General features: G+C 72.2%; 49 protein-coding genes (1 of these 49 cut by a window edge). 18 read left to right on the top strand and 31 right to left on the bottom strand.

Annotation, left to right across the window (positions count from 1 at the left end):
* The first annotated feature begins 225 nt into the window (after positions 1-225).
* The 4 genes from BJ971_RS28545 to BJ971_RS28530 are packed head-to-tail and all read left to right on the top strand — an operon-like array spanning position 226 to position 5,250.
* The gene (locus BJ971_RS28545) at positions 226-2,211 is read left to right on the top strand and encodes a polysaccharide biosynthesis protein (protein ID WP_184996265.1); all 1,986 of its coding nucleotides are present in this window, start codon (positions 226-228) and stop codon (positions 2,209-2,211) included.
* Between the two features lie 29 nt (positions 2,212-2,240).
* Complete coding sequence (locus BJ971_RS28540) at positions 2,241-3,497, top strand: nucleotide sugar dehydrogenase (protein ID WP_184996264.1); 1,257 nt, start codon at positions 2,241-2,243, stop codon at positions 3,495-3,497.
* A 15-nt stretch (positions 3,498-3,512) separates the two neighbouring features.
* Entirely contained in the window at positions 3,513-4,169 is a 657-nt protein-coding gene (locus tag BJ971_RS28535) for a sugar transferase (RefSeq protein ID WP_239087491.1), read from the top strand.
* On the top strand, positions 4,159-5,250 hold the full coding sequence (locus BJ971_RS28530) for a hypothetical protein (RefSeq protein ID WP_184996263.1): 1,092 nt from the start codon (positions 4,159-4,161) through the stop codon (positions 5,248-5,250). The genes BJ971_RS28535 and BJ971_RS28530 overlap by 11 nt, the downstream gene beginning before the upstream one ends.
* Positions 5,251-5,275: 25 nt before the next feature.
* Here the strand turns inward: BJ971_RS28530 and lexA are convergent, their stop codons facing one another.
* Both lexA and BJ971_RS28520 read right to left on the bottom strand, forming a co-directional pair.
* The gene (gene lexA, locus BJ971_RS28525) at positions 5,276-5,914 is read right to left on the bottom strand and encodes a transcriptional repressor LexA (protein WP_184996262.1); all 639 of its coding nucleotides are present in this window, start codon (positions 5,912-5,914) and stop codon (positions 5,276-5,278) included.
* Positions 5,915-5,944: 30 nt separating this feature from the next.
* The gene (locus BJ971_RS28520; RefSeq protein WP_184996261.1) at positions 5,945-6,856 is read right to left on the bottom strand and encodes a hypothetical protein; all 912 of its coding nucleotides are present in this window, start codon (positions 6,854-6,856) and stop codon (positions 5,945-5,947) included.
* A gap of 109 nt (positions 6,857-6,965) precedes the next feature.
* On the opposite strand from BJ971_RS28520, the gene BJ971_RS28515 reads away from it, so the two are divergent.
* Genes BJ971_RS28515 through BJ971_RS28505 form a run of 3 tightly spaced genes read left to right on the top strand, consistent with a single transcriptional unit; the run spans position 6,966 to position 8,457 of the window.
* Positions 6,966-7,595 (top strand): GyrI-like domain-containing protein, encoded by a 630-nt coding sequence (locus tag BJ971_RS28515; protein WP_184996260.1) that lies wholly within the window; start codon positions 6,966-6,968, stop codon positions 7,593-7,595.
* A 7-nt stretch (positions 7,596-7,602) separates the two neighbouring features.
* A complete protein-coding gene (locus BJ971_RS28510; protein WP_203709349.1) occupies positions 7,603-7,995 on the top strand; it encodes a helix-turn-helix domain-containing protein in 393 nt (130 codons plus the stop codon).
* A 48-nt stretch (positions 7,996-8,043) separates the two neighbouring features.
* The gene (locus BJ971_RS28505) at positions 8,044-8,457 is read left to right on the top strand and encodes a VOC family protein (protein ID WP_184999153.1); all 414 of its coding nucleotides are present in this window, start codon (positions 8,044-8,046) and stop codon (positions 8,455-8,457) included.
* Here BJ971_RS28505 and BJ971_RS28500 read toward each other — a convergent pair.
* Genes BJ971_RS28500 through BJ971_RS28455 form a run of 10 tightly spaced genes read right to left on the bottom strand, consistent with a single transcriptional unit; the run spans position 8,454 to position 20,481 of the window.
* Positions 8,454-9,464: a GNAT family N-acetyltransferase gene (locus tag BJ971_RS28500; protein WP_184996259.1), complete on the bottom strand. Its 1,011-nt coding sequence runs from the start codon at positions 9,462-9,464 to the stop codon at positions 8,454-8,456. The two genes, BJ971_RS28505 and BJ971_RS28500, sit on opposite strands and share 4 nt — an antisense overlap.
* A 3-nt stretch (positions 9,465-9,467) precedes the next feature.
* A complete protein-coding gene (locus BJ971_RS28495; protein ID WP_184996258.1) occupies positions 9,468-10,724 on the bottom strand; it encodes an FAD-dependent monooxygenase in 1,257 nt (418 codons plus the stop codon).
* Between the two features lie 9 nt (positions 10,725-10,733).
* Entirely contained in the window at positions 10,734-11,765 is a 1,032-nt protein-coding gene (locus BJ971_RS28490) for a GNAT family N-acetyltransferase (protein ID WP_184996257.1), read from the bottom strand.
* 25 nt (positions 11,766-11,790) lie between these two features.
* Positions 11,791-12,954: a S8/S53 family peptidase gene (locus BJ971_RS28485; protein WP_184996256.1), complete on the bottom strand. Its 1,164-nt coding sequence runs from the start codon at positions 12,952-12,954 to the stop codon at positions 11,791-11,793.
* Positions 12,951-14,174: an O-antigen ligase family protein gene (locus BJ971_RS28480; protein WP_184999152.1), complete on the bottom strand. Its 1,224-nt coding sequence runs from the start codon at positions 14,172-14,174 to the stop codon at positions 12,951-12,953. Before BJ971_RS28480 ends, BJ971_RS28485 begins: the two co-directional genes overlap by 4 nt.
* A gap of 5 nt (positions 14,175-14,179) precedes the next feature.
* Positions 14,180-15,472 (bottom strand): lipopolysaccharide biosynthesis protein, encoded by a 1,293-nt coding sequence (locus tag BJ971_RS28475; protein ID WP_239087490.1) that lies wholly within the window; start codon positions 15,470-15,472, stop codon positions 14,180-14,182.
* The gene (locus BJ971_RS28470) at positions 15,465-17,285 is read right to left on the bottom strand and encodes a tyrosine-protein kinase domain-containing protein (RefSeq protein WP_184996255.1); all 1,821 of its coding nucleotides are present in this window, start codon (positions 17,283-17,285) and stop codon (positions 15,465-15,467) included. Before BJ971_RS28470 ends, BJ971_RS28475 begins: the two co-directional genes overlap by 8 nt.
* 19 nt (positions 17,286-17,304) lie before the next feature.
* The gene (locus BJ971_RS28465) at positions 17,305-18,594 is read right to left on the bottom strand and encodes a glycosyltransferase family 4 protein (RefSeq protein WP_239087489.1); all 1,290 of its coding nucleotides are present in this window, start codon (positions 18,592-18,594) and stop codon (positions 17,305-17,307) included.
* Positions 18,591-19,721: a DegT/DnrJ/EryC1/StrS family aminotransferase gene (locus BJ971_RS28460; RefSeq protein WP_184996254.1), complete on the bottom strand. Its 1,131-nt coding sequence runs from the start codon at positions 19,719-19,721 to the stop codon at positions 18,591-18,593. The genes BJ971_RS28465 and BJ971_RS28460 overlap by 4 nt, the downstream gene beginning before the upstream one ends.
* On the bottom strand, positions 19,714-20,481 hold the full coding sequence (locus tag BJ971_RS28455) for a polysaccharide deacetylase family protein (RefSeq protein WP_184996253.1): 768 nt from the start codon (positions 20,479-20,481) through the stop codon (positions 19,714-19,716). The genes BJ971_RS28460 and BJ971_RS28455 overlap by 8 nt, the downstream gene beginning before the upstream one ends.
* A gap of 187 nt (positions 20,482-20,668) precedes the next feature.
* Between BJ971_RS28455 and BJ971_RS28450 the strand changes: the two genes are divergently transcribed.
* The gene (locus tag BJ971_RS28450) at positions 20,669-21,679 is read left to right on the top strand and encodes a lipid II:glycine glycyltransferase FemX (RefSeq protein ID WP_184996252.1); all 1,011 of its coding nucleotides are present in this window, start codon (positions 20,669-20,671) and stop codon (positions 21,677-21,679) included.
* Between the two features lie 85 nt (positions 21,680-21,764).
* Entirely contained in the window at positions 21,765-23,198 is a 1,434-nt protein-coding gene (gene fdhA / locus BJ971_RS28445) for a formaldehyde dehydrogenase, glutathione-independent (RefSeq protein ID WP_307837387.1), read from the top strand.
* A 114-nt stretch (positions 23,199-23,312) separates the two neighbouring features.
* On the opposite strand, the gene BJ971_RS28440 is transcribed toward fdhA, so the two are convergent.
* On the bottom strand, positions 23,313-24,029 hold the full coding sequence (locus BJ971_RS28440; protein WP_184996250.1) for a phosphatase PAP2 family protein: 717 nt from the start codon (positions 24,027-24,029) through the stop codon (positions 23,313-23,315).
* A 59-nt stretch (positions 24,030-24,088) separates the two neighbouring features.
* Here BJ971_RS28440 and BJ971_RS28435 point away from each other — a divergent pair, with 59 nt between their 5' ends.
* Positions 24,089-24,616: a GNAT family N-acetyltransferase gene (locus tag BJ971_RS28435; protein ID WP_203709347.1), complete on the top strand. Its 528-nt coding sequence runs from the start codon at positions 24,089-24,091 to the stop codon at positions 24,614-24,616.
* A 56-nt stretch (positions 24,617-24,672) separates the two neighbouring features.
* Here BJ971_RS28435 and BJ971_RS28430 read toward each other — a convergent pair whose 3' ends face one another.
* Together BJ971_RS28430 and BJ971_RS28425 are read right to left on the bottom strand one after the other, a co-directional pair.
* Positions 24,673-25,494: a class I SAM-dependent methyltransferase gene (locus tag BJ971_RS28430; protein ID WP_184996249.1), complete on the bottom strand. Its 822-nt coding sequence runs from the start codon at positions 25,492-25,494 to the stop codon at positions 24,673-24,675.
* Between the two features lie 2 nt (positions 25,495-25,496).
* A complete protein-coding gene (locus BJ971_RS28425) occupies positions 25,497-26,498 on the bottom strand; it encodes a methyltransferase (protein ID WP_184996248.1) in 1,002 nt (333 codons plus the stop codon).
* Between the two features lie 259 nt (positions 26,499-26,757).
* Between BJ971_RS28425 and BJ971_RS28420 the strand changes: the two genes are divergently transcribed.
* Positions 26,758-27,807: a glycoside hydrolase family 26 protein gene (locus BJ971_RS28420; RefSeq protein ID WP_311772804.1), complete on the top strand. Its 1,050-nt coding sequence runs from the start codon at positions 26,758-26,760 to the stop codon at positions 27,805-27,807.
* 66 nt (positions 27,808-27,873) lie between these two features.
* Here BJ971_RS28420 and BJ971_RS28415 read toward each other — a convergent pair whose 3' ends face one another.
* Entirely contained in the window at positions 27,874-28,236 is a 363-nt protein-coding gene (locus BJ971_RS28415; protein ID WP_184996247.1) for a DUF2203 domain-containing protein, read from the bottom strand.
* An 86-nt stretch (positions 28,237-28,322) separates the two neighbouring features.
* Here BJ971_RS28415 and BJ971_RS28410 point away from each other — a divergent pair, with 86 nt between their 5' ends.
* The gene (locus tag BJ971_RS28410; RefSeq protein WP_184996246.1) at positions 28,323-28,601 is read left to right on the top strand and encodes a hypothetical protein; all 279 of its coding nucleotides are present in this window, start codon (positions 28,323-28,325) and stop codon (positions 28,599-28,601) included.
* Between the two features lie 296 nt (positions 28,602-28,897).
* Here BJ971_RS28410 and BJ971_RS28405 read toward each other — a convergent pair whose 3' ends face one another.
* Positions 28,898-30,163, bottom strand: a complete 1,266-nt coding sequence (locus BJ971_RS28405) for an MFS transporter (protein ID WP_184996245.1) — start codon at positions 30,161-30,163, stop codon at positions 28,898-28,900.
* Between the two features lie 147 nt (positions 30,164-30,310).
* Here BJ971_RS28405 and BJ971_RS28400 point away from each other — a divergent pair, with 147 nt between their 5' ends.
* Positions 30,311-30,526 (top strand): hypothetical protein, encoded by a 216-nt coding sequence (locus BJ971_RS28400; protein ID WP_184996244.1) that lies wholly within the window; start codon positions 30,311-30,313, stop codon positions 30,524-30,526.
* Positions 30,527-30,551: 25 nt separating this feature from the next.
* Here BJ971_RS28400 and BJ971_RS28395 read toward each other — a convergent pair whose 3' ends face one another.
* From BJ971_RS28395 to BJ971_RS28370, 6 genes are all read right to left on the bottom strand, one after another.
* Positions 30,552-33,020 (bottom strand): transglutaminase TgpA family protein, encoded by a 2,469-nt coding sequence (locus BJ971_RS28395; RefSeq protein ID WP_184996243.1) that lies wholly within the window; start codon positions 33,018-33,020, stop codon positions 30,552-30,554.
* The gene (locus BJ971_RS28390) at positions 33,014-34,189 is read right to left on the bottom strand and encodes a DUF58 domain-containing protein (protein WP_239087849.1); all 1,176 of its coding nucleotides are present in this window, start codon (positions 34,187-34,189) and stop codon (positions 33,014-33,016) included. The genes BJ971_RS28395 and BJ971_RS28390 overlap by 7 nt, the downstream gene beginning before the upstream one ends.
* A 43-nt stretch (positions 34,190-34,232) precedes the next feature.
* Complete coding sequence (locus tag BJ971_RS28385) at positions 34,233-35,219, bottom strand: AAA family ATPase (RefSeq protein ID WP_184996242.1); 987 nt, start codon at positions 35,217-35,219, stop codon at positions 34,233-34,235.
* 10 nt (positions 35,220-35,229) lie between these two features.
* Positions 35,230-37,869 carry a fibronectin type III domain-containing protein gene (locus BJ971_RS28380; RefSeq protein WP_239087848.1) on the bottom strand — a complete coding sequence of 880 codons (2,640 nt, stop codon included), beginning with the start codon at positions 37,867-37,869 and terminating at the stop codon, positions 35,230-35,232.
* A gap of 112 nt (positions 37,870-37,981) precedes the next feature.
* Entirely contained in the window at positions 37,982-39,094 is a 1,113-nt protein-coding gene (locus BJ971_RS28375) for a fibronectin type III domain-containing protein (RefSeq protein ID WP_184996241.1), read from the bottom strand.
* A gap of 70 nt (positions 39,095-39,164) precedes the next feature.
* Positions 39,165-40,724, bottom strand: coding sequence for a methyl-accepting chemotaxis protein (locus BJ971_RS28370; RefSeq protein WP_239087850.1), 1,560 nt, complete (start codon positions 40,722-40,724; stop codon positions 39,165-39,167).
* A gap of 178 nt (positions 40,725-40,902) precedes the next feature.
* Here BJ971_RS28370 and BJ971_RS28365 point away from each other — a divergent pair, with 178 nt between their 5' ends.
* Positions 40,903-42,114, top strand: coding sequence for a serine hydrolase domain-containing protein (locus tag BJ971_RS28365; RefSeq protein WP_184996239.1), 1,212 nt, complete (start codon positions 40,903-40,905; stop codon positions 42,112-42,114).
* Here the strand turns inward: BJ971_RS28365 and BJ971_RS28360 are convergent.
* From BJ971_RS28360 to BJ971_RS28345, 4 genes are all read right to left on the bottom strand, one after another.
* Entirely contained in the window at positions 42,065-43,030 is a 966-nt protein-coding gene (locus BJ971_RS28360; RefSeq protein WP_184996238.1) for a hypothetical protein, read from the bottom strand. The genes BJ971_RS28365 and BJ971_RS28360 overlap by 50 nt on opposite strands.
* Positions 43,031-43,086: 56 nt before the next feature.
* Complete coding sequence (locus BJ971_RS28355) at positions 43,087-45,600, bottom strand: glucosidase family protein (protein ID WP_221478852.1); 2,514 nt, start codon at positions 45,598-45,600, stop codon at positions 43,087-43,089.
* 69 nt (positions 45,601-45,669) lie between these two features.
* Complete coding sequence (locus tag BJ971_RS28350) at positions 45,670-46,401, bottom strand: DUF4184 family protein (RefSeq protein ID WP_184996237.1); 732 nt, start codon at positions 46,399-46,401, stop codon at positions 45,670-45,672.
* 8 nt (positions 46,402-46,409) lie between these two features.
* Positions 46,410-46,853, bottom strand: a complete 444-nt coding sequence (locus BJ971_RS28345) for an Lrp/AsnC family transcriptional regulator (protein ID WP_221478851.1) — start codon at positions 46,851-46,853, stop codon at positions 46,410-46,412.
* A gap of 138 nt (positions 46,854-46,991) precedes the next feature.
* Here BJ971_RS28345 and BJ971_RS28340 point away from each other — a divergent pair, with 138 nt between their 5' ends.
* On the top strand, positions 46,992-48,176 hold the full coding sequence (locus BJ971_RS28340) for a trans-sulfuration enzyme family protein (RefSeq protein ID WP_184996235.1): 1,185 nt from the start codon (positions 46,992-46,994) through the stop codon (positions 48,174-48,176).
* A gap of 19 nt (positions 48,177-48,195) precedes the next feature.
* Positions 48,196-50,538: a thiamine pyrophosphate-binding protein gene (locus BJ971_RS28335; protein WP_184996234.1), complete on the top strand. Its 2,343-nt coding sequence runs from the start codon at positions 48,196-48,198 to the stop codon at positions 50,536-50,538.
* A 76-nt stretch (positions 50,539-50,614) separates the two neighbouring features.
* Here BJ971_RS28335 and BJ971_RS28330 read toward each other — a convergent pair whose 3' ends face one another.
* The 3 genes from BJ971_RS28330 to BJ971_RS28320 are packed head-to-tail and all read right to left on the bottom strand — an operon-like array spanning position 50,615 to position 53,443.
* Positions 50,615-51,688, bottom strand: coding sequence for an acyl-CoA dehydrogenase family protein (locus BJ971_RS28330; RefSeq protein ID WP_184996233.1), 1,074 nt, complete (start codon positions 51,686-51,688; stop codon positions 50,615-50,617).
* A gap of 16 nt (positions 51,689-51,704) precedes the next feature.
* The gene (locus BJ971_RS28325; protein WP_184996232.1) at positions 51,705-52,922 is read right to left on the bottom strand and encodes a hypothetical protein; all 1,218 of its coding nucleotides are present in this window, start codon (positions 52,920-52,922) and stop codon (positions 51,705-51,707) included.
* Positions 52,919-53,443: a SigE family RNA polymerase sigma factor gene (locus BJ971_RS28320; protein ID WP_239087847.1), complete on the bottom strand. Its 525-nt coding sequence runs from the start codon at positions 53,441-53,443 to the stop codon at positions 52,919-52,921. Before BJ971_RS28320 ends, BJ971_RS28325 begins: the two co-directional genes overlap by 4 nt.
* Before the next feature lie 128 nt (positions 53,444-53,571).
* Here BJ971_RS28320 and BJ971_RS28315 point away from each other — a divergent pair, with 128 nt between their 5' ends.
* Both BJ971_RS28315 and BJ971_RS28310 read left to right on the top strand, forming a co-directional pair.
* Positions 53,572-53,958, top strand: coding sequence for a DUF6394 family protein (locus BJ971_RS28315; protein ID WP_184996231.1), 387 nt, complete (start codon positions 53,572-53,574; stop codon positions 53,956-53,958).
* A gap of 13 nt (positions 53,959-53,971) precedes the next feature.
* Positions 53,972-55,678 (top strand): potassium channel family protein, encoded by a 1,707-nt coding sequence (locus BJ971_RS28310; RefSeq protein WP_203709729.1) that lies wholly within the window; start codon positions 53,972-53,974, stop codon positions 55,676-55,678.
* Positions 55,679-55,700: 22 nt separating this feature from the next.
* Here the strand turns inward: BJ971_RS28310 and BJ971_RS28305 are convergent, their stop codons facing one another.
* Positions 55,701-57,671, bottom strand: partial view of a TIR domain-containing protein gene (locus tag BJ971_RS28305; protein WP_184996230.1) — the 3' portion only. 1,494 nt of this gene lie beyond the right edge of the window; 1,971 of the gene's 3,465 nt are visible here — the last part of the coding sequence; the start codon falls outside the window, past its right edge; the stop codon is at positions 55,701-55,703.

Below are 57,671 nucleotides of genomic sequence, written 5' to 3'. Positions count from 1 at the left end.
GCGATCGAGCACGTGGGACGGCCGTTGGTACTGAACATGAATCCGCCTCATGTAGGGCATGACAATTACTACTGTGACCGATACGCCACGGCTGGCACGCTCTATTCGTAGGCGCTGATAGCGACGTACTGCGAGCGGCTTGCAATGCATTTCTGGATCTCGATTATGCATTGCGCGACGCTCGATTTTCCTTGTCGACACCAACGTTCGTACGGGGAGGAATTCATGCGGGTACGGCGACCGACGCCGACCGACGTCACGGACGTCCCAGCCGGTTTCAGGACACCGCCGTGGCTGCTCGCGGCGCTGCCCGTCCGGGCAGCCCGGGCCGCCGCCGACGCGATGGCGCTGGCCGTGGCGCTGCTGATCGCCACCCTGCTGCGCCACGACGGTGACTTCGCCGCGGTCGACGCCACCGGGTTGCTGATACTGGCCTCGCTGGCCGCGATCGTGCACACCGCCGTCGGCCTCCAGTTCGGGCTGTACACCGGCCGGTGGTCCTACGGCTGCTTCGAGGAGATCGCCGCGCTGGCCAAGACCGCGGCGTTCACCACCCCGTTGGTGTTCATCCTGGACACCCTCGTCGGCCGGCTCGTGCCGCGCTCGGCCATCATCGCGGCGGGCCTGATCGCCCTGGTCCTGGCGGCCGGCGTGCGCTACGCCGCCCGGCTGCTGCACGACCACCGCCTGCGGCCCTCGCCGGAGCACGGCACCCGGGTCGTGGTGATGGGCGCGGGCGAGGGCTCGGCCCAGGTCATCCGCGCCATGCTGCGCAGCCCGTTCAGCCCGTACGTCCCGGTCGCGCTGCTCGACGACGATCCCGCCAAGCGCACCCTGCGGCTGATGGGCGTACCGGTGTCCGGAAACCGGAACGCCATGGCCGAGGTCGTCCGGCGGTTCCGCGCCGACACGGTGCTCATCGCGATCCCCAGCGCGAGCGCCGACCTGGTCCGGGAGCTGACCGAGTTGGCCCAGCCGCTCAACGTCGACCTGAAGGTCGTGCCGCCGGTCGTCGAACTGTTCGGCCGTACCGTCAGCGTGGAGGACATCCGTCCCATCAGCCACGCCGACCTGCTCGGCCGGCGTGAGGTCGGCATCGACCTGGCCGCAGTGGCCGGCTATCTCGAGGGGCGCCGGGTGCTGGTCACCGGCGCCGGCGGCTCGATCGGCTCCGAGCTGTGCCGCCAGGTCGCCCGCTTCAAGCCGGCCCGCCTCGTCATGCTGGACCGCGACGAGTCCGGGCTGCACGCCGTGCAGCTGTCGCTGGACGGCCGGGCGCTGCTCGACGATCGCAACCTGGTCGTCGCCGACATCCGCGACCAGCAGCGCCTCGACGAGGTGTTCGCCGAGCACCGGCCGCAGGTGGTGTTCCACGCGGCGGCCCTCAAGCACCTGCCGCTGCTGGAGATGCACCCGTCCGAGGCGCTCAAGACCAACATCATCGGCACGTACCAGATCCTCCAGACCGCGCTGCGGCACGGCGTCGACCGGCTGGTGAACATCTCGACCGACAAGGCCGCCGACCCGACGAGCGTGCTCGGTTACTCCAAGCGGATCACCGAGCGGCTCACCGCGGCCGCCGACGAGTCCGCGCCCGGCACCTATTGCAGCGTCCGGTTCGGCAACGTGCTCGGCAGCCGCGGCTCCGTGCTCACCGCGTTCACGGCACAGGTCGAGTCGGGCGGGCCGATCACCGTCACCGACCCCGACGTGTCCCGCTTCTTCATGACCGTGCAGGAGGCCGTTCGCCTGGTCATCCAGGCCGGCGCCCTGGACAGCAGCGGCGAGGTGCTGGTCCTGGACATGGGCGAGCCGGTACGCATCGCCGACGTCGCCCGCCGCCTCGCCGACGCGTCCGACCGGCACATCCAGATCGTCTACACCGGACTGCGCCCGGGGGAGAAGCTCCAGGAGATCCTGCTCGGCCCGGACGAGCCCGACCACCGGCCGAACCACCCGCTGATCTCGCAGGCCCCGGTGCCGCCGCTGGACGGCGCCGTGCTGTCGCTGCTCGACCCGACGGTGCCGCGCACGGACCTCATCGCCGTCCTGCGCTGGCTCGCCGAGAGCCCGGCGCTGTCGGCCGCCCGCGAGGCGACCCCGCCGGCCGTGGTGTCGCGGGCCGGCCGCAACCGGAGCAACGGGCGCAACCGGACGACGCCGCCGCAGCGCCAGCCCGAATTCACCGTACGGCCGGGGCGGCAGCCGTGAGCGCCCGGGCACAGGAGGGGAGCAGGCCCATGCGGGTCGTCATCGCCGGTCAGGGATACGTGGGGCTACCGCTCGCCGTCCGCGCCGCACAGGTCGGCCACACGGTCGTCGGCTTCGACGTAGACGACGAGCGGATCAAGCGGCTCGCCGCCGGCGAGTCCTACGTGGATGACGTCTCCTCGGCCGAGCTGCAGGAGATCCTCGACAGCGGCGCGTTCCAGCCGTCGTCGGATCCGCGCTCGCTGGCGGGCTTCGACGTCGCCGTCATCGCGGTACCCACGCCGCTGCGCGAGGGCACGCCGGACCTCGCGTACATAGAGGACTCCGCGCGAACCCTGTCCCGCTACCTGCGGCCCGGCGCGACGGTCGCGCTCGAGTCGACCACCTACCCCGGCACCACCACCGAGCTGGTCGCGCCGCTGCTGGAGGAGGGCTCCGGCCTGGTCGCCGGCACGGACTTCTTCCTCGGCTACAGCCCCGAGCGCATCGACCCGGGCAACCGGCAGTGGAACCTCGTCACCACCCCGAAGGTCGTCTCCGGCGTCAACGAGGCCTCCCTGGAGCGGGTGCGTGCCTTCTACGGCTCGGTCGTCGAGCAGACCGTTCCGGTCTCCGACTGCAAGGTCGCGGAGCTGGCGAAGCTGCTCGAGAACACGTTCCGGCACGTCAACATCGCTCTGGTCAACGAGCTGGCGGTGTTCGCGAACGACCTCGGCATCGACGTCTGGGAGGCGATCGAGGCGGCCTCGTCGAAGCCTTTCGGGTACATGCGTTTCGTGCCCGGCCCGGGCGTCGGCGGCCACTGCCTGCCGATCGACCCGTCGTACCTGTCCTGGCGGGTGCAGCGGACCCTCGGGCAGAGCTTCCGCTTCGTCGAGCTCGCCAACGACATCAACAACCACATGCCGGACTACGTCGTGCGGCGCCTGGTCGGTGCGCTCAACCGGCACCGCAAGGCGGTGAACGGCTCGACAGTGCTGCTGCTCGGGCTGGCGTACAAGAAGAACACCGGCGACGCCCGTGAGTCGCCGGCGCGGCGGGTCGCCTCGCTGCTGCTGGACATGGGCGCCGAGGTCCGCGCCGCCGACCCGCACGTGGTCGAGGACGCGCACGTCGACCAGCGGGTCGTGCGGGTCGCGCTCACCGAGGAGCAGATCGCCGCGGCCGACGCCGTGGTGCTGCTCGCCGACCACGACGCGTTCGACCTGGACCTGGTCGTGCGCCACGCCCGCTACGTGCTGGACACCCGGCACCGCCTGACCGGACCCACCATCGAGTCGCTCTAAGCCGAAGGAGTCGCCGTGGAACCCGTACGCCTGCTCTGGGACTGCCTGAACCGCCTGGCCGCCGCCCTCGCGCTGGTGCTGTTGTCGCCGGTGATAGTCGCGGTCGCGGCCTGGATCAGGATCGCGGACGGCAAGGGAGTCCTGTTCGTGCAGGACCGGGCCGGCCGCGACGGCGTGCCGTTCCGGATGCTGAAGTTCCGCTCGATGGTGCACGACTCCGTCGCGCTCAGCGCCACGCTCGGCATCAGCGACCCGTTCGGGCTGGTGGAGAACGACCCGCGGATCACCCGCTGCGGCCGGTTCCTGCGCCGCACCAGCCTCGACGAGCTGCCCCAGCTGATCAACGTGGTACGCGGGCAGATGGCGCTTGTCGGTCCCCGGCCGGACGTGCTGCCGCAGGCCGCCAACTACTCCGCCGAGGACCGGCGGCGCCTGGAGGTCAAGCCGGGTATCACCGGGTGGGCACAGGTCAACGGCCGCGACGACATCGACTGGCCGCAGCGCTTCGCGCTGGACCGCTGGTACGTGGACCATTGGTCGCCGGCGCTGGACCTGCGGATCATCTGGCGCACGGTGGCCACCCTGCGGCGCGACGAGGCGCCCGTGCACGTCGACGAGCTGAACATCCGCCGGGCGCAGGAAGTGGACGTGGACGTGCGCCGTGCCGCCTGAGCGGCCCCGCGAGGTCGGATCGGAATTCCACTGGGACCCCGCCGCCCTGCTCGGCGCCGATCAGGGCGGCGGCCTGCCTCGATGGCTGCCGAGCCGGCACGCGCTGTTCGCCACCGGCTGCGGCGCGCTGATCGCCGCGCTGCACCAGCTGCCGCCCGGCGGCCGGCTGCACATGCCGTCCTACTTCTGCATGGGCGTCGCCGAGGCGCTCTCCGCGGAGGCACCGATCGGCTGGTACCGGCACCTGCCGGACGAGCGGGGCCCCAGCTTCGAGACGCTGCTCGCCGAGCCCGGCGACGTGGTGCTCGCCCAGAACCTGTTCGGGCGCGACGTCCGCGACCCCTGGGACGCGTGGCGGGACAGGCACCCCGGCGTCGACGTCGTGGAGGACCACTCGCACGACCCCTTCAGCGCCTGGGCGCGCGAGAGCACCGCGGCGTACGCCGTCGCCTCGCTGCGCAAGACGCTGCCGCTGCCCGACGGCGGCCTGCTGTGGTCGCCCGCCGGCCTCGACCTGCCCCGGCCGCGCGGCGAGGAGAGCCCCGGCGCCCAGCTCAAGCTCGCCGCGATGCTGCTGAAGTCGGCCTGGCTCGACGGCCGTCCGATCGGCAAGGACGGCTTCCGCGCGCTGCAACAGCAGGGCGAGTACGCCCTGCTCGGCAGCGCCGGCCCGGCCAACGCCGTCACCGTGGCCACGCTGCCGCTGCTGGACGTGGCGGGCCTGCGCGCGACAAGCACCGGCAACGTCCGCGCGCTGCTCGACGTCCTGCCCGAGCGCTGCCCCGCCTGGTCGGTCCTGACCGGCGGCCCGGCCGACGCGGCGCCGTTCCGGGTGCAGCTGCTGTGCCCCTCCGAGGAGACCCGCGACGCCCTGCGCGACCACCTCGCCGGGCACGGCATCTTCGCGCCCGTCCACTGGCACCAGGACCGGGCCGGACTGTGGAGCGGCGACGAGGAGGCGGCCGACCTGGCACAGCGGATGCTGACCGTGCCGGTCGACCACCGCTGCGACTCCGACGACATCCGCCGGATCGCCGACGTCCTCGCCGCCTTCGCCCCGGCCTCGGCACCCGCACGCTGAGCCGCGAACACGACAGCCCGTGCCCTCAGACGCGGCGCAGGACCGAGACGACCTTGCCCAGGATGACCGCACGGTCGCCGTCGATGGGTTCGTAGGCCGGGTTGCGCGGTTCGAGCAGGACGTGCCCGGCGCGGCGGCGGTAGACCTTGACGGTGGCCTCCTCGTCGATCATCGCGGCCACGATGTCGCCGTTGTACGCCTCGGGCTGCCGCCGGACCACCACGATGTCCCCGTCGCAGATCGCCGCGTCGGTCATCGAGTCGCCCCGGACCCGGAGGCTGAACAGGTCGCCGCGGCCGACCAGGCCGCGCGGCAGCGTGAGGATCTCCTCGGGCGCCTCCTCGGCCAGGATGGGGCTCCCGGCGGCGATGACGCCGACCAGGGGAATGCCGACGGTGTCCGGGTCGCCCTCGTCGCGGGTGGCGGCCGGCAGGAACATGCGGATGTCGACCGGACGGGTCGCGGTGCGGCCGCGGCGGAGAAAGCCGAGCTCCTCCAGGTTGCGCAGGTGCCGGCTGACCGACGAGCTCGACAGCCCCGCCGCGTCACCGATCTCACGCGTGGACGGCGAGTGGCCGTGGTTGACCGCCCACTTCTGGATGACCGCCAGGATCTGCCGCTGCCGAGGAGCCAGCCTGGACGTGTCGAGGTCCAAATCCGGCATCACCCCTGAATACTGCCCCATCCGTACGCCTCAGGCGTTGAGCCACGCCGTGCTGAACGGTTCCCGGCGGGCGCGCAGGTCAGCGTAGGTGGCCACGATCAGCGGGGTCAGCACGACGCCGCAGATCAGCGAGCCCATCCCGTCGAGGACCGAGCCCGTCACCGAGGCCGCGATGACGCCGCCGGTGCCCGTGAACGCCGTCCCGTCGAGGAGGAGGCTCAGCGCGACGCTGCCGACGATGAAGGGCAGCGAGATGGCCAGGCCCAGGCCGGCGATCGTGGCGATCCGGGCGACGGCGGCGCCGAGGTCGTTGTGGAAGAGGCTGAAACAACGGGAGACGGCGTTGCCCCGCTCGAACAGCACCACGACCGGCAGCACGACGAAGACCGCACCGACGTAGAAGACCGGCAGAATGCAGGCGAGCACGGCGGCGAACGTGATCAGGCCGGTCAGCAGCGACCAGCCGATCAGCGCCGGCACCCGGGGCAGGACCGCCCGCACCGCCTGCCCGACGCGCATGTCCGCGCCGGTCGCGATGCTGACCGTGACCCGCACCGCGACCAGCGTGCCGATCAGATAGATCAGCAGCTCGAGGCAGGTGGCCAGCATCAGGAGCCCGTTGGCGGCGAGGAGCGGGACGGGCAGACCGTCCGGCTCCGAGAGGTCCCGGGAGCTCAGGTCGACGAACAACTGGGCGGGGACCAGCAGGACCAGGCCCGCAACGGCGGTGAGCACCTGCACCAGGGCCAGCGTGCGCCAGCCCCGCCGGACGACGGCGAAGCCGCGCCGCCACCAGCCCGCGAAGTCGGCGGAGGCCAGCGGATCGGCCGGGTCGAACCGCGGGTCGAGATACGGCATCGCCGATCCGGGATAGGCGGGCATGCCCGCCGGCCAATAGGCCTGAGGCGGGCCGGGTTCGTTCTCGGGCGGGGGGTACGACATGCCGGTCACTCCGAGCGGATCTTGGTCAGGGTCGGGAAATATAAGCACAGAACCGGGAGATTCGGTGCCCGGTGCGTCGTCGGTCACGCACCTGAGAGGCTGGGACGCGATGACGGACAAGACCGATTTCAAGACGACGCTCGACGCATACCGGGCGCGCCGGGGCCAGGTGCGGACGGTGACCGTGCCCGACCTGCGGTACCTGATGATCGACGGCCGCGGCGACCCCAACACCTCGCCGGTCTTCGCCGAGGCGGTGCGGGCGCTCTACCCGGTGGCGTACAAGCTGAAGTTCGCCAGCAAGCGTGACCTCGGGCGCGACTACGTCGTGCCGCCGCTGGAGGGCCTGTGGTGGGCCGAGGACATGGACTCCTTCACCTCGGCTCGGGACAAGTCGCGGTGGGACTGGACGCTGATGCTCATGGTCCCGGACTGGATCGACGGGGCCGCCTTCGCCGCCGCCGTCGAGCAGGCCGGCGCGAAGGGCCGGCCGCCGCGCCTCGACGACGTGCGCCTGGAGACCCTGTCCGAGGGGCTGTGCGTGCAGACCCTGCACGTCGGCTCGTTCGACGACGAGGCGGAGGTGCTCGCGCGGCTGCACCACGAGGTCATCCCCGGGCAGGGGCTGCGCATGACCGGCAAGCACCACGAGATCTATCTCAGCGACTTCCGCAAGGTCGCGCCCGAGCGGCAGCGCACCATCCTCAGACAGCCGGTCCGCGCCGCCGACGTGGTGTGATGGCGTCGTGGGCAGCGCCGTCGAGGACACCAACCGCCGCATGCTGCGGGCCCGGGACGCGATGGACCGCGCGTACGCGCAACCGCTGGACGTCGCGGCCCTGGCCCGGATCGCCCACGTCTCGTCGGCGCACTTCACCCGCACCTTCCGGGCCACGTTCGGCGAGACGCCGCACCGCTACCTCCAGCGCCGCCGGGTCGAGCGGGCGATGTTCCTGCTGAGGGAGACCGACACCAGCATCACCGATATCTGCTTCCAGGTCGGCTTCGGCAGCCCGGGCACCTTCAGCCGCACGTTCCGCGAGATCGTCGGCCGCTCGCCGCGGGCGTACCGCCGGCAGAAAGGGACCACGGGCCTGCCGACCTGCTACACGATGGCCTGGACCCGGCCGAGCGGCTGAGCAGTTTCGGATAAGTTTTCGGCCGGCACGCTGGGTAGCGTGACGAGCATGTTCACCGCGATCACACACTCACAGATCTACGTCCTCGACCAGGACGAGGCCCTCGACTTCTACGTCGGCAAGCTCGGCCTGGAGGTCAACGCCGACGTCGAGTTCGGCTTCATGCGCTGGCTGACCGTCAACGTCCCCGGCCATCCCGACCGCCAGATCCTGCTGGCGAAGCCCGGCGGCCCGCAGATGTCCGAGGACACCGCGCGGCAGGTCCGCGAGCTGCTGACCAAGGGCGCGGCGGGCGGCATGCTGATCCTCACCACGGACGACTGCCGCAAGACCTACGAGACGCTGCTCGGCCTCGGCGTCGAGTTCACCGACGAGCCCACCGAGCGCGAGTACGGGATCGACTGCGGCATGCGCGACCCGTTCGGCAACCACATCCGCTTCACCCAGCTCAAACAGGGCTAACGGTACGGAGGGAAACGGCCCGCCAGCGCCTCCGGTGTCGGCGGGCCGGCCAGCTTCTCGAAGGCGTCCGGATCCGCGACCACCCGCCAGGTGTGGAACGCCTGCCGGCCCGCGGCGAACGCCGCCTTGTAGGCGAACAGGGAGTCGGAAGCACCGCCGAGGCCGCCGCCCAGGTGGTAGATCGAGTTGCCGCGGTCCCGGCCCCAGCGGCGGACCTCGTCGTAGAGCAGCTTGTCCGCGTACTGGACGCCGCCGTCCCGGGTCGCCTGCAGGTGGGTGTGCATGAATCCGTCGTACTCGAAGAACAGGTTGCCGCCGAGCAGGTCGCCGTCGGCGGAGAGCGCCGCCGCCAGGTGCATCCGCTCGCCGAGGGCCGCGCGCAGCCGGTGGAAGTGCTCGGCGGTGAAGAAGTAGAAGTCCGCCGCGCCGACCCGGCGCATGGTGGCGTGGTAGGTGCCGATCCACGCGTCGTAGCGGTCCCAGTCGTCGAAGACGACCGAGACACCGGCCCGCCGGGCCTTGTTGATCTGATTGCGGTGGGTGCGGTGGGTCTGGTGCCACATCTGCTCCGGCGTCAGGGAGAGGTCGACGGAGACCGTCTCGCCGTGCTGGACGACCGTGCCGGCCTCGGCGAGGGCCGCGGCCGGGGCTCGCAGCAGCGGGTGCAGCCGGACGAAGGCGGTGATCACGCCGAGCGCGCGCAGCGACTCGGTCATCGCCGCCGCGGCGCGCGACCAGAACGCCGGGTCGGCGGTGTCGGCGACCGGGCCGGGATATCCGTAAGGGGAGATCGCGTCGCGCAGGTCGGTGTCCGGCACGGGGCGCAGGACCAGGGGGAGCAGCAGGACCTGGCCCGCCTCGTCGTATCGGTAGGCGGCCGGAGCCCCTCCGGAGAGTCCGGCGTCGATGCGCACGTACTCCGGGAGGTGGTACACGTCGTGCCTGATCCGGCTCAGCGCGTCGGTCCACGCGGCGTCGTCGGGCTCGAGCAGGGCGGCTCCGGCCATTCGTCACCCCTTCGCGGGTCTGGGTCTCACCCCGTAACGCTGCGGCGGGCGACCGGCCTGCGTGGTGCGCGAAGCGCCCGGCCTCCGTCGGGCTCGGCTCCACCGGCGAGCGCTGAGCGTCCAGCGCAACAGGGTGCGGGGGATCGCACTCTGGGTCGCGACGTGCAGCAGGTATCTCCACATCGGATATTCGCCCCGCCGGTCGGACAGCGCATAGGAGAACTGCTTGGCCGGCAGGTCCACATAGTCTGTCACTCGTTCGAACCATTCACTACTGGCCTTTGCGGCACGTTGCAGCGGCGCGAGTGCCGCCTTCCGGCGGTGTTCGTAGCGTTCCAGCGCGACGGCGAGTTCGTCCTCTGAGGACACCGCGTCGGCCAGCGCCATCGCGTCCTGAATCGCCAGCTTGGTACCCGAGCCGATGGCGAAGTGCGTGGTGTGCGCGGCATCGCCCATCAGCACGACGTTGCCGTGGTCCCAGCGCTGATTGGTGAGCCGGCGGAAGTTCAGCCAGCCGGTGCCGCCGACCTCGGCGCGGTGGTCGATGAGCGGCTGCCCGCCGAGGTGTGCCGCGAAGATCTCCTGGAGGCGGGCGGCGCCCGCCCGGGCGTCGAGGTTGTCGAAGCCCAGCGCCGTCCAGGTCTCCGGTGCGCACTCCACGATGAAGGTGCTGGTCTCGGCGTTGAACGGGTACGCGTGATACCAGATCCAGCCGGCCTCGGTCCGCTCGAAGCCGAAGGTGAACGTCTTGAAGACGTGCGGCGTGCCGAGCCAGATGTACTTGTTGCGGCCGACCTCGATGTCGGTGCCGAAGTGCTCGGCGTACCGCTCGCGGATCCGGCTGCCGGCGCCGTCGCAGGCCACCACCAGGTCGGCGTCCGGCAGGTCGGACTCGTCGGTCAGCTCGTCGAGGTGGCGTACCTCGACGCCGAGCTCGGTCGCCCGCTGGGTGAGGATGTCGAGCAGCACCTTGCGGCCGAGGCTGAAGCCGTAGCCGGCGAGGTGGGTCACCGCCTTGCCGGTGGCGCGCACCCGGTACTCGTCCCACTGACAGGAGGCGTCCCAGATCCGGCGCGCGCTGACCGGGTCGTAGCGGAACAGGTCGTCGAGCAGGTCGTCCCAGAAGACCACGCCCCAGCCCCACGTGACGCCGGCCGGGTTGCGTTCCAGCACGGTCACCTCGTGCGCGGGGTCGGCCAGCTTCGCCAGTACCGCGAAGTACAGGCCGGCGGGCCCGCCGCCGACACAGTTGATCCGCATGCCGAACTCCTAACGGTAGGACGGGAAGGTGGCGGACAGGTCGGCCGGATCGGCCTCCGGCGCCCGCTGCCGGACCAACTGCCGGTACGCGGGCTCGTCGGTCACCACGCGCCAGGTGTGGAACGCGTGCCGGCTCGGCGAGAAGCCCGCCTTGTACGAGAACAGCGAGTCGTTGCACCCGCCCTTGCCGCCGCCGAGGTGGAAGACGGTGTCACCGCGGCTCTTGCACCAGCGCCGGACCTCGTCGTACAGCAGCTCGTCGGCGTAGCGGCGGGGAGCGCGCCGGGTGGACGAGACGTAGCCGGTGGCGATGCCGTCGTGCTCGAAGAACGTGTTGCCGCCGACCACCTCGTCGCCCTCGAGGGCGACGGCGAGATGCATGCGGTCGCCGACCGCGTCGTGCATCGCCGCGAGGTGCTCGCGGGTGAAGAAGTAGTAGGAGGTCGCGCCGACCCGGCGCATGTTGTCGTGGTAGACCTCGACCCACTCGCCGAGGCGGTCCCAGTCGTCGAACACGATCCGGGTGCCGTCGCGGCGGGCCCGGTTGATGTGGTTGCGGTGGTCGCTGCGGGTCTGCTTCCACATCTCGTCGAGGCTGACGGTCAGGTCCATCGACACCGTCTCGCCGTGCCGGACCAGCGCGCCGAAGCGGCCGAGCGTCTCCAGCGGCGCTCGCAGCAGCGGGTGCATCCGCACGAAGACCGACACGATCCCGTCGGCCCGCAGGGTCTCGATCATCGCGGCGCAGGCCCGCTCCCAGAACCCGGTGTCGGCGGGGGCGTCGCTGACCGGACCCGGATACCCGTACGGCGAGAGCGCGTCCCGCAGGTCCGAGTCGGGTATGTCGCGCACGATCAGCGGCATCAGCAGCCGCCGGCCGTCCTCCTCGTACCAGAAGGCGATCGGCCTGCCGCCGTACAGTCGCGCGTCGAGCACGACGTATTCGCTCTCGTGGTACATGTCGTGGTCGGCCCGTTGCAGGGCTTCCTTCCACTCCCGTGCGGCCGGTTCCAGCAGCGCGGCGCGCGGCGATGCGGTCATTCTGTTGCCTTTCCTCCAGCCCGGACTACGACCCCAGTACCCGGGCGTTGAACGCCATGTTTGCGGCGAACTGGTCGTTGACCACCCGGTGGTCCTCGAGCCGCCGTTGCACGGCCGGGTCGAAGCGACCCAGCTTCACGAAGCCGTCGGAGAACCAGCCGTTGTCGGCGCCGGTGCCGTCCACGAACTCGCGGTAGGTCGTCGCGCCCGGCCAGATCACCTTGGTCAGCAGCGCCGAGAACGCCGCCATGTCCGCGCCGGTCCAGAACCGGCCGCGGTCGCGGGCCTCGACGATGTACGCCATGACGCCGTTGCCGTGACTGACGTCCTGCCCGGGCCGCCGGGCCGATCCCCAGACGTCGCTCCAGAAGTACGCGGTGGCCTCCACCGGGTTGCGCCGTAGCTGGGGCCGCAGGCCCGAGCGGGTGCCGGGCACGTGCTGGTCGACGTTGGCGACGACCTGGTCGTACCGCGCCCGGCGTGCCGGGTCCGCGGTGATCTGCGACAGGTTCAGCGCGATCAGCGCCCAGTGCGAGGCCATGTGTGTCCGCTCGCGGTAGATGTTCGGGCCGGCGCCGCGGGAGTACCACTTGTCGAAGATGTGCTCCTCGGCGAAGCGCAGCAGCCGGTCGTGACGTTCGAGGTAACCCGGGTCGCCGTACACCTCCGGCACCTCGCGCATGGCGACAAGCAGCGCGGTCGCGTACCGCCAGAAGTAGCTCTCGTAGAGCGGGATCTCGTCGCCGCCCTGCCCGGAGGCCGACGACGCCCAGCCGAGGTAGTCGTCCTTGAACTGGCTGCCGCGCAGCGAGGAGGAGACCACGGCGGACGCGGCGACGTTCTCGACGTACTCCAGCGCGCGGTCGAGGTAGCGGAGCGCGCCGGTGGCCCGGAACATCGCGACGCACGAGTCGAGCGAGTACGACAGGTCGTAGTGGCTCCAGCTGTCCGTCGACCGGCTCATCGGCAGGCTGGTCCGGTACTGGTAGTCCCAGCTCTGCTCGAACACGCCGGTCCAGTGCGCGACGTTCCGGATCTTGACCGAGCCGGGCGCCGCGGTCGGCTCGGCCGGCAGCGGGTTCATGATCGGCGTCACCGTGGTGTCCGGCGACGCGCTGGCCGCGGTCAGGGAGACGAGGCCGAGCAGCAGCACGCTGCGGCGGCAGATCCGGTTGCGGTCGCAGGTCATGGCGCCACCGGCTCTCGTACGCGCTCCGGCAGGCCGGCCGCCGCCGCGGCCGGGGTGACCGCCGCGCCGGCGGCCAGGGCGGCGAACATCCACGCGAGGCGCGAGTCGTAGTAGTCGCCGGAGAACAGGCTGCTCAGGGCCACGAAGACCGCCGAGGACGCGGCGAGGGTGGTCAGCCGCGGGTGCGTGCCGCCGCGGATCGTCCGCGCCCACAGCACGATGGCGGCGGTGAGCAGCCCGATCCCGGCCAGGCCGCCCTCGGCGGCGACCGCGAGCACGTAGTTGTGCGGGTACTCCACGGCCTGGTTGACGCCGATGGTGCCGTAGAAGCCGTCCAGCCCGGTGCCGATCAGCGGATGCTCGACGGCGAGGCGCCACGCGGCCGCCCAGATGTCGGTGCGGTCCGACGTGTACTGCTCCTCGACCGTCTGCTCGACGAAGCGTTCCTGGAACAGGTCGGTGAACGCGGGCGGCGCGAACGCCCAGATCACGGCGATCGTCGCCACCGTGACCGCGCCCGCCGCGACGACGAATCCGGTGTGCACGCGGCGCCGGATCCGCCAGAGCCCGGCGGCGCCGACCGCGAGGCCGGCCAGCAGGCCGGCGCGGGAGCCGGACAGCACGGCCGCCAGCAGGAACAGCGGGATGACCAGCAGCGGCAGTATGCGCCGGGTGAACAGGTAGAGCGCGATCGCGCTGATCACGCCGAGGATCTCGATGCGCACGAAGACGTTCGGGCCGCCGCCGAACGCGGAGTAGCGGCCCTGCTCGCCGGGCCCGTTGATGAACAGCGCGGCGAGCGCGAAGACGACCGCCGCGACGAAGAACAGCAGGAACGTGGTGCGGGCGACCGCCACCGGGTCGCCGACCGTGTAGAAGTAGTAGGCCAGGGTCAGCACGGACATCAGGACCAGGTCGAGCGTCTGCGGGCCGACCCGGGACGCGTGCGGCGCCCACAGCCCGGAGGCGATCTGGAAGAGGAAGAAGAGCATCGTCGCCACCAGCCAGCCCTCGGGGCGGGGCGCGGTGAGCCCGTGCGGGCGGCGGGCCGCGTCGACCGCGAGCACCACCAGGGCGACGATCAGGCCGATCACCCGCAGGTCCACCCAGGCCAGGTCGACGAACCCGGCGCGGTCCAGGGTGAACCGGCCGCCGATCGCCACCAGGATCAGCACCAGGCCGGGCGCCAGGAAGACCCGGGGCGTGCGCAGCCAGCCCATGGCGTTCACGGCGTCACCGCCCGGTCCCGCACCACCCGGCTGCTCACCAGGGCGAATGCCAGGCAGGCGCCGTAGCCGAGCAGCGAGCCGTACGCCGCGCCGAGGATGCCCTGCCGCGGGATCAGCAGCAGGTACGCCGCGAAGCTCACCGCGAAGCCGGTGACCTCCGCGGCGGAGACCAGCGCGCTGTGCCCCTTCGCGATGAGCAGGCCCAGGCTGATCCGCGACACCGCGTAGAGGCCGGCCGCGGCGACCAGGGGCAGCACGACGACCTTGGCCGGCGCGTACTCGTGGCCGAACACCGGCACGATGAGCAGGTACAGGCCGCAGGCCACCAGCGGGGCGACGACCAGGGAGTAGACCGCGGCGGTGGCCAGGATGGGCCGGGCGTTCAGCCCGCCCCCGCGGTGGGTCGCCCGCCATTTTCCGAGGCGGGCGTCCGCGTACGCGCGCAGCGGCCAGGCCAGCAGCTCGGTCATCGTGGCCACGCTGGCGTACAGGCCGAGGGCGGAGGTGGAGGCGAGGGCCGGCAGCGCCAGCCGGTCCGCCCGCAGCATCGCCATGTTCGACAGCGCGGCGGGGAAGAGGGCGAGGCCCTCCTGGCGTACCGCGCGGTTGCGGCCGGGCGGGATCTCCGTCGCGCCGCCGGCCGGCTGCCGCAGCCAGATGACCAGGAAGACGGTGGTGGGCACGGCGCCGGCGAACAGGTAGGCGAGGATCCAGACGGTGGGGTGCGAGACGTCCGCGACGAAGAGCGTGACAAGCAGCGCGAGCAGCAGCAGCGACTCCAGGACGCGGGCGTAGAGGAACTCGGCCATCCGGCCCGCGGCGATGGCCACCGCGCGGGTCGCCAGGATCGCCGTCTCGACGAGCCCGTAGGTGACGAGCAGGGCGACGACGGCCGGACCGGGGTTGAGCCGGTGCGGCGCCACCGAGGTGTACACGACGGCCGCGGCGACGCCGAGCACGCAGGGCACCAGCAGCAGCCGGGCGAACGCCCGGACGGCGACCGCTGGCGCGGCGTCGTGGTAGTTCGCGACGAAGCTGCGCTCGGTGCCGAGCAGCAGCATCTGGGTGGTGAGGTAGACCACCTGGAGCATCAGGGCGACCTCGCCGCGGCCGGAGGTGCTCAGGGCGCGGACCATCAGTATGTTGGCGGCCAGTGCGACGCCGCCGGTCAGCACCTGCGACGCGAGCAGTTGCAGGTACGGCTCGCGCACCTGGGCGCGGGCCCAGCCGGCCGGGTCGCGGCGGCGGCCTACCGCCGCCGCGGTGCGCTCGGCCTGGAGCTCACTCACCGGGCTGCTGCTTGTCGTCGTCGGTGCCGCGCTGGGTGGGCAGCTTCGGCTGCTCCGCCCGGTCGCCGGCGGCCGGCACTTCGTTGACGACGACCTTGGCCTGCCCCCGCGCGGCGCTGCCGGCGCCGGCTTCCTCCGGTGCGGGCTTGGGCTTGGGTTCAGGCTCAGGTGCCGGCACCGATGCGGATGCCGATGCCGATGCCGGAGCCGGTGTCGGCGGCGGCACTGATGCCGATCCCGATGCCGGTGTCGGCGCTGGTGCCGGAGTCGGTGTCGGCGCGGCCTCCAGGGCCGGCTCCGGGGCCGGTTCGGGGACGGGCTTGGTCCTCTTCGTCTCCTCGCCGGGAGTGCCTATCGTGGCCTTGACCACCTGGGCGCGGCCGCGCACCGGCCCGCCGTACGCGGGGAAGATGACGGTCTCGTCGGTGGCGACGCCCTCGGCGGGCTCGCCGTCGTCGCCGAGGAGGCGGGACAGCAGCTCCGGATCGTGCGGCTGCGGCAGCGTCTCCTCGCGGTGCCAGGTGCCGCCGGTCGGCAGCTTGCGCGGCAGCGCGTTGAGCACGGCGCCGGCGAGCCGGGCACCCACCCGTTGCAGCAGGTCGGCAGAGCGCTCGACGTCGGCCGTACGGGTGCGGTTGGCGCGCACCACGAGCAGGGCGCTGTCGGTCACCTTGCCCAGCACGGCGGTGTCGGCGACGCCGTGCAGCGGCGGCGCGTCGACGAGCACGATGTCGAAGCGTTCGGTGAGGCTGCGCAGGGTGGCGCCCAGGGTCGGTGAGGCCAGGATCTCGCCCGGGTCCGGCGCCGGGTCGCCCGAGGGCAGCACGGTCAGCCGGCCGTCCAGCGAGTCCTGCAGCACGTCGGGCACCCGGGCCACGCCGGTCAGCACGTCCGCCAGCCCGCGGCTGGTGTCCAGCGACAGGTACCGGCCGAGGCCGGGGTTGCGCAGGTTGGCGTCGACGAGCACCACCCGGGCGCCGGTCTCGGCCATCGCGATGGCCAGGCCGCAGGCGACGGCGGTGGTGCCCTCCTTCGCGTGCGGGCCGGTGAGCAGCAGGGACGTGCCGCGCGCGCCGGGGCGCTTGAAGGCGGAGACGTCCGGGAGGAGGCTGCGCAGCCGCCGGAAGGCCTCGGCCAGCGCCTCGTCCGGTGAGCCGTCGCGGCGGGACCGGCCGCCGATCGAGATGACGCCGACCGTGCCAAGGCCGAGGCGGCGCAGGTCGTCCTCGTCGTTGACGGTCTTGCGGGTCGCCTCGCGCACCGCGACCGCGGCGGCGCCGAGCAGCAGCCCGAGCACCGCCGAGAAGCCGATGTTGCGGGTCAGGTTGCCGGGCTGGCGGACGGTGACCGGGTTCTGCGCGATCGAGACCGACGGCCGCGGGCCGTCGCCGGCGGAGTTCGGCGGATCCAGCTGCCGGGCCAGGCCGATCAGTACGGCGGTCGCGGTGGTGACGATCTGCTCGCTGCGCTCGGCCGACGAGTCGGTCGCGGAGACGACAAGCAGATCGGTGCCCTCCTGCACCTGCGCGGAGAGGCTCTTCTGCACCTGCGTGGCGCTCAGCTCCGGTCCCAGGTCCTTGACCACGCTCTCGGCCACCCGGGGCCCGGTGAGCAGCGCGATGTAGGAGTTGAGCCGGCTGGCCTTGGCGTCCGGGTCGCCGGCGCCGGTGGTGACGAACAGGATCATGGAAGACCGGTACGCCGGCTTCCCGGTGAGCGTCAGGCCGGCGGCGATGCCCGTGGCGAGCAGCACCGGCACCACGATCCACACCCACCGGCGCCGGCAGGCCCGTACGTACTCCCGCAGTTCCACGTCTGCCCTCTCCCGATCATCACGACTGCTCGGACAGGGCCGCCCGGGCCGCGGCCCGACCCCGTCGCCCGGTGGCCGCCGCACGGTTGAGCACGGCCTCGAAGCGTTCGAAGAGCAGGTCGCGGGAGAACTGCTCCACCGCGAGCCGGTGCGCGGCCTCGCGCGCCCGCTTGAGCCACAGCTCGTCCCGGAGATGCCCGGAGAGCAGTTCCGCCGCCGCGTCGGTGTCGTAAGGGTCGAGGACCAGCCCCGCGCCGGACTCGCGCAGCAGATCGCTCTGCCAGCCGCCGTAGTTGATGGCGATGGGCCGGGAGGCGGCGAGCGCGTCGAAGAACTTGTTCGCCGAGTTCTCCCAGAGAGCGCGGATGGGACGCACGAAGCTCGTCGACATGGTGGCCGCGCCGAGGATGACCGGCAGGTCGGACTTGGGCACCTTCTCCCACATGTGCACGGTGCTGTCGAGCAGGCCGTGCCCGGCGGCGAGCTGCCGGGTGTCCTCCCACTCCTTGCCGTGGCCCACGATCAGGACCTGGACGTCCGGATCGAGGTCACGCAGCCGCAGGGCGGCCCGGACCAGGTAGTCGACGCCGTTCACGGCGCCGAGGGCGCCGGTGTAGACGATCAGGGGCCGGTCGCCGAGCCAGCGGTGCTCGTCGCGGAAGCGCAGTACGGCCTCGGGCTGCACCTCGAACAGGTCCAGGTCGGCGGCGTTGGGGATCACGGTGGTGCGGGTGCCCGGGCGGCGGGCGGTGACGCCGGCGGCCATGCCCGGTGAGAGGGCGACGACCTCGGCGGCGCTGCGGTAGGCGAGGTTCGCCAGTGCGCCGGCGAGCCCGCGCAGCACCGGGTTGCGCAGCGCGCCCATCTCGATGGGCACCTCGGGCCAGAGGTCGCGGACCTCGAAGACGAACGGCACCCGGCGTACCTTCGCGGCGATGACGCCGGGCACGGCCACGGTGAGCGGGGTGCTGGTGGCGAAGACCAGGTCGGCCTTGAGCGAGGCGGCCTTCGCCGCCGCGAGGGCCATGAACTCGGCGAAGGCGCGCAGCCGCCGGGCGAACGACATGTTGTTCGAGTACGGCACGGAGAACCAGTGCACCTGTACCCCGTCGTCGTCGGTCTGCCGCCAGCCCAGCGCCCGCTTGCCGGGCGTGATGTCGGTCGTGATGACGTGCACGGTGTGCCCGCGGGCGACGAGTCGGCGCGCCTGCTCGTAGGACCTGATGCCGCCGGTCATCCCCGGGTTGCAGTAGTACTGATGTATGTAGACGATGCGCATCCCGCCGTCACCCTCCTGCTCGACCGTCACCGGATCACCGCGTGAACGGCGTCCACGACGCGCTGCCGGTCGTCGTCGGTGAGCGCGGAACCGCTCGGCAGGCACAGGCCGCGGCGGAACAGGTCGGCGCTGACCTCGCCGCCGCGCATCACGCAGTCGCGGAACACCGGTTGCAGGTGCATCGGCTTCCAGGTGGGGCGCGCCTCGATGTTGAGCGTGGCGAGGTGCTCGAGGATGCGGTCACGGTCGGCGCCGAACTCGTCGGCGTCGACGAGCAGGCAGGTGAGCCACCAGTTGGGCGTGCCGTACTCCGCGACCGGCATGAACGTCAGGCCGGGCAGGTCGCCGAGGGCGGCGCGGTAGTAGCGGGCCGTCTCACCGCGGGCGGCGACCAGGTCGGGCAGCCGCCCCACCTGGCCGCGGCCGACCGCGGCGAGCAGGTTGCTCAGCCGGTAGTTGTAGCCGACCGAGCGGTGCTCGTAGTGCGGCACCGGCTCACGGGCCTGGGTGGCGAGGTGCCGGGTCTGCGTCGCGACCCGGCCGTCGTCGGTGACCAGCATGCCGCCGCCGCCCGTGGTGACGATCTTGTTGCCGTTGAAGGAGAGCACCCCGGCCAGGCCGAACGACCCCGCGGGGCGGCCCCGGTACGACGCGCCGAGCGCCTCCGCCGCGTCCTCGATCAGCGCGACTCCGTAGCGGTCGCAGGCGTCCAGCAGGGGCTCGTAGTCGGCGCACTGGCCGTACATGTCGACGGTGACGACCGCCCGGGGTAGCTGGCCGCGGGCGGCCCGGTCGCGCAGCTCCTCCGCCACCAGGCCGGGGTCGACGTTCCAGCTCTCCGCCGTGCTGTCGAGGAAGACCGGCCGGGCGCCGAGGTACATCACCGCGTTCGCGGTCGCGGCGAAGGTGAACGAGGGCACCAGCACGGTGTCGCCGCGGCGCACGCCCGCGGCCACCAGCGCCAGGTGCAGCGCCGCGGTGCCGCTGCTGAGCGCCACCGCGTGCCGGACGCCGACCAGGTCGGCGACCTGGGCCTCGAACGCGTCGAGGTCCGGGCCGACGGGTGCCACCCAGTTCGAGTCGAACGCCTCGAGCAGCAGCTTGCGCTCGACGCCGCTGACGTCCGGCGGGGACAGGTAGATCCGGGCGTCAGTCATGGACCCGCGTCCTGACGGCCCAGATCGGCCATGCCGGGTGCAGGCCCTGGCGCTGGATGTACATCGGGGAATCGCCCGGCCGCATCGGGGACCGCAGCGTGGTGGCGAAGCTTCGATAACCGGCCTCCTGTACGGCGCGCAGCTCGCGGTCGCCGAAGTCGACACCGCTGCCGTACGGTGCGGCGAAGTCGAGCACCGGCACGCCGAGCTCGTCCTCGATGGCGTGCTTGGAGTCGCGGATCTCCCGGAGCGCGGCGGCGTCGTCCTGGTCGGCAAGGCGCTGGTGCGTGACCGTGTGCGAGCCGAACTGGTATCCCTGCGCGAGCAGGTCGCGGCAGTCCTGCCAGGTGAGGTTGCCGGCCTGGCCGACGAGCCCGGTGGTCAGGAAGAAGGTGGCCGGCACGCCGAGCTCGTGCAGGATCGGCGCGGCGACGTCGCGCCAGGTGGCGTGGCAGTCGTCGAAGGACAGGCAGAACATCGGCCCGGCCAGCTCGCGCCGGCCGGCCAGGACGTCCAGCGCCTCGTCCCAGGAGACCAGCGGTCCGCGCCGCTGGAAGGTGCGCAGGTGCCGGCGGAGGTCGTCGGCGTAGTCCGGCGGCACGTCGTGGTAGAAGGGGAAATAGAGCCCGGCGGTGGTCGGCAGGCGACGGAACATGCCGGCCGGCGCCAGCATCCGGCCCTGCGCCCGTGGTCGCGCCCGGAGCCGGCTGCGCAGCCCCAACTCGTTCAGGCGGCGCTTGATCCGGGTCTGCGACTCCACCCTCGCCCACCCCTCCCCGCTCGTCTGCTTTCCCTGTGAACTCACTCTTGCAAATGGATGGTGGGTAGCGTCAGTAGCAATTGTCATAGGGAACATGAGGAATACTCATGTCAATTCGAGAAGGGCCTGAACGGTCCTTGCGGAATGAACTTCCGGCGGGGCATCATCCGCCACAAGGGGGGATTACATGCTTCGACTACAACGGGTCGAGCCGACGCCCGCGCTCTGGTCCGACCGAGCCGGCTACCCGGATCGCCTGATCTTCCACACCGAGCCGTGGCTGCGGTTCGTCGCCGAGTCGCAGCGTGCCGAGCCGGTCCTTGCCACGATCACCGACGGCACCACCACCGTCGGGCACTTCACCGGCCTGCTCACCAGGCGATACGGCCTGCGGATCCTGGGCAGCCCGATGGCCGGCTGGACCACGTCCTACGTGGGCTTCAACCTGGAACCGTCGATTCCGCGCCGCGCCGCGCTGGAGGCCCTGCTGCCGTTCGCGTTCGGTGATCTCGGCGCCGCGCACCTGGAGATCCGCGACCGCGGGCTCACCGAGGCGGACCTGGAAGGGCTGGGCCTGCGCTGGGCCGCGGCGCCGACCGCGGTGATCGATCTGAGCCCGGCCGAGGACTCCCTCTTCGGCGCGATGGCCAGCGCCTGCCGTCGCAATATCCGCAAGGCCGGAAAGTCCGGAGTGGTCATCGAGGAGGCCTCGGGCGACGATCCCGCATTCGCCGATGAATTCTACGATCAATTGCGCGACGTATTCGCGAAACAGGGTCTTGTGCCGACCTATTCGATCGAGCGGGTCCGTTCGCTGATCCGCAATCTCGCGCCGGCGGGCAGCATTCTGCTGCTGCGCGCCCGCGACGCCGAGGGCCGGTGCATCGCCACCGCGGTCCTGCCCTGGTATCACCGCACGATGTATTTCTGGGGCGGCGCGAGTTACCGGGAACACCAGCATCTGCGCCCCAACGAGGCGCTCATCTGGCACGCACTGCGCTGGGCCAAGGCCCGGGGCGTCACCGAGTTCGACTTCGTCGGCGGAAATTCATATAAGGCCAAGTACGGCACCACGGAGGTGCCGGTGCCGTGGGCGCGCCGCTCACGCTCGCCGTTGGTCGCGCGCCTGCGCGACGTGGCGAAGGAGGGCTTCGCGCTCAAGCAGCGCGCCGCAGCCCGCCTGGCCAGGGCGAGGTAGCGCACCGGGCCGGTATGTCAGTAATGCAACTATTGGCGCGTCTTGTCAGTATCGATGGTTTTCTTTCCCGTGTGTCCCGGGAAATATGGCGGGGGCAGGCAGCGTAGCGATTTCGTCGCTGACCGTGCCCGTTCGCCGGTGGTTCCCGAACCGCCGCCCGCGACCCGCTCGCTCGCTTGCTCCGTCCGCAGAGACCGTGCGGCCGAGAGGAGGTGACGCACCTGACCGAGTGACCCGGCCAAGTCGAGTTCGATCAGGAATGGAGCGTAACGAGATGCCAGGCAACAAAGCGGTTGTCTATCAGGGCCCGGGAGACGTGGAAGTCCGAGACAGCGATTATCCGACCTACGAAATGAAGGACGGCCCCGGCGTCAACAAGGCCAATGTCGGCCGCAGGACGCCGCACGGCGTGATTCTTAAGACCGTGGCCACCAATATCTGCGGCAGCGACCAGCACATGGTCCGCGGGCGCACGACGGCGCCGGAGGGGCTCGTGCTCGGGCACGAGATCACCGGTGAGGTCGTCGACACCGGCCCGGACGTGGAGTTCGTCAGGGTGGGCGACATCGTCTCGGTGCCGTTCAACATCTCCTGCGGACGGTGCCGCAACTGCAAGGAGCGCAGGACCGGCGTCTGCCTCAACGTGAACCCGGACCGGCCCGGCTCGGCGTACGGCTACGTCGACATGGGCGGTTGGGTCGGCGGCCAGTCGGAGTACGTGATGGTGCCGTACGCGGACTGGAACCTGCTGCGGTTCCCGGACCGGGACCAGGCGATGGAGAAGATCCTCGACCTGGCCATGCTGACGGACATCTTCCCCACCGGCTACCACGGCTGTGTCAGCGCCGGCGTCACGACCGGATCCACCGTGTACATCGCCGGTGCGGGCCCGGTCGGACTGGCCGCGGCCACCTCGGCCTTCCTGCTCGGTGCCGCCGTCGTCATCGTCGGCGACCTCAACGAGCAGCGGCTGGCGCAGGCGCGCAGCTTCGGCTGCGAGACCGTCAACGTGGCGCAGGGCGACCCGGCGGAACAGGTGCAGCAGATCCTCGGCCGCTCGGCGCCGGCGATCGGCCAGCCCCTCGTCGACTCGGCCGTCGACGCGGTGGGATTCGAGGCGCGCGGACACGGCGCCGACGCCGACACCGAGATGCCCGCGACCGTGCTGAACTCGCTGATGGACCTCACCCGGGCCGGCGGCGCGATCGGAATTCCCGGCCTCTACGTCACCGGCGACCCCGGCGGCGTCGACGAGGCCGCGCGAGTGGGCTCGCTCTCGATCCGGCTGGGCCTGGGCTGGGCCAAGTCGCACTCGTTCGTCACGGGTCAGTGCCCGGTGATGAAGTACAACCGGGCGCTCATGATGGCGATCCTGCATGATCGGGTTCAGATCGCGAGGAACGTCAACGCGACCGCGATCCCGCTGGACCAGGCGCCGCAGGGCTACCGCGACTTCGACCAGGGCGCGGCACGCAAGTACGTCCTCGACCCGCACGGCATGATCGGCAAGCGCAACTGATGAACCTCTTTCAACGTGGCGAGGCCGGCAGCGGTCGGCGCCGGTCCGCGGGCCCGGCACCGGCGGGCTCGATGCCAGGTTGAAAAACGTTCAATGAAGGCCGCCGCGTCGGTGTCACCGGCGCGGCGGCTCGCCGGGCGGGCCGTCGGCCGAGTGGGCGAGCCCGGGATCCAGGCCCTCCTCGACCACGGCGGCGGGAGAGAGCCGGGTGAACGCCGCCGCGGTGGCCGCGACGAACGCGACGCCGAGCAGCCAGCCCGCCACCACGTCGCTGGTCCAGTGCACGCCGATCACGATGCGGGTGAGGCCGGTCAGCACGGCGACGGCGATCGCCGCGCCCCAGAGCAGCCAGCGCCGGCGGCCGCGGACCACCGGCAGCAGCACCAGCACGAACACGCCCGCGGCCAGCGTCGCGTTCAGGGCGTGCCCGGACGGGAACGCGTTTCCGGCCGCGCGGGCGACCGGGTCCAGCAGGTCGGGCCGGAGCCGGCCGACCACCAGCTTGAGCGCCGCGCCGAGCAGCCCGCCGACCGCCATGGTGACCGCCACCCAGAGCGCGAGCCGGCGGGCGCGGCGCCTGATCAGCCAGATCACCAGGGCCAGCGCCGCAAGCCGCAGCGGGTTCGGCGAGAAGATCGTCGTCCACCACAGCGCCGCGCGGGTCCAGCCGGGGTGGCTCAGCGCCCAGTCGTGCAGGGCACCCGTCACGGCGACGTCGAGCTCGTGCAGCGGCGCCCAGCCGCGGGCGACGAGCGCCGCGAGCAGTGCGAACGGCACCAGCGTCAGGACCGCGAGGGTGACGGCGGTGGTGAGCCGCAGGCCGAGCTTCACCGTCTGTCCCTACCCTAGGATTCGGGCCTCGAACCCCGATCGACAGCTGGAGGCCGTCCGTGTTCGTCCTGGGAGACCTGGTGAAACTGCGGGCCATGGAGCCCTCCGACGCCGAGGCGCTCTGGCGATGGAACCACGATCCCGAGGTCATGCGCTGGATGAACGACAACTACGCGCAGCCGCTGACCCGGGTGCGGACGTTCCTGGAGGAGCGGCCGCGCAACGACTACGGCGACGTGCTCTTCGGCATCGAGGCGATCGGCGACGGCAGGCTCGTCGGCCTGATCCGGCTGCACGGCGCCGAGCCCGAGACCGGCAACGCCGAGCTGGACATCTACCTCGGGGAGAAGGACGCCTGGGGCCGGGGGTACGCCACCGATGCGGTCCGCCGGGTCTGCCGCTACGGCTTCGACAAGATGCGGCTGCACAAGATCACCCTTACCGTCGTGACGGAGAACCACGCGGCCCGGCAGGTGTACGACAAGGTCGGCTTCTCCGAGGAGGGCCGGCTGCGCGAGGTCTTCCGCCGCGACGGCCGCTGGTACGACAAGTACACGATGGGCCTGCTCGAGGGCGAGCTGACCTGAGCTCAGCCCGCCACGGCAGCTCAGCCCGCCACGGCAGCTCAGCCCGCCACGGCAGCTCAGCCCGCCACGGCGGCGAGGGCGATGCGCTCGCCGGGGAAGACGGCGAGCTTGCGGCCGCCGGAGCGGAGCAGCTCGGCCCGGTGCGCCTCGGCGCCGATGTCCGTCAGCGGGGTCAGGCCGTGCGCGCGCAGGCGGGCGGCCATCTCGGCCGGATGGTAGGCGCTGCGCCAGCCCAGGCGGCGCGACCACCGGTTGTTCTCGCGCCGCTCCGCCTCGGCCCTCGGAAGATAGGTGATGATCACGCGGCTGCCCGGTGCGAGCCCTCCGGCATAGGCGAGCACCCGGTCGACGGCCTCACCGCCGAGGTACATGGTCACGGCCTCGCAGAGCAGCAGGGTGCGATCGGTGCCCGCGCCGGCCAGGACGTCTTCCGCGTCCGGTTTCGTCAGGTCCAGCGGCAGATAGTTGACGTGCGCCGGCAGGGCGCCCAGCGCCCGGGCCAGGGCCGCCTTCTTGGTGGCCTGCGCCGACGGCAGGTCGAACTCCCAGACCCGGGCCGCGGCCATCTCCGGCATCCGGTACGGGCGGGTGTCCAGGCCCGCTCCGACTATCACCACCCGGTCGATCCGGGTGGCCAAGGCCGATCGGCAGGCGTCGTCGATGGCCCGCGTGCGGCAGATCACCGCGCCGTAGAAGCCCGGCCCGGCCCGCTCCAGCGCGCGCAGGAACAGCCACCGCAGCGGGCGGTGCGCGACCATCGTCGCCGGCCAGCCGGCGAGCATCCGGGCAGCGAGGGGGTCGTCGAACAGCGGCCGCGGCGCGTGCTGCTCCAGCGCCCGGATCACGGCGACGCCGTCGGCGGTCCTCTCGACGCGCATGCTCAGGCCGCCGCGATCGCCTCGATCACGACGTACGGCGGTTCCACCGGGGTGGCCGCGGCGCGGCGCAGGCCCGCCCGGGTCAGCACGTCGTCGAACTCGGCCAGGGTGCGTTCCCGGCTGCCCGCGGAGGCGAGCATGGCGATGTCCATCAGCGGCGCGATGCCGGGCGCGTGGTCGTCGATGACGATCTCGGTGATCACGATGCGGCCGCCCGGGCGCAGGGCGTCGCGGCAGTTCGACAGGATGCGTACGCAGTCGTCGTCGGACCAGTCGTGAAGGATGAACTTCAGCAGCAGGATGTCGCCCGGCGGAACAGTCTCGAAGAAGTCGCCGGCCACCGCGGTGAGCCGGTCGTCGAGGCCGCGCGCGACGGCCGCCGCCTGCGCGCCGGGCACCGCGTGCGGCAGGTCCAGCACGGTCGCCGTGAGGCCGGGATGCCTCGCCAGCATGGCCAGGGCGAAGGAGCCGTGCGCGCCGCCGACGTCGACCACGGTGGTCGCGGCGGCGACGTCGATCACCTCGACCGCGTCCCGGATGACCGGCGCCGACATGCTGGTCATCGCGGCGCCGAAGAGCGCGCCCTCGTCGGGGTGCGCGGCCAGGTAGTCGAAGAACGGCATGCCGAGCGCCTGCGTGGTCTGCGACTCGCCGCTGCGGACCGCCTCGGGGATCCGCGCCCACGTCAGCCACAGGCACGCGCTGGACTGTGACGCGGCCAGGTCCCGCAGCGACATCGGCGCGTCGTGGTGCAGGACGGCCAGCAGCTCGGTGCCGGCGAAACCCTTCTCCTCGTACGCGACCAGGCCCATCGAGGCGCAGGCGCGCAGGAAGCGGGCCGTCGCCTGCGGGTCCGCGTCCTCGGCCTCGGCGATCTCGGCGGCCGTTCGGGGGCCGTCCGCCAGGTGCTCGGCCAGCGACAGGTCGACGGCCGCGCGCACGGCCTGTGCCAGCCACGGCCCGACGAGGAACCCCATGACCGTCTCATATGGACTCGCTGTCATGCCGGGAACTTAGCGCCGCCGGGACCCGCCAGTCAGCCCGGCGTCAGACAGTGCGAAATCCGGCGGATGGCCCGCTCTTGTGTCCGGTATTACCCGTCTGGCGAGGTTTTCCAGCGCCGAAATCCTCAAGTTTCGCCGTTCGGGTCGGTCGCAACCGGGCGGCACCTGTCCGGGACCGGGCCGCGCACCCGCCGCACCGGAATCTCTAGTGCATGCCCGGCCGAACCTGGCGCCGGAACATGCGGGGGGAAACCAAAAAGTGCGTATCAAGTTTGCGAAGTCGTTGACCGTCCTGGCCGCCATGGCCGTCGGCGCCGGAACCGCGATGGCCGGCACCACCGCCGCGACCGCCGCGCCGGCCAAGCCGTGTGTCACCGACAAGAACTTGGTGCCCTCCTGCGGCGTGTTGTGGGGTGCCGCCGCGGGTGGTTTCACCACCAAGCCGCGCGACGTCGAGCTGAAGAACTGGGAGAAGCTCTCGGGCCGCACCGCTTCGATCTTCCACACCTACCACAAGGGCGACGAAGCGTTCCCGACCAAGGCCGAGATCGCGATGACCTCCGACCCGGCCAACCCCCGCGTCCTGCTGACCAACTGGAAGATCGCCTACGGCTCCTCGTGGGCGAAGGTCGCCAAGGGCGAGCAGGACAAGCGCATCGACGCGTTCGCCGCCCGGATCAAGAAGACCTACGGCGACAAGAAGTTCTTCCTCGTGCTCAACCACGAGCCGGAGAACGACGTCATCGCCAAGAAGGGCTCCGGCTGGGAGGCCAAGGACTTCGCCGCCATGTACCGCCACACCATCAAGCGCCTGGAGTCCAAGGGTGTGGACAACGCGATCAATGTGATGGCGTACATGGGTAACGAGAAGTGGATGGCCCAGTCCTGGTGGGCCGACCTGTACCCCGGCGACGACGTCGTCGACTGGATCGGCCTGGACTCCTACGTCAGCGCGGAGAAGGGCTACTACCACTACGGCAAGTTCGCCGACCTGCTCGACCGTAAGGCCACCGGTAACAAGGGTCTGGGCTGGTACGACTGGGCCACCACCAAGCACGCGTCCAAGCCCATCATGATCGCCGAGTGGGGTGTCTACCACCGCATCGGCAAGCCCACCGACAAGACCGCCGGCTACAACAGTGTGCTGCCGGAGCTGGCCAAGCGGCCCGGGATCAAGGCCATCGTCTACTTCGACACCAAGAACGACGACGAAGGCAACCGCGACATCAGCATCGACAGCACCAAGAACAACCTGGCCGCGTTCAAGAAGCTCGCCGCCAACCCGATCTTCAACGTCAAGATCGGCTGAACCACCCGCACTTCCCCACGAGCCGCCCGGCTGATGCCGGGCGGCTCGACCGCGTTCCGGCCATGGTCAGCCCAGCGGCCGCCGGCCGGCGAAGCCGAGATCGAGCCGGTGGTACCAGCTCAGGGCGTCCTCGCCCTCCAGCCAGCACAGCAGCACCGGCACGCCGTCGAGATCGGAGGGAAAGTCGACGAGCAGCGGAGCGACGCCCTTGAGCTCGGCCCCCGTCTGCTGCACCTCGGTCATCAACTCGTTGAGCCGGGCCTCCGCGGCCTTCAACTCGGGCAGGCCGCCGAGGTCGGTCGGCTCGCCGCCGGTGGTCAGGGCGGCGGCCAGCTCGACCACGTCGGCCCGGACGACGACAAGTTCGTCCAGCAGCGGCCGCAGCCCGGCCAGCTCGATCCGTGCCTGCGCGAGCGTGAACAAACCCATGGGGGCAGTCTTTCATCCGGCCGTCGCCGCCGTCGTATCACCCGCGCCGAGCCACGACAGCCGCGGAGCCGTTACGGTTGATTACCATGACGACCTACTCGGGTCCCGCAACACTGATACTCGTCGACGGTGCGCGCGTGGACGGCATGGCCTCGCTCGGTACCAATCAGCGCGGAGACCTCACCGGCTGGAGCGGTACCTTCCGTCCGGACCAGGTCAGCACGGAGCTCCGCAACGCCAGTGATGGACTACAACTGGAGTTGCCTTATGAGCAGATCGGCGAGGTCGCGGTCACCGGCATCCGGCGCCTGCTCGCGACCCAAGTGCTGATGTCGCTGGTTGGGCAGGGCCCGGCACCCTTCTGACGCCGCCCGGGCGGCGCATGCCGGAGGTCCTGTCGAGAGCACTCTCGACAGGACCTCCGGCATGCCCCGGCCCAACGCGCCCCCGCCGCGAAGAGGACGACGGACTGCCCGGCTCGCCCGCAGGTCGCCGCGCACAGCACGCTCGGGTCACGCGGCCCGGGCGTGGAGGGGCCGGCGGGCAGCCGGGTCCGCGTGCAAGGTCGCCGCTGCGCACAGCGCGCCGGGGCTACGCGGCCTGGGGGTGAAGGGCGGCGGACGGGCTTGCGTGCAGGGTCGCTGCGCGGAGCGTGCCGGAGTTATGTGGCCCGGGGGCGGAGGGGGCGGCGGGCGGAGAGGCCCGCGAGCAGGGTTCCCGCGCACAGGGCGGCGGCGCTGAGCCCAAGTGACCAGTGGATGCCGACGATGCCGCCGAAGAGTCCGACCGTGATGCCGCTGCCGAAGCGCAGGCCGTTGGCGGACATGCCGAAGACGCCGATGACGCGGCCCCGGTCGGCCGGCGGGGCGAGGAGCTGCACGAGGGTCTGCCCGATGGACATCGACGCCAGGTTGGCGATGCCGCCGATCACGAGCAGCAGCAGTGACAGCGGGTAGCTGCTGGAGACGGCGAACAGCAGGGTGCTGAGCCCGTAGACGCCGGTGCTGACGACCGCGGCGGTCACGGTGGGGCGGATCCGGCCGGTCGCCTCCAGCAGGATGCCGCCGATCACCCCGCCCGCGCCGTTGGCGAACAGCAGGATCCCGTACGCCGTTCCGGCGCCGCCCGCGCCCAGGTCCTGCGCGAAGATCGGCATCGAGGACTGCATCGAGGCGCCGACGAAGAACGAGCCCAGCCCGCCCAGGATGATCATGCTGAGGAGCGTGCGGTCGGCCCGGATGTCGCGCAGCACGCGTACCGAATCCATCAGGCCCATCCGGGGACGGGCGATTCCGTTGTCGCGGGTGTGTCCGGTGAATCTGGTCCGGAACAGGAAGATCGTCAGCGGCAGGTAGAAGGCGACGTTGGCGAAGATGCCGGCGGTCGGGCCGAGGCCGAGCAGCAGCGCCGAGCCGACCACCGGGCCGAAGAGGACGCCGAGGCTGCGGAAGGTCGCGTTGAGGCGCACCGCGCTGGGCAGGCCCTCCTTGCCGACGAAGTCGTGCAGCATCAGCTGCTCGGCCGGGCCCCAGAGGCAGCCGGCGATGCCGTGCAGCACCAGGAGCACGCAGGCGGACCAGACCTGCAGGGAGTCGGTCAGCAGCAGCACGCCCCAGCCGACGGAGGCGAGCATGAACAGCGCCTGCCCGGCCTGGATGACCCGGCGGCAGTCGAACCGGTCGGCCAGGGCGCCGGAATAGACCGAGAACAGCAGGAACGGCACCCAGTGGCTGATCACCTGGAAGCCGGCCAGGGCGGGGGAGTGGAACCTCTCCCAGAGCACCCAGTACGTGATGACGTGCTCGATGTTGTCGGCCATCATCGCCATCGCCGCCCCGAACAGGTACGGCCGGCAGTCCCGGTTGCGCAGCGCGGCGAACCGGGGCGCCGCCGGAACGTCCACGGCTGTCTCGCGGGCGGTACTCATATCAGGGCTGACCTCCCCGCAGAGCCTCGTCGATGCCGCCACGGGCACCGGCCGCGGTGCGGGCGAAGGTGAGCTGGGCCACCGGCGCGACGTTATGGCCCGGCGTGAGGGGGTATTCGACCCTGCGAGACGAAAGGACGTGAAGCCATGGGTGCGGAGCCGGACCAGCTGGAGCTGGATCAGAAGATCGCAGACCTTGAGGCGCAGGTGCAAGGGCTGCGTAGCCGGATCGGCGAGCGCGCGGATGGTCCGACCGACGCGGCGGAGGCGTCCCTGCTGCTCACCGAGATCGCGGAGCAGGAGGCGATCCTCGCCGCGCTCACGGCCCGGCGCGACGAGATCAAGGAACGGCCGGTCCGCTGATCACCCGTCCCGGGCCGGCCCCACGTCAACGCCGCCGGTGCCAGGCCAGCGGACCCGGGTGCACGCTCCACCAGAGCCGCCGCCACCAGGAGCGCCGGGCCCGCAGCGCCTCGGCGTAGGCGACGGCCTGGCTACCGGCCCGCTCGGCCTGTTGCTCGTCTGCCGCCCTCGGCGCGAACGTGGCCGTGTTCACGGCGTCGACCAGATCATCCAGCGCCGGCATCGGCCGAACCTCGGGCGGCGTCGCGGCCCGCACGGGCGGCCGGACCCGACCACCCGCCGCCGATCCGCCGGCCGACTCCGACCCACCGGCGCCCCCGCCCATTACGGGCCCGGCACCGCCCGCCGCAGTCCCGGCACCGCCCGGCCCGACATTGCCCGGCCCGGCGCTGCCCGGCCTGGCGCTGCCCGGCCGAGGGCCGCCCAGCCTGGCACCACCCGGCCCAGGGCCGCCCGGCCCGGCGGCGCCTGGCGCAGGTCTGGTGCTGTCTGCCGCGGGCCCGGCCGCGAAGGCGGCTGCCTCCGTGGCCGCGAGGTGTGCCGGTACCGGCCGGCCGGCGAGCCGCAGCGCGTCCGTGAACTCGAACCACGCCCCGGTGATCCGCTCGTGCGGTGCGCCCGCCTCGAGCCGGCGCCGGCGCAGTCCCCGGCGCATGATCACGACCGTCGCCGCCGCCGTGAGCAGCACCAGCAGCACCGACCCGCCCGCGCCGGTCGCCACCAGTGCCGCGGGCGGCCCGCCGGCCGGACGGACGCGGGCGTCGGCGAGCGCCGGGGGAGCGGACGCGCTGGGTGCCTCGCTGGCCGGTGGCGGCTCGGAGGTCGGCGGCGGCGTCGACGGCTTCGGCGTGAAGTCCTCCTCGACCGGACGCGGCGTCTGGTCGCCCTGCGGCATCGGATCGAACGCCACCCAGCCCAGGTCCTCGAAGAGCACCTCCGGCCAAGCGATCGCGTCGGCGCCGGTGACGGTGCCGCCGGCCCGCGGCGCGTCGAAGCCGACGACCACCCGGGTAGGCAGCCCGGTCAGGCGCCCCAGCAGCGCGAACGACGCCGCGAACTGCTCCGACGTGCCGCGCTGGCCGCCCTGGTCGCGGGGGCCCAGCAGGAAGAACTGGAGATTCGGGTACGCGTGCCCGCTCGGCGCGTCGGGCACCTTACGGTAGTGCCCGGCCAGGAACTCCTCGATCGCCGCCGCCCGGTCGTAGGCGCCCGCGTTGCCGTCCGCCAGCTGGTCGGCGAGGCGCTGGATCGAGTCCGGCACCCCGGTGCCGACCTTGAGGAAGCGGGCCACCGCGTCGCCGGTTGGCGAGTCCGCGGTGGGCAGCAGGTTGTAGTCGGGCTCCCGGGTCTCGGAGGTGACCGTGTAGCGCAGGCCCGGCCGCAGCACCTCGGGGCAGATCAGCGTGCCGGTGCCCGGGTCGTAGGCGACCCGGGCGCCGTCGACGCCGGTCGGGGTCGGCACGACCGGGAGCAGCCGCCCGGTCAGCTCGTCCACGACGATGTCCTGCCTGACCCGCCGCATCGGCACGTCCGGCGGCGCCGGCGGCGCGGGCAGCACCCGCCCGGCGTTGCGGTAGACCGCGCCGACCCGCCACGTCACGCCGTCGTAGTCCGGCAGCACCGCCAGCCGCAGCCGCAGCGAGCCCTTGCCCGGGTCGGCGGGGCCGACCTCGAGGAGCTTCTGCTCCGGCGTCAGCGCCCAGCCGGAGATCCGGTTCAGCGGGCTCTCGTCGAGGCTGTCGACCTGCGGCGGTTGCACGTACCTGCGGGGGTCGACCGGGGTCGCCGAGACCCGGTCGCCGACCAGCGGGCCGACCACGACGATGAGGCCGACGAGGACCACCAGGGCGACGGCGGCGCCGGCCAGCGCCCGGCCGCGTACGGCGGCGCGGGCCTGCGACGGCACCTCGTCGAGCACCGGGGCTGCGGCGGGCCGGGTGGTGACCGCGAGCGCGAGCACGACGAGCGTCGCGAACAGGATCGTCGGCCGGCCGGCGCTGCCGGCGTTCGGGCCGACGACGTAGAGCGCGCCGCCGTAGAGCAGCGCGGCGGGCACAAAGCCGAGCAGCACCCGGCCGGAGCGCACCGCGACCTCCGCGCCGGAGAGGCCGGCCAGCCACGCCGCGACGACCGGCACTACCACGGTGTCGGGCGTCGACTCGACCGGGATCATGGCCGTGAGCAGGCGGGGGATGCCGTTGGCGAGGGCGTCGGGTACGACCGCCGTCAGCGGATCGGTCAGCTCGGCCCGGCCGGCGGCCAGCCGCAGCGTCACGAGCGTGTAGCCGGCCAGCAGCAGCACCGACAGCGGCGCGACCGTCCACGACGGCAGCCGGCGGGCGGCGACGCCGACGCCGACGGAACCCAGCGCCGCGCCGGCGACCGCCTGCATGAGCAGCGCGTCGGCGTAGATCCGGCCGAGGACCACGCCCGAAAGGCCGATCAACACCACGAGCGCCACCGGTACGACCGCGGCGCGCAGCCACCTCACCATCCGCGCACCCCGTCCCAGGCGCCGGCGAACTGCGCGCCGTCCTCGGCCTCGATGACGATCAGGCCGCCGCCGGTGGTCACCGGCGCCGCGTCCGGGTCGCCGAACAGCCCGGCGATCACCACCGGGTACGCGCCGCGCAGCCCGGTCACCGCGCCGAGGTCTGCGCGTCCGCCGGGCCCGGTGAGGTAGACCAGGGTGTCGCCGAGCCGGTTCTGCCGCAGGCTGCGCAGGGTCTGCGTCAGGTCGCCCCCGCGCAGCCCGGCCTCGGTCAGCACGTCGAGGAAGGTGCCCGGCGCCGGGCCAGAGACCAGGTGCAGGGCGACTGGCAGGTCCTCGCGCGCGGCGGCGGCGACGATCGACGCGGCCGCCTCGCACGCGGCCTCGAAGGAGTCGGCGGTGCCGTCCTTGACGTGCGGGTGCGCCGCGGCGCGGTCGTCTAGCAGCACGATGATCGTCGGCTCGCTGGTGTCGAGCTGCTCGCGGACCATCAGCTCGCCGACCTTGGCCGAGCTGCGCCAGTGCACCCGGCGCAGCTCGTCGCCGTACACGTATTCGCGCAGCGAGTCGAAGGTGATCGTGCCCTGCGGCACCTTGTCGATGCGGCCGTCGAGGCTGCGGGCCATGCCGGCCGGGACGGCCCGTAACAGGTGGATGCGCGGGTGCACCCAGACAGTGGTGGCGTCGCCGTAGGTGCGGGACAGCGTCATCAGGCCGAGCGGGTCGCCGCGGGTGACCCGCAGCGGCCCGACCGGCACGACGCCGCGGCGCCGCGTGGGCACGGGGTAGACCACGGTGGTGTCCCGGCCCGGGCGCAGCCGCAGCAGCGGGACCGGCACGCTGGCGGCGCCGCAACGGTCGACCGCGACGAGGTTCGCGGCGCGCAGCCGGCTGGTGTTGCGCACGGTCAGCGTCATGTTCGCCGGCTCGCCGCGGGCGACCCGGTCGGGCTCGGCGACCCGCTCGACGCCGAGGCCGGGGCGCCACACCGCGAAGACGACGCCGGACGCGACGGCCACAGCCGCGGCGGTGCCCAGCAGCGCCAGATCCGGATAACCGAAGCGGAACCCGATGAACAACAGCACGACGGCGGCCCCGATCACCCCGACGCCGCGGCCGGTGACGCCGCGGGCCGAAATGCCGCGGGCCGAAATGCCGCCGAAGCGCCTCACGCCGCGCCGCCCGTCCGCGTCCGCGCCGTGCCCGTGCCGGGCGTCAAGCCACGACGCTCTGGTTGTCGGGCAGCGGGACCGGCACCGAGCGCACCGCGTCGTCGAGCACCTCGGTGGCGGTGACCCCGCGCAGCTGCGCGTCGGGCGAGAGCAGCACGCGGTGCGCGAACACCGGCTCGACAAGCGTCTTGAGGTCCTCGGGCAGCACGTAACCCCGGCCGTTGATGAGCGCGTAGGCGCAGGCGGCCCGGGTCAGGGCGATCACGCCGCGGGGGCTGACGCCGACGCGGACCTGCGGGTGGTCGCGGGTGGCGGCGGCGAGGCGTACCGCGTACGTGTAGAGCGGGTCGGCGATGTGCACCCGCTGCGCCATCCGCACCATCTCGCCGACGGTGGCGGTGTCGGTGACCGGCTCCAGGGTGTCGGGTGAGCGCAGCGCGGCCCCGCGCAGCACCTCGACCTCGATGTCCTCGGAGGGATAGCCGACCGACAGCTTGACCAGGAAACGGTCGAGCTGTGCCTCCGGCAGCCGGTAGGTGCCGTCCATCTCGACCGGGTTCTGCGTCGCGACGACCAGGAACGGCTGCGGCACGGGGTGCGGCACGCCGTCGACGGTGACGCGGCGCTCCTCCATGACCTCCAGCAGCGCCGACTGGGTCTTCGGCGACGCGCGGTTGATCTCGTCGGCGATGACGATGTTGGCGAAGACCGGTCCAGGGTGGAACTCGAAGCCGCGGCTCGCCTGGTTGAAGATCGTCACGCCGGAGACGTCGGAGGGCAGCAGGTCGGGGGTGAACTGGATGCGGCGCCACTGGCCGCGTACCGCCGCGGCGATGGCCCGGGCCAGGGTGGTCTTGCCGACGCCGGGCACGTCCTCGAGCAGCACGTGGCCCTGTGCGAAGAAGGCGGTCAGCGCGAGCCGCACCACCTCGGGCTTGCCCAGCACGACGGTGCCGATCCGGTCGGCGAGCTGCGCGGCCAGGGCGGCGAAGCCCTGCACGTGCTGGGGCGGAAGGGGTTCGGTGCTCACGGGCGGATCCTCAGCAGGTGGGCAGGTCGTTGACGTCGTCGCCGCCGTCGAGGTTGAGCCACGCGAACGGGATGTAGTTCTTGCCGGAGTAGTTCACCTGGATCCACCAGTCGGACTCCTTGTGGCTGTTGTAGATGTAGGAGTCGATGGAGTCACCCTTTTTCTTGCAGTACGCCTCCAGCCGGGTGCCCGGCTCCGCCCAGCCCACCTGACTGCCGTTGTCCTGCCGGGTGACGCTGAAGATCTCGTTGCCGTTGCGCCCGGGGCGGTCCTCGTTGCAGTAGGTGGCAGTGTCGCCATTCTCGCCGTTGCGGCAGGTCGCGGTGCCGTAGAGCGCGCTGGTCTGCTGCGCCCGGGACTTCGCGTCGCTGGTGCCCGCGGCGGTCTTCGCGGTCACCGTGAGGGTGTAGTCCGTGCTCGGCTTCAGGCCGGTCACCTTGAGGCTGGAGCAGCTGCCGGTCGCGGAGCCGCCGCCCGAGGCCTTCACCGTGCAGGTCGGCGCCGCGCCGCCGGCCTCGACGCTGAAGCTCACGGTCGCGGTGTTGAACGTCGCCGAGGTGTCGGTGAGCGTCACGACCGGCTTCGGCAGCGTCCGGGCGGTCGCCGTCGCGGCCTCGCCGTCTCCGGCCTCGTTGACGGCACGCACCTCGACGGCGATGCTCTCGCCGGTGCCGAACCCGGTAAGGGTCACCCCGGTGCCGTCGGTGACGTCGGTCGACCTGCCGCCCGCCGCCACCACGTACTTGGTGATGGGCCGGCCGTTCTCCGCCGGCGCGGCCCAGGTCACCTTGATCGCGCCGGCCTGGTCGCTGACGGTCGCCGCGTCGATGTTTTCCGGGCGGCCCGGCTTGGCGAACGGCACCACGCTGTTGCTGACCGGCGAGGCCTTGGAGCCGGCGCCGCGCTCGTTGATCGCCACCACGGTGAACGCGTACTGCTTGCCGTAGTCGAGCTCGCCGTCCTTGATGGTCAGTCCGGTGTCGCCCTTGGCCTCGCCGATCGGTGCCGACGTGCCGTCGCTGACGGCGGTCACCGCGTAGCGGACGATGTCGAGGCCCTGGCCGTTCGCGGCCGGCCAGGTGACCCGGACGGTGCCGTCCGGTTTCGCCTCGGCGGCGGCGGAGGCCGGCGGGTCCGGCACCTCGGCCGTCGGCCGCACCGAGTTGCTGGTGCGGGCCGGGCCGTCGCCCTTCTTGTTGACCGCGTGCACGGCGAACTTGTAGGTCTCGCCGTTGGTCAGGCCGGTGACGTTGAGGGCGCGCTGGTTGGCGCCGACCTGGAACGTCTGCCCCGCGCCCTCGACCACGTACCTGGTGATCGCGGCGCCGTTGGGGGCCGCGGCCTGCCAGGTCACCCGGGCCTCGGCGTTGCCGGCGGCGGCGCGCACGCCGCGCGGCGCGCCCGGCTCGCTGACCGGCGGCTTCTTCGGCTTCGGCGGGGGCGGCGGGTCCGGCGGGGTGGGCGGCGGGTCTCCACCGAGGACGTCGTCGGCGTACTTGTCGACGACGCGCACCCGGTGCGCGTCGTCGACGACGCGGGCGGTCGAGGAGCCCGGCGCGTTGATGAACAGGTAGTTCTCCCGGACCTCGAGCTCGAGCGGGCCCGGTGTCTTGAAGCCGATGCCCGTCTGCTCGCGGCCGGCGGTGTCGAAGACGTGCACCGCGCCGGTGGACTCGTCGGCGACGTAGAAGTAGCCCTTCCACGCGACGGCGGGCTGTAGCGCGGCGCCGTCGCCGGGCACCGCGAAGTCCGCGACCGGCGCGGCGTCGCGCACGGCGTAGACGTGGCGGGCGTCGGGGACGGTGACCGGCACGACGGCGCCGTCGGTGTGCGCGGGCAGCGTTCCCGGGCCGGCCAGCGGCAGGGGGGTGACGGCCTTGCGGTCGTCGCGGATCGTGGTCAGCGCGTTGGTGGTGCGGTTGAGCACCGCGACGCCGTCCTCGAGGGTGGAGATGGCCAGGTCGTGGCTCGCCGGCGCGACCGGGTCGGTGCGCACCCGGGTCGGGCCGGCCACGGTCTGGTCGCCGCCGCCGGCGCCGGCCGAGCCGTCCGGCAGGGGAGCGGCCTTGATCGCGGTGACCGTGCCCTCGCTGGGCGCGGCGATCCACAGTCGGCCCTCGCCGTCGAAGACCCCGCCGGTGATGCCGGGCGGGAAGCGCAGGGACTGTCCGATCGGGGTCAGCTGGCGCGGGTCGAGCTGGCGCACCTCGCCCTGCACGGCGTCGATGACGAAGGCGGAGTCCTCGTGCAGTGCGACGCTGACGCCGATGCCGGCCGTCATCGTCTGCCGCACGAAGACCTGGAGGGTGGCGAGGTCCATCGAGCTGATCACGCCGGTCTGCTGGTCGCGCAGGATCACGAACCGGTCGTTCTGCGTGACCAGCAGCTCGTGGCCGCGGGCCTTGGGCACGTCGACGCGGGTGTCGACGCGGGCGGTGACGCCGTTGATGCGGGCGACCTCGCCCTGGGTCCGGCTCCAGACCCAGGAGGCGGCATCGAAGCTCGCGACCGCCTGATCGGCGGCGCCGAGGCCCAGGACGGTGAGGCCGAGGCCGATGACGAGGCTCAGGACGGTGCCTATGGTGACGAGGCCGCCGCGGCTGCGCCAACGGCGTCTGGGCTGCTGCACCACGACATCTGCACCTGCCACGGCCTGCTTACCTCCCCGTTTGCCCGTAGGACGCAGGCCATCATAGGGGGACGCGGGTTGTTGTGGACACCCGCCAGTCACGTTTGTGGATTATGAAGATCGCCGAGAGTGATCATCGTGCGCCGGGCGACGGCGCCTTCGATTTCTTCGATCGACTGGTGCAGGTCTGAGGCGAGGTGGAGAACTGGGTGGTGCTGTAGACGGCCACGATCGCGAAGCAATAGTCCAGGTCAGCGTTGAGTCCATTGAGGTCGAACGACGTCGTGCCCGGCCCGACGTTCCCCATCGGCCGGAGCTGTTCGCCGGTCTGGCTGCCGGTCACGACGAACGACGCGCGGCCGTTGGCCGGATCGCTCCAGAACAGCCGTACCGACGATCCGTAGTCACGCATGCGCACATCGGTAGGGGCGGGGCCGCTGAGAGTTGGCACATCGGTGTCCGGATCGTCACCTCGATCGGCGAGGACGACCACCAGCGCGACCACGGCGATGATCACCCCGAGGACCGCGGCGATCGCCGCGAAGAGGGCCGGCGCCCTTCTTGTGTACGCCGATTCGTCGGCCTTTGCCGGTGCGGGTGCGGCTGGGGGCGCCGAGGTGACCGGCGGCATGGGCCGCTGCCCATGATCATGGCGGCTCTGCTCGAAGTGGACCGGCTCGTAACGGTCCGCCGCGGGCGCCGGGAAATGCCGCGGCGCGGGCGCCGGGAAATGCCGCGGCGCGGGCGCCGGGAATTGCTGCGGCGGTACCTGGAACCGGTGCTGCTCGGCGGCGGGCACCTCCATGCGTACCGTCGGAGGGTCTTCCCCCAGATAGGAGCGCGCGCGGACGACGGCCCAGTGATCCGCGCCGAGCACGGCCGGGCCGTGCGCGGCCACCCGGGTGAAGGCACGCCGGGCCTCGTGCCGGTTCTCCATCTCCTCGGCCACCACGCCGAGGTCGAACGAGATCCCGAGCATCACCGGGTCGGTGTCGCCGAGGCGCCACTGCCCGGCGGCGTGCGCCTCCTCCAGCACCCGCCGCGCGCCGGACGGGTCGCCGGCCTGCCGCTGCACCGCGGCGAGCTGCTGCGCGGTGGCGAGCACGTCGGGATCGTCCTCGCCGAGGTTGGCGCGGCCCAGGTCGACGGCGTGCTCGAGCGCGGCACGCGCCTGGCCGAGATCGCCGGAGGCGGCGAGCGCCTGGGCGTGCTGCCGGGCGGCGAGGAGCGGTGACGGCTGGGACACGCACGCCATGCTGCCCGGAACACCGGCCGCACGCCAGTACGCGACATCACGTACCGGCGTGCGGGTCCGGTCAGATCAGCTGGAAGCGGGCGACGATGGCCCGCAGTTCCCCGCCCATCCGGGCGAGGTCCGCAGCGGACTGCTGCGACTGACCCACGCCCGCCGTGGTGATCTCCGCGGCCTGCGCGACGGCGGCGATCGTGGTCGCGATGTCCCGGCTGCTGTCGGCGGCCTCGGCGACGTTGCGGCCCATCTCGCCGGTGGTGGCGGTCTGCTCCTCGACCGAGGCGGCGATCAGGGTCTGGTACCCGCTGATCCGCTCGATGATCTCGGCGATCCGCTCGATCGCCTCCACCGCGCTCGCCGTGTCGGCCTGGATCGCGTCCACCCGCTGCGAGATGTCACCGGTCGCCTTCGCGGTCTCCTGCGCGAGGTCCTTGACCTCGCTGGCGACGACCGCGAAGCCCTTGCCGGCCTCGCCGGCCCGGGCGGCCTCGATCGTGGCGTTGAGCGCGAGCAGGTTGGTCTGCTCCGCGATCGCGTTGATCAGCTTGACGACGTTGCCCACCTCGGCCGAGGAGGTGCCGAGCTTGCCGACCGTCTCGTTCGTCGCCTGTGCCACGCGGACCGCCTCGGCCGCGACGGCGGCGGCCTCGCCGGCGTTCTGCGCGATCTCGCGGATCGCGGTGCCCATCTCGGAGCTTCCCGCGGCCACCGTATTGACGTTCGCCGACACCTGGGTCGCGGCCCGGGTGACCTCCTGTGCCTGCGCGCTGGTCTCGTCGGCCGACGTGGCGATCCGCTCGGACACCCGGGACAGGTCGTCGGAGGCGACGGCGAGCGAGTCGGCGTGCCCGGAGACGGCGCCTACCGTGTCGCGCAGCGAGTCGATTGTCTCGTTCAGCGCGTCGCCGAGCCTGCCGAGCTGGTCCTTGCTCCGGACGTCGACCTTGGCGGTGAGGTCGCCCTTGGCGAGCCGGCCGAGCGCGCTGACGACGACCGACAGCGGCCGGACCACGGACCGGGTGACCAGGATGCTCAGCGCGACGGCCAGAGCCAGCGCGACGAGCAGCGCGCCGCCGAGGGCGTACTGGCCCAGGCGCTGCGCGTCCTTGCTCTCCTTGCGGGCGGTCTCCATGCGCTTGTCGACGGACTTGCCGAGGGCGGTGGTCGTGTCGTAGATGGTGCCGAGCGACTCGGCCGCGGGGCCGTCGTTGATGGCGTCCATCGCCTTGACCCGGCCGGCCCGGCTGTCGTCGCCGATCCACGCCATGATCTTCTCGTCCCAGGCGAAGAAGTCGTCCCACGCGGGCTTGAGCTTGGCGTACAGTGCCTGCTCGGCGGGGGTCATGTGCGCGGTGTGCGCCTTCTTGAAGCTCTCGTACAGCGCGTCCTTGGCGTGGAGCTCCTCCGTGCGGTTGAAGCTGTCCTTGCCCAGGCCAACGGCCGGCCCGTAGGTGGCGACGTCGGCGACGACCAGCCCCTGCCAGCCGGAGATGTCCGCCATCTGGTACTCGGCGAGCTTCACGTCCTGCTGCACCGACTGGAGGTCGGTGAGGTCCTGCTGGGCCTGCTGCTGGCGCGCCATCGCCCACCAGCCCACGCCCGCGGCGACGATCATCAGTGCCATGAGCACGGAGAACGCGGCACCGAGCCGCCTACCAACACCTGCACGACCGAAGCGCACGCCTGTTCCCTTTCCGGAGCTGAATTTCGTCAGACCCCTCATCGGCCGGGCCGCCACCGGGTACAGGAGATGAGATGGCCGTCGCGGTCAGATTCGGGCAAAACTCCGATAAAGTGAATAAATGCGACGAGTAGCCTTGTCCGTACTGACGGTCACCGTTCTGGCGGCGGCCACGTGCTGGGTCACCCCGGCCGGCGCCGGCGTACGGCCGGCCGGATGCGCGGCGACCGCGAGCCCGCGCGGCACCGCCGCGGCGATCGTGGACATCGCCCGGTCGACCCGGCGGGAGCTCGGCCTCAGCGCGGCCCTGGTCCGGGTGACGGTCGGCGGGCGTGAGGTGGTGACCGCCGCCGTCGGCGAGTCGATGGCCGGGGTGCCGGCGACCACGGACATGCGCTTCCGCATCGGGGCGGTCGCCATCGCGTACCTGAACGTCGTGCTGCTGCAACTTGTCGACGAGGGCACCGTGACGCTCGACGACCCGATCGCGCGCTGGCTGCCGTCGCTGCCCCACGCCGACAAGGTCACGCTGCGCATGCTGGGCAGCAGCACGTCCGGATATCCCGACTACGAGAGCTACCCGCCGTTCGTCGCCCGGCTCTACGCCGACCCGTTCCGGCACTGGAGCGAGCGCGAGCTCATCGACCTCGCCCTGGCCCGCCCCGCGTGGTACACGCCCGGCACCAACTGGAGCTACTCGCACGCCAACTTCGTCATCCTCGGCCAGGTCCTCGAACGCGTCACCGGCACCGATGTGGGAAGGCTGCTCCGGCAGCGGGTGCTGAACCCGCTCGGCCTCCGGTCGACCGTCGGCGCGGACACCGCGTACATCCCGGGCCCGGTGCTGCACGGATACACCATCGAGCGCGGCCGGTTCGAGGACTCGACCTACTGGAACCCGTCGTGGACCACCGCCGCGGGCGCCGTCCTGACCTCGGACATCTGCGACCTGGGCGCCTCCGCGCGGGCCGTCGGCACCGGCCGCCTCATCTCCGCCCGCGCCCTGCGCACCCAGCTCGACCCGGGCACTGTCGGCCTCGGCGAACGGACCGGTACCTGCCCGGCGACGATCTGCGTGCACCAGAGCCAGGACCGCCACTTCGGGCTCGGCGTCGTCGTCGAGAACGGCTGGATCCAGCAGACACCGTCGTTCGCCGGGTACTCCGCCGTGCAGACCTACCTGCCCGGCCGGGACATCGCCATCGCGGTCGCCACCACCCGGGGCCGCACCACCACGGAGGTCAACTCCGCCGAGACCGTCGCCGACCGGATCGCCACCCTGCTCACGCGTGGTCGGGCGGAGGGAGGAAGTCCGGGCCGTACTGGTCGATGAGCGCCCTCAGTGCCTGCATCGTCGCCATGATCTCGCTGCGCCAGTCGCTGTCCGCGGCCGACTCCCGCTGGTCGGCCGAGCCGTCCAGCACGGTCCAGGCATCGCGCAGCACCCGGTGTGCGTGCTCCTCCTCGGCCCGTCGCCGCAGCTGGTAGCGCCAGGTGTCGAGCATGTCGCCGGCCAGGGCCGTCATCTGCTTGAGGTCCCGGACCACCGGCTTCATCTCGTCCTCGACCAGCTTCATGCTGCGGGCCAGCGCGGCGTCGGCCTGGCCGAGCTTCGCGCGCAGGCCCGGATCGATGGCCCGCAGGCGCTGCGCCGTGGTGCGGGTCTTGCGCCGTTCGGCGCCGATGGACTGGAGGATGCTCAGCTGCGCCGCCACGGTCAGCAGGGCGCGGGCGGCGGCCCGTTGCAGCTCGGCCAGGTCAACCATCGGCCGCCGGCCGCCGACCTGGAACCGGTGCAGGTCCACCAGGATGGCGTCAAGGCTCTCGACGGTCTCCAGGAGCTTGCGGAGCCGCTGCTGCTCGCCGGCGCCGGTCAGCCGGTAGACGTCGCCGGTCTGCCGGAGCCGGGCGCGGGCCCGCCGGGCGGAGCCGGTGGCCCGCAGGCGCAGCCAGACCAGGACGGCGCAGGCCAGCAGGGTGACGACGGCGCCGCCGAGGAAGGCGCCCTGGCCCAGCCCGGGCACGAACGACCAGGCCACCACGAGGGACAGTCCGCAACAGACCAGGGCGACCGCGACCGCGTCCAGCGGCGGCTGCGCGTCGCCGCGCGCGGCCTCGGCCCACCTACCCGGGGTGTCCCGGTACGCCACCGGTCCGAGCCCCTCGGTCCCCGCGGCCCAGCCGTGAACGTGCAGCTCCGCGCCCTGCTGGACGATGCGGACCGAATCCAGTGTCGCCCGGGCCGCCATGCGCACCATCATCCCAAGAATCGACCCGGATCTCGGTCACCCGAACGGGGGCCCGGTCAGCGCAGCCGCACCTCCAGCGTGTGCCGTCCGCCGGTGCCGGCGGCGAGCAGGACCTCGCCGCCGCGTGCGGTGGTCCGTTGCCGGTACGCCGCGGGCCGCCCGTCCAGGCGTACCCCCGCGACGGTGGCGCCGGCCGGCAGCACCGCGCCGAGGGTGAGTTCGGCCCGCAGCGCCGCGCGCACCGAGACGGTGAGCGCGTGCGCGGTCCGGGTCGCCGTCACGTCGAGCGATCCGGTGCCGAGCCGGATGTCGTGCCCGGCGATGCGCTCTTGGCCGGGCGGCAGCGCCGGCACCACCGACAGCCGGCCGCGGCCCACGTCCGGATCGACGCCGAGCTGCTGGCGCACCACCGGCCAGAGCACGCCGTACGCGCCCCAGGCTTGCAGCACGCTGGACCGGCCCAGGAAGTCCCGCTCGATGTTGGCGACGAAGTCCGGCGACGGCGCCACCTCCGGCATCGCGCCGGGCATCTCCCAGACGGCCGGGTCGAGCTGGATGCGGGCGTTGCCGGTGGTGTAGCGGCGTTGCGGCCCGAGCCGGCCGTAGTTGCCCTCGGCGACGGCCGCCACCGCGGTGTTGAGCGAGAACGTCGCCCACTCGGCCGGCACGGCGGACACCACGCTGTCGCAGGAAGGGCCGGTGTTCCCGGCCGGCGCGCTGGTCGGCCCGCTGCCGGTGTGGAAGAGGCCGAACTCGCCCGTGTAGCAGTCCCGTTCCCGCTGCGCCAGCGCGAGGCGCGCGTTGCCGGGTGCGGCGAGCGGCCCGCCGGGCAGCTCGGCCTCCATCGGGGTGAGCCCGGTCCAGTGCCGCTGGAACACCGCGACATCGCCCGGATCGCTCAGCGAGTCGGCGTAGGCGGCGGCGTCGCCGCCGTACCACCAGGTCCGCTCGAAGGCCCGCTCGCGCCGCCCGGCCTGCGCGCTCGCCCAGCCGGCGACCGCCCGATCGCCGCGGGACGCGGCCAGGTCGGCCAGGTCCCGCAGCCCGCGGACGGTGTAGACCGCCACGTCGAGCTTCTCCCCGCCCATGCCCGGCCGCTCCACGTTGCCCAGCCCCTCGGGCCAGCCGTCGGCGTCGGCGTCGAGCGCGGTCACGTACCGCATGGCGCGCACCGCGGCGTCGTACATCTCGTCCCGGAACGCGTCGTCGCCGGTCCACCGCCAGATCAGCGCCACCGTGCTGGGGAACTTGGCGCTCTCGTCGGTGTTGCCCGGGTCGTCGTTCGCGCCGAAGTAGACCTGCCCGTCCGGGGTGACCTCGTGCACCACCTTGCCGGACCCGCCGTTGACTATCTCGCTGATGTCGCGCAGCGCCCGCAGGTGCGCCTTGATCGGCTCGAACTGCCCGGCCGCCACCGAGGCGAACGCGGTGTACTCCGCGTCGGTCGCGAAGATCCACGGATAGTCCGGCCATCCGGCGCCGACCCACCGCGCCACATCGACGGTGCCGGCCGGCGGCGGGAACCGCGTGCCCTCCCGGCTGGCGAACACGTCCAGGCCGCGCGCCTCCTGCACGGAATCGGCGAGATTCTGCTTGGACCACTCCACGCTGCGCTGCAACAGCCGGTCGCCGGGCAGGTCCACCCGGGTACGCGCGGCGAGGTCCGCCCGGCCGGCGAGCTTGCGTGCCAGGGCGCGGCCCGGGTCGCGCAGGGCGGACCGCGACTCGGCGGTGGCCGCCGCGACCCCGTCGTCCGAGCCGGCCACCGCGAACCAGACAGTGCGCCCGCCGCGCGGCACGTCCAGCGTGTAGGTGAGCCGGCCGCCGGTGCCCCGGCCGAACGGCCCGTCGTCGCAGCGCGGCGGCGCCGGATCGGCCGGCGGGCACACCACGGCGGGCTCCTGCGGCCCGCGGTGGCCGGCGCCGAGCGCGTGGCCGTCCGGTGCCAGCTCGCTGCCGACCACGGCGGCGTACTCGTGCGGCCGCTCACCGTCGGCCGACTCCCGGAACACCAGATTCCGCCCGTCGAACCCACCGGTATCGGCCAGGTTGGCGGTCTCCTGGCTGGGCGTCGTCCACCCCCACGGGTACGCGGAGAGCAGCTCAGAGTGCGCGTCCACCGACAGCGCGACCCGCCGTGCGGGGCCGGGGAAGCTGAGCCCGACCAGCGCCGCCCGGCCGCCGTCCGGCACCACGTCGGTACGCCGGACCCGCAGCCCTCCGGGACCGGCCAGCTCCATCTCGACGAAGCCGGCGCCGCTGGTGAACCGCTCCGCGCTCAGCCACTGACCGTCGACGGCGAACCACAGGCCGTCGAGCAGCTTGATCGGCGGGCTCCAGAAGCCGCCCATCTCGCCGCGGATGTGCCAGCCCGTCGCCGGATAGCGGCCGTCCTCGGCGCCGACCTCGTAGGCGCGGTCACCGGTCGCCACGAACCGCCGGTCGGCCAGGCGCCGCTGCTCCGACAGCCCGGCGCCAGAGGCGTCCGCGGACGCCGGCGGCGCGACGGCACCGGCGGCCGCCACGACCGCGACCAGGCAGGCCAGGCTCGTCCCTCGGATCCGGCGCATGCGGGCCTCCCTGCTGATCGACGCTGATCGCTGGCCCTACCGTGTCCCCGCCCGCCCATGACCGCAACTTCAGGCGGCCACCCGCCTGCGTGCCGACCAGACCGCGGCGACGGCGACGAGGCCGACGGCGCCCAGCGCCGCGCCCCGGGAGAACCCGATGAACAGCGAGTCGGTGAGCAGCCCGTACAGGAAGCCCGCGACCGCCGGGCAGAGGATCGCCGACCAGGCGAGCACGCGGGTACGCAGCGGCGGCACGTCGACCCCGGCGCGCACGGGTGCGCCGCGCCACCAGTGGACGACCCACGCGAGGATGATCACGGTCGCGGCGACGTCGCTGAAGCGCAGCATCCACTCCCAGCCCAGCAGCGGGCCGTGCCGCGCCTCCAGCCAGGGGACATGCTGGGTGCCCCACATCCAGTCGTGGGTGATGCTGTCCCAGGCGATGTGGGTCGCGGCGCCGATCAGCACCGCGACGAGCACGCGCAGGACCCGCCCGCCGGACCCGAGGTGATACGCGAGCCCGCGGGGGACGTCGCCGGGCAGCCGGGTGGCCAGGAACGCCGGCGAGATGGCGACCACGGCCGGGCCGAACAGCGCCTGCCACAGCGCGAAGGCGCCGGTGCCGAGCACCAGGTCGACGGTGATCAGCCCCAGCGACGTGTGCGCGAAATGGATCACCGCGGCGACCGGAACCAGCATCGTCAGGTCGGGTGTCATGGAGCCGATGACCAGGGCGGAGGCAGGCAGGCCGCGGCGGACGAACGGGAGCACGGCGGCCGGATGACCTGCGGTGAAAGGCACCAGCCATCCTACGTCGCGAGCACCCCCGCGCCGCCGCGCACCTCGAAGACCAGGTGCGTCTCGGTCTGGCGCACCACCCGGTGGCTGGTGACGTGCTGGAGCACGAAGTCGCGCAGCGCCTCGGCGTTCTCGACGGCGACGTGCAGGTAGAAGTCGTCGGCGCCGGCCACGTGGAAGGCCTGGATGACGCCCGGCGCGCTGACCAGTGCGTCGTACAGCTGGTTGACGTTTGTCATGGTGTGGCTGCCCAGCCGGACCATGATGATCGCTTGGAGGGGGTATCCCAGCAGGGCCAGGTCGAGCTGGGCCCGGGTGCCGGTGATGATGCCGGCCTCGCGCAGCGCCCGGACCCGGTAGGCGCAGGTCGACTCGGCCAGCCCGAGCCGGGCGGCGAGCGTCTTGTTGCTCACGTCGGCGTCCGTGGACAGCGTGCCGAGCAGCAGCCGGTCCACCTGATCGAGTTGCGGTTTCCCCAAGGTGATCGGCCCCCACACGCTCGTCGTTTCCTCGAAAACACGGGATCAGCCAGCAGGGCTGTGGAATTCACAATGAGTCTATGAAAAAGCTGCGTCTTCCGTAAGTCTGGCGGCATGCACAGCGATTCGGTTGCCGTGCACGCCGGCCGTGAGGACCTCACCGCGCTCGGCGTACACGCCCTGCCCCTCGACCTGTCGTCGACGAACCCGCTGCCGGACATCCTGCGCGGCGGCGAGTCCTACGAGAGCATGGCCACCGGCGGCTACCCCCTGCCGGACGGCGGCGCGGTCTACGCCCGGCTCTGGAACCCGACCGTCGCCCGGTTCGAGTCGGCGCTGGCGCGGCTGGAGCGGGCCGACACCGCCGTCGCGTTCGGCTCGGGAATGGCCGCGATGACCGCCGCGATCCTGGCGCACACGACAATGATCGGCCGGCGCCACGTGGTGGCCGTCCGCCCGCTCTACGGCGGCACCGACCACCTGCTCGCCACCGGCCTGCTCGGCGCGGAGGTGACCTTCTGCGAAGAGGCCGGCGTCGCCGGCGCCGTCCGCCCCGACACCGGCCTGGTCATCCTGGAGACCCCGGCCAACCCCACCCTGGACCTGGTCGACATCGCGGCCGTCGTCGCGCAGGCCGGCACCGTCCCGGTGCTCGTCGACAACACCTTCGCGACCCCGGTCCTCCAGAACCCGGTCACCCTCGGCGCCGCGATGGCCCTGCACAGCGCGACCAAGTACCTCGGCGGTCACGGCGACGTCGTCGCCGGCGTCATCGCCTGCGGCGAGGAGACCGCGTCCCGGCTGCGCCAGGTCCGCGCCGTCACCGGCGGCCTGCTCCACCCGCTGGGCGCCTACCTGCTGCACCGCGGCCTGACAACCCTGCCCATTCGGGTACGCGCACAGCAGGACAACGCGGTCCGTATCGCCGAGTGGCTGGCGGAGCACCCGGCCGTCGAACGCGTCTTCTACCCCGGCCTCGACGGCGACCCGCGTGGCCTGCTGAACCGGCAGATGCGCGGCACCGGCGCGATGATCTCCCTTGCGCTGCGCGACGGCTTTGAAGCGGCCGGGCGCATCACCGCCCGCACCAGGCTGTTCACGCACGCCGTATCCCTCGGCGGCGTAGACTCCTTGATCCAGCACCCGGCGGCTTTGACGCACCGCCCCGTCGCCCCGGAGGCTCGGCCCTCGGCCGGCGTGGTGCGCCTCTCGATCGGCCTGGAGCACGTCGACGACCTCGTCGAGGACCTCGACCAGGCCCTCGCCGCGGCCCGCACCCCTGTTCTCTCGGCCCGCTAGACCGACCTCGGAGAGACCGATGAACGACACGTCCACCGCCGCTCCCGGTGTCGAGGTCCTGCGGGTGATCGCCCGCCGCGTGCTGTGGCTCGCCGCGTCGATCGTGGACGCCGCCAACGCCGGGCGGCCCAACGACTCCGGGGTCAAGGTCGGCGGCCACCAGGCCTCCAGCGCCTCGATGGTCGACATCATGGTCGCCCTGTGGTTCGCCGAGCTGACCAGCCGGGACCGGGTGTCGGTCAAACCGCACGCCTCGCCCGTGCTGCACGCCATCAACTACCTGCTGGACGACCTCGACGAGTCCTACCTGCCGATGCTGCGCGCCAAGGGCGGCCTTCAGTCGTACCCGTCCCGGCTCAAGGACCCCGGCACCGTCGACTTCTCCACCGGTTCCGTCGGCATCGGGGCGACCGCCGCGCTGTGGGCGGCGATGGCACACCGCTACGTCGCGGCCCGGTTCCCCGACGTGCCCGCCGGCGGCCGTTTCGTCAGCCTGCTCGGCGACGCCGAACTCGACGAGGGAGCGATCTGGGAAGCGGTGATGGACCCGGCGGTCGCCAAGATGGGCGAACTGCTCTGGGTGGTCGACCTCAACCGCCAGTCCCTGGACCGCGTCGTCCCCGACATCCAGATCGCCAAACTCCAGGGCATGTTCGCCGCCGCCGGCTGGCAGGTCGTGATCCTCAAATGGGGACGCGTCATCTCGCGGCTGTTCGAACGCCCCGGCGGCCCGGCGCTGCGCGCCCGCCTCGAGGCGATGCCCAACGAGGAGTACCAGCGCATGCTGCGGGTCGACCCCGCACAGATCGCCGAACGCATCCTCGCCGGCGGCGAGGACACCGCCGACACCCCGGCACTCAAGGCCCTGCTGGACGAGATCGCGCCCGCCGACCTCGCCGCCGCCGTCCGCGACCTCGGCGGCCACGACCTGGGGTTGCTCGTCGACACGTTCGGCGGCGTCGACCAGGACCGCCCGTCCGTGGTCTTCGCGTACACCGTCAAGGGCCGCGGCCTGCCGACGGAGGGGCACCCCAACAACCACTCCGCGCTGCTCTCCGCCGCACAGATGGACGCACTCGCCGCCGTCTCCGGCATGGACCGCGAGTCACCCTGGCACCGCTTCGAGCCGCACACCGCCGCCGGCCGGCTCTGCCAGGAACGCGGCACCGCCCTGCGCCGCGAGCCCACCGCACCGACCGCGCCCGTCCCGGTACCGGCACAGCTCGGCCACGGCTACCGCAAGCCGATCAGCACCCAGGCCGCCCTCGGCCGCCTCCTGGCCGACCTGCCCCGCGACGCCCCCGAGGCCGCCGCCCGGGTCGTCACCTGCTCACCGGACGTCGCCTCCTCCACCAACCTGGGCGGCTGGATCAACAAGACCGGCGTGTGGTCGGTGGAGGAGAACCGGCACGACTGGTTCGCCGACGACGCCGAACGTGTGCTGCGCTGGCAGGAGCACGGCAAGGGTCAGCACATCGAGCTGGGCATCGCCGAGGTCAACCTCGTGTCGCTGCTCGGCGAGCTCGGCGTGACCTGGTCGCGCTGGGGTGAGCGGCTCATTCCCATCGCCACCATCTACGACCCGTTCGTCTCCCGAGCCCTGGAACCCTGGTCATACGGCATCTACGCCGGCGGCCAGTCGATCCTGGTCGGCACCCCGTCCGGGGTGACCCTGGCGCCGGAGGGCGGCGCGCACCAGTCCATCACCACCCCGTCGATCGGGCTGGAGCAGCCCGGCTGCGTCGCCTGGGAACCGGCGTTCGCGCAGGACCTGGAGTGGTGCTTCCTCCACGCTATGAGCCAGGTCGGCATCGAGGGCGGCACGTCCGCCTACTTCCGGCTCTCCACCCGGCCCCTCGACCCGGCCGGCGCCCAGGTGCCGGAGGAACCGTCTCTGCGCGACCGCCGCCGCCGGCAGGCCGTCGCCGGCGGCTACCGGCTGCCCGCCGCCCACCTCCCGCAGGACGAGGACGTCACCCTCGTCGGGGTCGGCGCGATCATGCCCGAGGTCATCGCGGCCGCGAACACCCTGGCCGCGGCCGGCGTCAGGGCAGGCGTCGTCTGCCTGACGAGTCCCGACCTGGTGTTCCGCTCGTTGCAGCAGCGGGACAGCCGGGACGCCGGGCTCGGCGGGGGCATCCTGAGCGAGCTGTTCCCCGCGGAGCACCCCGCGCCGCTGGTCACGGTCCTCGACGGGCATCCGCACACGCTGGCCTTCCTCGCGGCGGCCCGCGGTGACCGGATCCGCAACCTCGGCGTCACCACGTTCGGCCAGTCCTCGGGCCTCGCCGACGCGTACCGCCTGCACGGCATCGACACCGGCTCGATCATCGACGCGGCCCTGACCATGGCCGGCCGCTGACCTCCTACCGGCTAGAACTCCCCGCGGACAACCCGACCCGTAACAACGGTCCCCGACCGCCAGAACCGCGGCTGACTCAGCCGTGTGCGAGGCGGGTCAGCTGTGCGCGGCGGACGTCGGCGCTCTGACCTTGGACCAGGATGAACAGGGCGGAGCGGGCATGCAGCTGCGCGGTGTCGTCCCCGGCGAGGCCCCGGCCGGCGCGCGCGACGACAAGCGCACGGGTGAGCGTGGCGAGCGCCTCGCCGCTGGCGACCTTCGTGTCCAGCCGCTCCTGGAGGCGGTGCGGCCCACCGCCGTTGGCGGCCGCCTCGTCGGCGAGGGCGTAGGCCGTCTCGCGGATGCGCGCCACCCGCGGGCGCCAGGCGGTGGCGACCGCCTGGACGGCCGGGTCGGTGCTCTCCGCCAGCTCACGCAGGACCGCCTCGGCGAGTCCGAAGTGGTGGCCGCGCGCGTCGGCCGCGGCGGCGATGTCGTCGAACCTGGTCTGCTCCAGCGTCCGCCGGGAGATCACGTGATCGTCGGGGACGAAAGCGTCGTCGAGGATCACCCGCTCGGTCCGGCTGCCGGCCACGGCGGCCAGCTCGAGCGGAGCGGCCGCGCGGCTGTGACTGCCGACCCGCACCAGGGCGGTCACGACCGTCTCGGTGTGCCGCTCGACCGCGGCGACCGTCAGCGCCTCGTGCAGGCCCCAGCCGCTGACCCAGGAGATGGTCCCGCTGAAGACCCATCCGCCGTCGACGCGCCGGGCCGCGATGTAGCGCTTGGGGAAGGCGCGTACGTCGCTGATGCCGGCACCGAGCGGGATCTCGCCGGTGAGCGCCCGGCGGCCCAGCGGCGGCAGGGGATCCCGCGGTAGCCGGGCGGTCAGGGCGGCGTGCTGTGCCCACACCAGCCAGGTGTTGAAGCAGGCCGCCGCGATGATCTCGTGGATCCGGCGGTCGGCGTCGCGGTCCAGCTCCTTGCCGCCGTACCCGGTGGGGGCGAGGTGGTTGAGCAGGCCGAGCTCGCGCAGCTCCGCGATGCGCTCCGCGGTGACGCCCGACCGCTCGGTCCGCAGCGCGGCCGGGCGCAGCACCCGCTCGGCGTACTCCCGCACGGTGCGGACGAAAGGCCGGTCGTCGAGGGCCGTCGTGCCCGTGTCAGTCATGCTGCGCCGCCTTTTGTCAGTCGCGGAACTCGATGGTGAGTTCCGCCCGGTCGTTGGCCCCGTTCGGGTCGTTGTAGCCGTCCAGCGGCAGCACGTTGGTGTCCGGAACGAAGCCGATCCGGTAGCGCCGCGGTGAGTCGACCTTCAACGTAACCTTCCGGGTCGCGCCGCCGGCGAGTTTGGCGCCGGTGCAGAAGATGTCCTCCATCCCACCACCGGTCCAGGACGGATCCAGGGCGCAACCCTGTGGCGGGTCGACCAACCGCATGCCGTCCGAGATGACGGTCTGCGTCTTGTAGGCGATTGCCGAGCTACCGGTATTGCGCACCGTCAACGTCATCGAGCCGACGTAGTGGCCGTTCGCTCGCCTGGTCAGAACGAGGTCGGTACTGGTCAGCTCGAGATCCGTGGCGTACGGGTTGGTCGTGTCGGCCGCCGTTCCCCGCTGGACGAAGGCTGATCCGTTCCAGGCGAACGTCAGCCACTGCCGGGTGACGTACCGTTCGTCGGCCGACGAGGGATCGGCGCACCGCCAGGGCACCGGGAAGTCGGCGATCTCGATCTGGACCGCGCCGTTCGCGCCGGCGCGAACACCGCAGATGGCGACGATGTCGCCGGTCTGCCCGAGAACCGCGCCGATCGTGCGGACCTTGCCGCCGGTCGCGGGCGCGAACGCCACGACCTGCGACATGACGTCGTGCGGTTCGATCGTGCAGAAGATGCGAGCGAACGTCTCCGCCCGGCCGTCCCGATCGATGTCGGCGTACGAGACCCCGGCGATCCAGAGATTGACGTCGTCGACCACGGTGTCGCCGTCCTGGAACCGGACCGGGCCGCTCGCGCATCTCGCGTTGCTCTTCTCGGCAGGCCACCCGGGCAGGTCGAGCTCGGCCGAGTAGAGCGCCGCCTCGCTGATGCCGCCCTCCGGAGCCTCCGTCGACGGATGGGTGCTCTGGCCCGGTCCGACGTAGTAGGGCATGGCGGAGACCTGCGGGACGATCACCGGAGTGCCCGTCACCGGGCCGTGCGGGTCGCCGCTCAACGCGGCCTCGGCAGTCGGCGGGATCGCGACGGCCAGGGCGGCCAGCGCCCCGATCACGACGCGCCGGTTGCGCCTGCGGGTGCGCACGCTCTCCCGGGTGCGGTCGGCGCCGGCAGGCTTCACCAGGGCGGCCGCCTGGCCGCGGAACTCGTCGAAGGCGGCGGCCAGCGGATCGTGCTGGAGGTTGGTCATGCCTGGTCCTCCGTCTCGGTGAGGCGGGCGGCCAGCGCCGCGCGGCCACGATGCAGCCACGCCTTGACGGTTCCCTCGGGCACACCGAGCTGGTGCGCGATGTCCCGCACCGACTGGTCGGCGAGGTAATGCAGGATCACCACCCGGCGATGCCGGGCGGGCAGGGTCGCGAGCGCGCCGGCCAGCGCCACCCGGTCCGGGCCGGGTTCAGGAACATTCTCCACGCGGTGCTTACGCAGGAAGAGCGCGGCGGTGCGGGCACGGCGCCACTGACTTGTCGCCAGATTCCAGGCGACCCGGCGCACCCAGGCCAGGGGGTCGTCCAGTGCGGACAGCCGCTCCCAACGGGTCAGCGCGCGGCAGAACGCCTCCTGCACCACGTCCTGAGCGCTGTGCAGATCACCGGTGTACGCGTAGAGCTGGATCGTCAGCGACTGGATGTGCGCGGCGTAGAAGCCGTCGAAGTCCACCTCGGACGGCCGACCGGGATCGACGTCCCGAGCATGGCGCACATCGACCACGATGCCACCTCCCTCCCGTGACGCCCGGTGGCCCGGCCGCTCAGAGTTACACGTTCGGCGCCCGGCTCCGGTTACAGCGAGGGTGACAGAATCGGGCTAGCGTGGGTCTTCGACCCCGGGAGCCGCGCATGAGTCTCGAGAAGGTGATCTTCGGCTTCTTCGTGCTGCTGGCCGCGACGCTCAACTTCGGGTTCTTCATCGGCGACATGTCCGACCCGTCGTTGCACAACGTCTATGAGTTGTTCGCCGCGATCGTGGTCAGCCTCATCGCGACCGTGCTGAAGTTCGGCGACCGTACCCAGATCGGCGCGGTGCACCTGGCCACCAGCCTCGTCGCCGACCTTCAGCTGATCGCCGCCGCGCTGGTCTGGGGGTATGCCACCCAGATCGCGTCGAGCGGCCTCGACGGGGCGGCGATGGCCAGCGTGGTGTCGCTGTCCGGTGGCGCGCTGCTGGCCAACCTCGTCTCGGTCGTGCTCCTGGTGATCGAGACAGTGTCGTTCCAGCGCCGGTGACGGGGGAGGGGCCGTGGCGGAGACGTCGTCCACCGTCTTCTTCCTGATCCTGCGCCGGATGCGGGCGCCGCTGATCGTCCTGATCACGATCTTCGCCGTCAGCGTGCTCGGCCTGACCCTCATCCCCGGCCGGGACGCCGCCGGGCAGCCCACCCGGATGGGGTTCTTCGACGCCTTCTACTTCATGAGCTACACGGCGACCACCATCGGGTACGGCGAGATCCCCCATCCTTTCACCGACGCACAGCGGCTGTGGGTGATGGCCACCATCTACCTCACGGTGATCGGGTGGGCGTACGCCATCGGGTCGCTGCTCACGTTGATGCAGGACCGGGCGTTCCGGCAGGCGCTGGGGCTGCAACGCTTCATCCGGAGGGTGAGCCGGCTGCGCGAGCCGTTCCTGTTGATCGTCGGGTACGGGCAGACCGGGCAGTTGCTCGGCCACTCGCTGGACGCCATCGGCCGGCGCTTCGTCGTGCTCGACGTGTCCGGGGAACGCGTCAACGCGCTCGACGTCGACTCGTACCACGCCGACGTACCCGGGCTGGCCGGAGACGCCGGCGATCCGCACACCCTGGCCGTCGCCGGTTTGGAACACCCCCGGTGCGAGGGAGTGCTGGCGCTCACCGACAACGACGAGGTCAACCTGGTCGTCGCGATGACCGCCGCCCTGGTACGGCCGGACCTGCCGGTCGTCGCCCGGACCGTCTCGCCGGCGATCGAGCACCGGATGCGTGCCTTCGGCTCGCCGGCGGTCGTCAACCCGTTCGACCGCTTCGGCGACCACCTGGGGCTCGCACTGCGTTCACCCGCGTCGTACCGGCTGATGTCCTGGCTGGAGAGCGGCCCGGGCGCCGATCTGCCCGACCCGGGCCGGCTGCCGACGGCGGGCGGCTGGGTCCTGTGCGGCTACGGCCGCTTCGGCAGGAAGCTCACCGAGGACCTGCGCGCCGAGGGCCTGGACGTGATCATCATCGACCTGAAGCCGGACGTCCCGGCGGGGACCACGATCGTCGTGGGCGACGCGTCCGAGCCCGCGGTGCTGGCGCGCGCCGGCCTGGAGCGGGCGGTGGGCTTCGTGGCCGGCACCGACAACGACACGACGAACCTGTCCCTGATCGTCGCGGCCCGCCGGATCAACCCCGCGCTGTTCATCGCCTCGCGGCAGAACCGGCCCGCCAGCGCACCGCTGTTCGCGGCGATGGACGTCGACCGGTTGCTGGTGCCGACCGAGATGGTGGCGCGGGAGATCTACGCGCAGTTGAGTACCCCGCTGCTGTGGCGCTTCCTTCAGGAGATGCCGGCGCGCGGTGACGACTGGGCGGCAGAGGTCATCGACCGCCTCCGGCAGCAGTGCGGCCGGCGCCTCGGCAGCGTCTGGAAGGTCACCCTGACCGGTACCGACGCGCCCGCGCTCGGGTCCTGGCTGCGCGCGGGCGACGGCCGGCTCGGGGACCTGCTGAGGAGCCCTCAGGACCGGAGCCGGCCCCTCGCCGCCGTGCCGCTGCTGCTGCAACGGGACTCCGAGTGCATCCTCGGCCCGGACGGCGATGCCACCCTGGCGCTCGGCGACCAGCTTCTGTTCGCCGGGAGGCCCTCGGCGCGCCGGTACCTGCTCGACACCATGACCCACCACGCCGTCAGCGAGTACGTCCTGACCGGACGGTCCGTCCCGTCGGGCTGGCTGTGGCAATGGGTGACGGGCCGGGTGATCCGCTGACCACTACGGCACCGTCGCGCCGTCAGCCGGTACAGGTGCGCCGGTACGGGATCTCGGGAATGTAGTGGGCCCATTCGCCGGTGTCGAGGCCGTGGCCGGTCATCGCGCAGGCATATTTGGCCGGGTCCGCGACGATGCTGTTCATCTCCGCGTAATTCCACAGCGTGATGGTCGCGCTCGAGCTGTCGGCGTTGGCGGCGACGGCCAGGGTGCGCCCGTCGCGCTTGAACAGCATCCCCTGCACCGTGTTGCCGCGGCCGCGCATCGAGACGAGCCGGACCGGTGCGAGCGGGTTGGCGGTGCTCCACAGGAACAGTTCGTCGCTGCTGTCTCCGGTCGCCAGGGTGCGCCCGTCCGGGCTGAAAGCCACCGCGGTCACCGGCTGGCCGTGGTCGGTCAGCGTGGCACTCCGGCGCGGATGGGCCCGGTCGGTGACGTTCCACAGCATTGCTGTCTTGTCCTTGCTGCCGCTCGCCAGGGTGCGCCCGTCCGGGCTGAAAGCCACCGACAGCGCCGCTTCTCGGTGGCCGGCCATCGTGCCGAGCTGGGCGGGTGCGGAGCGGTCGCTCACATCCCACAGCGTCAGGGCCGGATCGAAGCCGCCGGTGGCCAGAGTGCGTCCGTCCGGACTGAAGGCCACCGCGGGTCCGAAGCCGCCGCTCAGCGTGGACAGCAGGGCGGGACGGGTACGGTCGGTGACGTTCCACAGCAGCAGCCTGGTGTAGTCGGCGACGACGGCGAGGGTGAGCCCGTCCGGGCTGAACGCCATCGCGTTCGCTCCGGACTGCCTGACCGAGCCAAGAGTCACCACCGGCTGTTGCGGGCGGCTCACATCCGTCAGCGTCAGCAGCGAATCCCGTCCGACGGCCGCCGCGATGCGGCCGTCGGGGCTGAACGTCACAGACCTGACATCTGCGCCGCGGATGGTCAGGTCGGTGTCCCGGACCGGGCGGGCAGGGTCGCTGACTTGCCAGGAGTTCGCCCTGCCGTCGGAGCCGGCGGCGACCAGGGTACGTCCGTCCGGTCGCAGCGCCGTCGCCCGAATCGGCGCAGCAGCGGAGACGGTGAGCGCGGCGAGCGGGTCCGGACCACCGAAGGGCCTGATGCTCCAGAAGGTCGCCGTCTCGGAGCTGTCGCCGGTGACCAGCCTTTCCCCGTCCGGATCGAAGGAGACCGTGTTGATCAGGCCGGTGGTCCGCACGGTGCTGACCAGCGTGGGCTTCGTCCCGCCGGTCATGTCCCACACCATCGCCATACCCGTGTTGTGGCCGACGGCGGCCAGATAATGTCCGTCCGCGCTGTACTCGAGCGTGCTGAGAGTGGCAAGGCCGCGCAGCGCCAGGAACGACGGGTCGTCCGGGTCCGTGTCCCCGGGGTCCGGGTCCTCGGGGGGAAAGGTCGGCGGCACAGGCTGATCTTGCATGATCCGGGCGGTAGCCCGATGCCTCAGGTCGAGCAGAGACACCTTGTTGCCCCCGCCCCCGATCGCCAGTGTCGACCCGGATGGATCGAGCGCGATCGTGGTTCCGCCCACGCTGGGGATTGTGCGGACACTGAAGGGGTCGGCCCGATCGGTCACATCCACGACGGCCACGTCTACGCTCTGGTTCACGAACAAAGTGCGTCCGTCCGGGCTGAACACAAGGTCCTTCACCTGGGCAATGCGCGTCGAGTGGGGCATGACGTACGTGCCGAGCTGCTCGGGCCGGGACCGGTCGGCCAGGTCATACAGGTTCGTGGTCCCCAAGCCGTTGCCCACGGCGAGGGTGGTCCCGTCCCTGCTGAACGCCACCAGGTGCGGGTACTCGTCGCTCGGCAGCACGACGAGCCGGACCGGATGGGAGCGGTCGGCCACGTCCCACAGGACCGCCACCTCCTGGTCGACAACGGCCAGGGTCCGCCCGTCCGGGCTGAACGTCAGGGAGGCGTCTGTCGTGACCGGATCGCTGAGCGTGCCGATCCGGGCCGGATTCGTCGGGTCGGTCACGTTCCA

This window comes from Amorphoplanes digitatis (assembly GCF_014205335.1).
Classification (GTDB): domain Bacteria; phylum Actinomycetota; class Actinomycetes; order Mycobacteriales; family Micromonosporaceae; genus Actinoplanes; species Actinoplanes digitatus.
Note: the sequence above shows the minus strand (reverse complement) of the source record. Positions and strands in the feature narration are given on the sequence as shown.

Bases quoted from the DNA above. Each gene is read 5' to 3' on its own strand.
- BJ971_RS28545 (WP_184996265.1), top strand. From the start codon at position 226: ATGCGGGTACGGCGACCGACGCCGACCGACGTCACGGACGTCCCAGCC.
- BJ971_RS28540 (WP_184996264.1), top strand. From the start codon at position 2,241: ATGCGGGTCGTCATCGCCGGTCAGGGATACGTGGGGCTACCGCTCGCC.
- lexA (WP_184996262.1), bottom strand. From the start codon at position 5,914: ATGCCGGATTTGGACCTCGACACGTCCAGGCTGGCTCCTCGGCAGCGG.
- BJ971_RS28520 (WP_184996261.1), bottom strand. From the start codon at position 6,856: ATGTCGTACCCCCCGCCCGAGAACGAACCCGGCCCGCCTCAGGCCTAT.
- BJ971_RS28515 (WP_184996260.1), top strand. From the start codon at position 6,966: ATGACGGACAAGACCGATTTCAAGACGACGCTCGACGCATACCGGGCG.
- BJ971_RS28505 (WP_184999153.1), top strand. From the start codon at position 8,044: ATGTTCACCGCGATCACACACTCACAGATCTACGTCCTCGACCAGGAC.
- BJ971_RS28500 (WP_184996259.1), bottom strand. From the start codon at position 9,464: ATGGCCGGAGCCGCCCTGCTCGAGCCCGACGACGCCGCGTGGACCGAC.
- BJ971_RS28495 (WP_184996258.1), bottom strand. From the start codon at position 10,724: ATGCGGATCAACTGTGTCGGCGGCGGGCCCGCCGGCCTGTACTTCGCG.
- BJ971_RS28490 (WP_184996257.1), bottom strand. From the start codon at position 11,765: ATGACCGCATCGCCGCGCGCCGCGCTGCTGGAACCGGCCGCACGGGAG.
- BJ971_RS28485 (WP_184996256.1), bottom strand. From the start codon at position 12,954: ATGACCTGCGACCGCAACCGGATCTGCCGCCGCAGCGTGCTGCTGCTC.
- BJ971_RS28480 (WP_184999152.1), bottom strand. From the start codon at position 14,174: ATGGGCTGGCTGCGCACGCCCCGGGTCTTCCTGGCGCCCGGCCTGGTG.
- BJ971_RS28460 (WP_184996254.1), bottom strand. From the start codon at position 19,721: ATGACTGACGCCCGGATCTACCTGTCCCCGCCGGACGTCAGCGGCGTC.
- BJ971_RS28450 (WP_184996252.1), top strand. From the start codon at position 20,669: ATGCTTCGACTACAACGGGTCGAGCCGACGCCCGCGCTCTGGTCCGAC.
- fdhA (WP_307837387.1), top strand. From the start codon at position 21,765: ATGGCGGGGGCAGGCAGCGTAGCGATTTCGTCGCTGACCGTGCCCGTT.
- BJ971_RS28430 (WP_184996249.1), bottom strand. From the start codon at position 25,494: ATGCGCGTCGAGAGGACCGCCGACGGCGTCGCCGTGATCCGGGCGCTG.
- BJ971_RS28425 (WP_184996248.1), bottom strand. From the start codon at position 26,498: ATGACAGCGAGTCCATATGAGACGGTCATGGGGTTCCTCGTCGGGCCG.
- BJ971_RS28415 (WP_184996247.1), bottom strand. From the start codon at position 28,236: ATGGGTTTGTTCACGCTCGCGCAGGCACGGATCGAGCTGGCCGGGCTG.
- BJ971_RS28410 (WP_184996246.1), top strand. From the start codon at position 28,323: ATGACGACCTACTCGGGTCCCGCAACACTGATACTCGTCGACGGTGCG.
- BJ971_RS28405 (WP_184996245.1), bottom strand. From the start codon at position 30,163: ATGAGTACCGCCCGCGAGACAGCCGTGGACGTTCCGGCGGCGCCCCGG.
- BJ971_RS28400 (WP_184996244.1), top strand. From the start codon at position 30,311: ATGGGTGCGGAGCCGGACCAGCTGGAGCTGGATCAGAAGATCGCAGAC.
- BJ971_RS28395 (WP_184996243.1), bottom strand. From the start codon at position 33,020: ATGGTGAGGTGGCTGCGCGCCGCGGTCGTACCGGTGGCGCTCGTGGTG.
- BJ971_RS28370 (WP_239087850.1), bottom strand. From the start codon at position 40,724: ATGGCACTGATGATCGTCGCCGCGGGCGTGGGCTGGTGGGCGATGGCG.
- BJ971_RS28365 (WP_184996239.1), top strand. From the start codon at position 40,903: ATGCGACGAGTAGCCTTGTCCGTACTGACGGTCACCGTTCTGGCGGCG.
- BJ971_RS28360 (WP_184996238.1), bottom strand. From the start codon at position 43,030: ATGGCGGCCCGGGCGACACTGGATTCGGTCCGCATCGTCCAGCAGGGC.
- BJ971_RS28355 (WP_221478852.1), bottom strand. From the start codon at position 45,600: ATGCGCCGGATCCGAGGGACGAGCCTGGCCTGCCTGGTCGCGGTCGTG.
- BJ971_RS28340 (WP_184996235.1), top strand. From the start codon at position 46,992: ATGCACAGCGATTCGGTTGCCGTGCACGCCGGCCGTGAGGACCTCACC.
- BJ971_RS28335 (WP_184996234.1), top strand. From the start codon at position 48,196: ATGAACGACACGTCCACCGCCGCTCCCGGTGTCGAGGTCCTGCGGGTG.
- BJ971_RS28330 (WP_184996233.1), bottom strand. From the start codon at position 51,688: ATGACTGACACGGGCACGACGGCCCTCGACGACCGGCCTTTCGTCCGC.
- BJ971_RS28325 (WP_184996232.1), bottom strand. From the start codon at position 52,922: ATGACCAACCTCCAGCACGATCCGCTGGCCGCCGCCTTCGACGAGTTC.
- BJ971_RS28315 (WP_184996231.1), top strand. From the start codon at position 53,572: ATGAGTCTCGAGAAGGTGATCTTCGGCTTCTTCGTGCTGCTGGCCGCG.